This is a genomic window from Ornithinimicrobium sp. CNJ-824, assembly GCF_001942405.1.
In the GTDB taxonomy this organism is placed as follows: Bacteria; Actinomycetota; Actinomycetes; order Actinomycetales; family Dermatophilaceae; genus Ornithinicoccus; species Ornithinicoccus kibberensis.
This window is the reverse complement of the sequence record NZ_MKKA01000060.1, coordinates 115,343-160,604: the sequence shown is the minus strand read 5'-3', so window position 1 is coordinate 160,604 and position 45,262 is coordinate 115,343. Positions and strand designations below refer to the sequence as shown.

Sequence of the window (45,262 nt, the reverse complement as noted above, 5' to 3'; positions counted from 1 at the left end):
CACCGGACAGGAGGAAACCGCTGCTACCGTCCCCGCACTGACGGCCTGATCAACCCCACCGAGGGATCACCGTCGTACACCACTCCACCGGACTTGACCCCGTCATTGCGGCCTCTGACGCACGTCCTGACGGTCCCATGGAGTCGGCCTCGAAGCAGACGGGCGATGACCCCTGGATCCGGTTGGGCGTCCTCGGCCGGCCCCGATGGGGGGCAGGATGGGGCCCATGTCATCCCTCACGCAGGAGCCCCGCAGACGTCGCGATCGAGCGGCGGCGGCGCGCGACCGGGTCCGTGAGGCCCACCGGTCAGGCCGGCTGCAGGACTGGTGGTACGACCTGCTCGACGTGGGGCGTCAGCCGCGCCTCGTCCGCGCCGGGCTGCGCTACGTCATCGCCTGGGGCAACCTCGGGTCCGGTGGAGTCACCTTCACGGCGCTGCTCTCGCTGACGGCGGCACTGACGATCATCGTCAACACCGCCCGGGCCTTCCTCGGGGGGCGGCCCGAGCTCGTCGCGGGGGTCATCGACATCGTCAACTCCGTCGTGCCAGGCATCGTCGACGACGGCAGCAACGACGGGCTGATCGGGGCCGAGGATCTTCTCCGGGACGGCACCTGGGGTTGGACGACCGCCATCTCGACGGTGGTCATCCTGTGGACCGCCATCACCATGATGACGGGGCTGCGCCGCACCGTGCGGCAGATGTTCGGCCTCGGCGGCGCACCGCTGCGCTTCGTCCGGGGCAAGGTCATCGACCTGTGGGGCTTCTTCCTCCTCACCCTGACGTTCTTCACCTCCTCGGCCGCCGTCTCAGCGATGACCTTGCTCGGCGAGGACCTCATGGCCTGGCTGGGGTTGCGCAGCTCAGTCGCCGGCTGGCTGCTCGCTGGTGCCGCCCTGCTGCTCATCGCGGTCCTTGACGCGCTGCTGGTATGGCTTGTCCTGCGCGTCATCAGCAAGATCCGGACCCCCTGGGCGGACATGCGCCAGGGAATGGTGCTCGGTGCGGTCGGATTCGGTCTGCTCCGGGTGGGCGGTGCCTCCGTCGTCGGCGCCATCTCGGCAGGCCCGCTCTTCTCCACCTTCGCCGCCGTGGCGACCCTCATGCTCACGCTCAACCTCGCGCTGCGCTGGCTGCTCTTCGTCGCCGCCTGGACTGCAACCCGCCCGCCGCGCACGTACCTGTCCATCCTGACACGGTGCACGCGAAGGAACAGCCGAACTACGTGACCCTCAGCGCACCGCATACCCTCGCCTGGCCGCACCACCAGGTCACCGGGTCACTCATTCCTGAGGACCACCCGCGCTTCGACCGGCAGAGGTCTTAGCTCGCGTTAGCACGCTAGCGGTGCGTTGGGGAGGTGGCAGTGGGGTCCAGTGGAGGGTCAACGTCGGAGCTGCTCGGCCAGGAACGTCAGGACCCGGTCGAGGGCGACCCTCGTCGGATGCCCCCGTTCGTCGACCAGGGAGATCGTGAGGACCGAGTGCGCCGACGGCGCGATACCAGCAGCGTTGCCCAGCGACGAGTCGACCTCGATGGCCTCGAAGGATGCCCCGAGCGAGGCTCGCAGGGTCTCGAACCTCTCCGGCGGGCAACCCCGGTCGTTGGTGAACCGGAGCCCGAGCACGCGCAGGTCGTCATCGGCTCGTGCCGTGATGGTCGCGAGGTCCTCGGGATCCAGACCAAGGGCGGCACGGCCACCGTGCCCGATCGGCGCCGGCATGGCCGGCTGACTCATCACGGAGGCGACGACCGAGGGCTCAAGCGCCGTCGCCAGCGCAAAACCTCCGGTGAAGCACATCCCGACCACACCGACCCCCGGCCCGCCACACTCGCCGTGGGCCGACGCCGCCAGTGCCCGCAGCCACCCCACGACCGGGCTCGTGCGATCGGCCACCTTGGTGAACTCCCGCGCCACACAGACGCGCAGCATCGATCGCGCGACCTCGCGGCCCGTCGCCGGCACCACGGGCCGACCGAACAGGGACGGCAAGAACACGGTGTACCCGGCGGAGACGAGCCGACGGGCGAAGTCGATGACGCCCGGATGCAACCCCGGGGTCTCATGGAGCACCAGAACCGCCGGCCCCGAACCGCCCCGGAAGACCTCGTAGGTGTGCGTGTCATGCGGAAAGTCGAAGGCCTCGAACTCCGGGCCGATCTGCTGGCGGCGAGCTGCGCCGCCTCCGGATCGCGTCCGGCCATGCCGCTGGCCACCTGTATGCGCCCGACCCCACGGTGCGGGGTCGAAAGCGGCAACCTGCCGCCGGGACTGACGCACGGTCGGGCTCGTGGAACTCCCTACCGCGGGAACCGTGGCCGGGGGGCTGGACGGGCTCACCTGTCCGTGAGAGGTTCACCGGACGGGATGCTCCAACATCCACCCGCCCATACCCCGACCCAGGAGGCCTGACCGATGGAACTCGTACCGGGCAACACGTTGATCACCGCAACCCCTCAGGAGGGCCGGGAGCTGGCGCTCGCGTTGGCGCGGAAGTCTGTCGGTGCGATCCAGCCGGACGCAGAGATGCGCAAGGCCTTGCGCCCCGCTACGCGAGCGCCGCCGACTCGCTGACGATGGCCGCGCAGGTCGTCGCCATCGAGTTCGCCACGATCGCTGCCGCCAACGACTACTGGCGCTGAACCGGTGGCCGGCGACGCGGTCCGGTCCTCGTCCACCCGCCCCTGGCTCATCTCCTCACCCGACGGTGAAGGGCAGTGGCCGTGAGTGACGACGTCGTGGACCTCAGCGAGAAGTTCGATCGGTTCTCCGACCACTGGTCCCCGAAGCTGGTCGCCAGGATCAACGACTACGAGGTCAAGCTGGTCAAGGTCCAGGGTGACTTCGTCTGGCACACCCATGAGGACACCGACGAACTGTTCCTCGTGGTCGACGGACAACTCACGATCCAGCTCCGTGACCGAGACGTCATCCTCGGCCCAGGACAGCTTTTCGTGGTGCCCCGTGGCGTCGAGCACTGCCCCCGTGCGGACGGAGAGGTCAGGGCCCTCCTGCTGGAGCCACGTGGAGTTGTCAACACCGGCGACGCGGCGGGCGAACTGACCTCGGTCGTGAAGCGATCTGACCCACGTGATGGCTACCCCGCATCCAGGCAACCCCGCCATCGCGTGGGGGTTCGACTCCCCGATCGTCGAAATTACCGCGTTACCGCAGGTCATAGCCCTAAATGGTGTCCGGAGGGGGACTTGAACCCCCACGCCCGTTAAGGCACTAGCACCTCAAGCTAGCGCGTCTGCCATTCCGCCACCCGGACAGGTGGTGCCACTCGCGGGGAGCGGGCAACGACGCACAAGATTAGCACGCGTGGGACGGTGCTCCTGCATCCCGCTCAGGTGGCGGTCGGCCCCGGGGCGCGCCAGTCCGGCGGGTCCGCCGGGGCCAAGGCCGGGTCGTCCGTGTGGAACGTGCGCACCGGCCCCGGCCCCGTCCGGGGGCCCTCGAAACGGACCGTGACCCGCCCTCGCCCGCTGCCCCATACCCATCCGGGGCCGTGCTCCTCGTGCTGCACGTCCTGGCCCGTCCGCCAGCCTGCGGAACCGCCCAGCCGGGTCTCCACCGTGCTCGTGGGGCCCGCCTCGGTGACCACCTCGACCGGCGTGCTGACGTCGGGAAGCAGCAGGTCCTGGGGCACCGTTCCCTCGAGCACGACGAGCTCCTCCTGGGCATGGTCGGTCAGCCCGCTGACCCCCAGACCCAGCAGCCGGATGCCCGACGACACGTCCACGCCGGTCAGCAGCCGACGGGCCTCCCTCAGCACGACCGTCCCGTCGCCGGTGGCGAACGGCAGGGTCGCCGACCGGGTCTGGGTGGTGAAGTCGTGGCGACGAACCTTCACCGTGACGGTGCGTGCGAACGTCGCGGCGGTCTCCAGCCGGCCCGCCAGCCGGTCCGCCATCCGGACGAGCTCGCCGTCCAGCAGCGCCCGCTCGGCCACGTCCGTCTCGAAGGTCTCCTCCACGGAGATGCTCTTGGCCTCGCGCTCCACCATGACGGGCCGGTCGTCCTCGGCCCGTCCGAGGCGGTGCAACGACTCCCCGTGCGCCGTCCCGAAGATCGCGACGAGGTCGCTGCGGGAGACCCGGGCCAGGTCGCCGACGGTCTCCACCCCGAACGTGCGCAGCCGCGCGGCCGTCGCCGGACCGACACCGGGCACGGCCCGCACCGGCAGCGGGTGCAGGACCGCCAGCTCGCGCCCGGGCCGCACGACGGTCGTCCCGGCCGGCTTGTCCATCTCGCTGGCCAGCTTGGCCATCATCTTCGAGGTCGCCACCCCCACGGACGCGGTCAGCCCACCCGTGGCCCCGGTGATCTCGGCGAGCAGGTCGGCGCACCACCGCTCCAGCTCCTCCCCCTCCCAGCCCGGGGGGTCCTCCCCCGCCGTGAGGTCGACGTAGGCCTCGTCCACCGACACCTGCTCCACGAGCGGCGAGCGCGTGCGCAGGATGTCCATGACGACGGTCGAGGTGGTCCGGTATGCGGCGAAGCGGGTCGAGAGGAACGCCGTGCCGGGCGGGCAGCGCCTCCGTGCCTCGGCCGTCGGCATGGCCGACCGGGCCCCGTAGACCCGGGCCTCGTAGGACGCGGTCGAGACCACCCCCCGGTGCCCCGTCCCGCCGACGACGACCGGGCGGCCCCTCAGCGACGGCTTGTCCCGCTGCTCGACGGCGGCGAAGAAGGCGTCCAGGTCCAGGTGCAGGATACGCGCCTGGGGTCGGACATGGGGCCACTGTGCCACGGGCCTGCCGACCCCAGGTGCACCTGACGGGGGCGGTCGTTAGGGTCGGGTCATGAACCTGGAACGCACCTTCCCCCCGCACCCGCTCGAGCACCTGCCCGAGGCCCCGGCCGAGCTGAAGGTCACCAGCGAGGACTTCGAGGACGGGTCCCCGCTGCCGGAGACGGCTGGCTTCGGGTTCGGCAACACCTCCCCCCAGCTGTCCTGGAGCGGTGCCCCCGAGGGCACCCGCTCCTACCTGCTCGTGTGCCACGACCCCGACGCCCCCGTGCTGGGTGGCTTCCGCCACTGGGCCGTGGCCGGCATCCCGGCAGAGGTGTCGTCCCTGCGGGCCGGTGCCGGAGAGTTCGGACAGCCCATCGGCGAGGGCGCCACCACCCTGGCCAACGACTACAGCACCCGCGACTACGGCGGCTGCGCGCCGCCCCAGGGCGACCCCGCCCACCGCTACGTGTTCACCGTGTGGGCCCTGGACGTCGCCGACACGGGGGTGGACGCCCAGACGTCGATCGCCAAGGCCCAGTTCAGCACGCTGGGCAACGTCCTGGCCCGGGGCTCGATCACCGGCACCTACCAGCTGTGAGGCTGGACTGGGTCCCGGCGCTGGAGCGCCCCGACCTGCTGGCCGCCCCGGTGCGCTCCGCGCTGGAGGGTATGCGGTCCGCCGGCACCGTGGACGTCGGTCGGGTCGAGGTCGCCGAGATCGACCCCGACCTGGCCGACACCGCCGACCTGGTGGCCAGCACGGGCATGGAGATGCGCGGCATGGCCAACTGCCTCGTCGTGGCCGGGTCGCGCGCCGGCGAGGAGCGGGTGGCGTCCGTCCTCGTGCTCGGTCACACCCGGGCCGACGTCAACCGGACGATCCGCAAGGCCCTGGACGTGCGCAAGTGCTCCTTCATGTCCATGGACGACGCGGTGGCCCGGACCGGCATGGAGTACGGCGGGATCACGCCCGTGGGTCTGCCCGGCGACTGGCCCGTGCTCGTCGACGCCCGTGTCCTGGAGCGGGAGCCGTCGTCATCGGCTCCGGCGTACGGCGCAGCAAGCTGCGGCTGCCGGGCGCGGCGACGGCAGACCTGCCCGGGGTGCAGGTCGTCGACGGCCTGGCGGTGGAGGTCTAGAGCCGCCCGGCCTCCATCCGTCGAGACCCTCGACGGCACCGCCCGGCAGGGCTAGCGTGGACCGTCATGGACCGCCTGGCCGTCATCCGCTCCGAGTCCGACCGCTTCGCGGAGGTGCTCTCCTCCACCGACCCGGCCGCGCCCGTGCCGACCTGCCCGGGCTGGGACGCCGCCCAGCTGCTGCACCACCTGGTCGAGGTCCACGCCTTCTGGGCGGCCGTCCTGGGCGAGGACGTGCGGGACGACGAGGGCGCAGAGGCCGTGGAGGCCGCCGCTCCCCAGCGCCCGGGGACCACCGAGGAGCTGCTCGACGCCCGGGCCCGGGCCACCGAGGCCCTGCTCGAGCAGCTCGCGCGGCTCGACGACGAGGAGCCCCGCTGGTCCTGGTGGCCGCCGGACCAGACCGTCGGCTTCACCCGCCGCATGCAGACCTACGAGGCCACCCTGCACCGGGTCGACGCGGAGCTGACCGCCGGCCTGCCGCTCTCCCCCCTCGACCCGGAGGTCGCTGCCGGGGCGGTGGAGCACTGCGTCGACGTGATGTGGGGCTACGTGCCCGGCTGGGCCCAGGACGACTCGACGGCGCTCGTCGAGCTCGTGGCCACCGACACCGGGGACCGGTGGCGGGTCGACGTGGGCCGGTGGCACGGCACGGGCCCGGAGTCGGGGACCGAGTTCGACATGGCCCGTGCCCGGCGTGCCGGGGAGGACGCGACCCCGCCCTGCCCACCGCCACGGTGTCCGGCACCGCCCGCGACCTGGCCCTGTGGGCCTGGGGACGCGGGCCGCGGTCGACGGTGGAGCTCTCCGGGGACCCCGACGCCGTGGCCGCCGTCGACCGGCTGGTCGATCAGGGGATCCAGTAGCCTCCCGCCCTCACCACCGCAGCAGCAGCCACCCCGTCAGCCCGAGGCACGCGACCGTCACCGCCCACAGCACCGCGACCCACAGCACCGCCGGCACGCCGGTGAGCGCGGCCAGCTGGTCGACGTCCGTGCCGCGGGCCCCCCGGCGGCGCTGCCGCTGCAGCTCCACGACCGACCTGGGCGCGGCGAGGACGACCACCCACACGAGGGCGGTGGCCAGCCAGGAGAGCAGCCACGGCTCGGCCGTCCAGGAGAGCAGCGCCACCAGCGCCCCGGTCGCCACCACGACGAGCAGGCCGTAGACGTTGCGCACGAGCAGCAGCACGACGGCGCACAGGAGCACCAGCGCCCAGAGCAGCCCCGCGGCATACCCCTGGGACAGCAGCACGGCGCCCGCGAGCCCGACCAGCGCCGGAGCCGGGTAGCCCGCGAGGAGCATGAGCACCACTCCTGGCCCCCGCGGGCGGCCCCGCGAGAGCGTCAGCCCGGAGGTGTCCGCGTGCAGGCGTATGCCGTGCACGCGCCGGCCCACGAGGACGCCAGTGGCGGCGTGCCCGGCCTCGTGGAGCAGGGTGACCAGGTGCCGCACGAGGCGGTAGCCGACGGGGCTCCAGGTCGTCAGCAGCGCCGCCAGGGCCACCACGAGGACGACCGTCGACGACGGGGCCGGCTGGGGGGTCCACGCCCTCTCCCAGATCTGCTCGAGCACAGGGGCAGCCTGTCAGCACCGGCTGGGTGGCCGCTGCGCCCCCGGGGAAGGCATCGGCACGGGCACGACATACCCTCGTCCGGTGCTGCGCGTCGCCACCCTGAACATCAACGGGATCCGGGCCTCCCACCGGAGGGGGTTCGGCGACTGGCTGGCCACCCGGGGCTGCGACGTGGTCGCCCTGCAGGAGGTGCGCTGCCCGCTGGGCGCACTGCCGGCCGGGGCCTTCGGCGACCACCACGTCGTCTACGAGCCGGGCCAGGTGCCGGGACGCAACGGCGTCGCGGTGCTGACCCGGGAGGCCCCGGCGGCCGTGCGCACGTGGGACGCCGACGTGCTCGTCCGGCGCCGACGAGGACCACCTGCACACTGTGCCCGCCCCGGACGAGGTGCCCCTGGCCAGGGGGCTGTCGCGGCACGCGCACGAGGGGCGGTACGTCGAGGTGGACCTGGACCTGCCCGGGACGCCGCTGACCGTGGCCAGCCTCTACCTGCCCAAGGGCGGGCTCCCCGCCCACCTGCAGGTGCCCGCCCGGATGAGGGAGAAGCCCGACGGCGGGGCCCGCTACGAGCGCAAGATGCGCTTTCTGGCCGCCTTCGCCCGGCAGCTGACCAGGAGCCGGCGCGCGGCCGCCGGCCGGGGGCGGGAGTTCGTCCTCCTGGGCGACCTCAACGTGGCGCACACGCGGCAGGACGTGGCCGCGTGGCGGCGCGCGCAGACCTCCGAGGGGTTCCTGCCGGAGGAACGCGCCTGGATGGACGACCTGGTCTCGCCCCGGACGCTCGTCGACGTGGTGCGCTCGGTGCACCCGGACGTGGCCGGGCCGTACTCGTGGTGGAGCTGGCTGGGGCGGGCCTACGAGCGGGACGCCGGCTGGCGGATCGACTACCACCTGGCCACGCCGCGGCTGGCCCGGACGGCGGTGTCGGCCGTGGTCGACCGGGACCATCGGGGCGTGCGCCTGTCGGACCACTCCCCCGTGGTCGTGGACTACGACGTCTGAGCCTGCGGGTGCGCGTCCCGGGCGGCCGGCCGCTGGCGGAGGTGCGGGGCCCGACTCAGGCGGGCGCGGCGTCCGGGCTCGTGCTCGGGGTGGTCGAGGAGTCCTTGAGCTCGACGAAGACGACGTGGGTCGGGCTCGTGCCGATGTTCTCCCCCGCGTGCACCTGCGCCGGCAACCAGCCGACGTGCCCCGTCTCCAGGTGCACGTCCCGCGTGCCGCCCGCGTAGTGCAGGCGGCGGTCGAAGGCCGACAGGGTGCACATCACCGAGTCCGGGTGCCGGTGCGGGCTCGTCCGGGCGCCCGGGTCGTCGCGGTACTCCAGGACGCGGACGCGGTCGTTCTCGAGGACCACGTGGTACTTGTCCGGGTCGGTGACGACCGGGTCGTCCGGGTCCTGGCTGCTGGTGGTGTCCATGACAGACCCCCTGGTGCGGGTGGCTCCGACCGGTTCAGTGTCCGCCCGGCGCGGGAGCACCGTCAAGGGTTCAGGGAGCCGCGTCCTCGGGCCGCCGCAGCGCCCAGAAGGCCACGGCCGAGGCGGCGGCCACGTTGAGGCTGTCCACGCCGCCGCCCATGGGGATGCGCACGACCACGTCGGCGGCCTCCACCGTCCGGCGGGACAGGCCGTCGCCCTCGGTGCCCAGCACGAGGGCGAGCCGGTCCGGCGGGTCGGCCGCGAGCCGGTCGAGGGGAACGGCGTCGTCGGCGAGGGCGAGGGCGGCGACCGTGAAGCCGGCCTCCTGGAGGGTCCGGACACCGCCGGGCCAGGGGTCCACCCGGGTCCAGGGCACCTGGAAGACGGTGCCCATCGACACCCGGACCGAGCGACGGTAGAGAGGGTCGGCGCAGCGCGGGGTGACGAGCACGGCGTCCACGCCCAGGGCGGCGGCCGAGCGGAAGGCCGCCCCGACGTTGGTGTGGTCGACGACGTCCTCGAGCACGGCGACCCGGCGGGCACCGGCCAGCACGTCCTCGAGCGACGGCAGCTGGGGGCGGTGCATCGCGGCGATGGCGCCGCGGTGCAGGTGGAAGCCGGTCATCGTGCGCACGACGGCGGGGCTGGCCACGTGGACGGGCGTCCCCCCGGCGACGGCCGGGGCGACGAGGTGGGCCAGGTCCTCGACCCACCGGGGGGTCAGCAGCAGCGACCGCATCCGGTGCCCCGCCTCGAGGGCCCTCGTGATCACCTTGTCCGACTCGGCCAGGTAGAGCCCCTCGGCCGGCTCGAGGACCCGCCGCAGGGCGACGTCGGTCAGGTGCAGGTAGTCGCGGACGCGGGGGTCGTCCGGGTCCTCGATCCAGGTCACGCCGGGAGGAAGGGGCGGTGGCTGCGCCGGCGGTCCGGCCGGCGGCTCTGCGGGCGTCATCAGGTCAGCAGCAGGTTGACGATGGCGACCGAGCCGATGACGACGATCACGGCCCGCAGCAGCGCCGGCGGCATGGCCCGGCCGACCCGCGCCCCGACGACGCCGCCGACGAGCGAGCCCATGCTGATGAGGACCACGATCGTCCAGTTGACCGTGCCGGGGGCGACGATGATGAAGACGACGGCGGCGACGAAGTTGACGATCATGCCGAGCACGTTCTTGATCCCGTTGATCTGCTGGATCCCCAGCGGCAGCAGGATGCTCATGATGCCGAGCAGCAGGACGCCCTGGGCCGCGCCGAAGTAGCCGCCGTACATCCCCGCCACGAGGATGCCCAGCAGCAGGACGACCCACCGGCCGGGGGTGATCCGGTCGGCGTGGTGCCGGGCGGCCCAGGCCGACAGTCGCGGGCCGAAGACGACCAGCAGCAGTGCCAGGAAGATGAGGACGGGCACGATCGCCTCGAACGCGGCCGGCGGCAGCACGAGCAGCAGCAGCGCACCCATGACGGAGCCCACCAGGGAGGCCGGGGCCAGCCGGCGCAGCATGGGTCCGAGCGTGCGCAGCTCGTGCCGGTAGCCCCAGGCCCCGGTGATGCCGCCGGGCACGAGGCCGAGGCTGTTGGAGATGTTGGCCGACACGGGGGGGTAGCCGAAGAACAGCAGGGTCGGGAAGGTCACGAGCGTGCCCGAGCCGACGATGGTGTTGATGGTCCCGGCGGCCAGCCCCGCCAGGATGATGGCGAGGATCTCCCAGACGCTCACCGGGCGGTCGGCTCCTCGGGGCGCGTCTGCCGGCCGTCCGTGGTCGCCTCCGGCTGCTGGGCCCGGGCCGACCAGCGTCGCCCGTGCCGGTCGACGACGAGCGGGATGCCGAAGGTCGCCGAGAGGTTCTCCGCCGTCAGGGTCACCTCGATCGGCCCCGCCGCGACCACCCCGCCGTCCCGCAGCATGAGGATGTCGGTGAACCCCGGGGGGATCTCCTCGACGTGGTGGGTCACCAGCACCATGGCCGGCGCCTCGAGGTCCTCGGCGAGCAGGCTGAGGCGCCCCACGAGGTCCTCCCGCCCGCGCAGGTCCAGGCCGGCAGCCGGCTCGTCGAGCAGCATGAGCTCTGGGTCGGTCATCAGCGCGCGGGCGATCTGCACGCGCTTGCGCTCACCCTCGGAGAGCGTGCCGAAACGACGCCGGGAGAGGTGGGCGACGCCCAGTGCCTCGAGCAGCTCGGCGGCCCGCTGCTCGTCGGCGGCGTCGTACTCCTCCCGCCACCGGCCCAGCACCCCGTAGGCGGCGGTGACGACGACGTCGCTGACCCGCTCCTCGTCGGGGATCCGGTCGGCCACGGCCGCGCTGGAGACGCCGATCCGCGGACGGAGCTCGAAGACGTCGACCGTGCCCAGCACCTCGCCGAGCACGCCGGCCACGCCGGTCGTGGGGTGCATCCGGGCGGCGGCCAGCTGCAGCAGGGTGGTCTTGCCGGCACCGTTGGGGCCGATGACGACCCAGCGCTCCCCCTCCTCGATCGACCAGTCGACGTCCTTGAGCAGGTCGGTCGTCCCGCGGCGCACGCCGACTCCGGCGAATTCGAGGACATCGCTCATGGTGCGCCACTCTAGTCACCCCTGAACGCGGTGCCGCGCCGCCCCGCGGGTGGTCGCGGCATACCATCGGGGCCGTGTCCGAGCACGAGCTGCCCGCCGGCGTCCGCGTCGCCCTGTGGGGCACCGGCGCCCTGCAGGGGCGGGTGCCCGTCGACGAGCTGCCGCGCCGGGCCCTGCCCGACGTCGACGAGGTCAGCGGCCTGGTCGAGGGGATGCGGCTGTGGGCCTCCCTCGGGGAGCGGGCGGTGCTGGTGGCCCTCCCCCGCCCCGGTGACGTCGCGGGTATGCCGCGGGGCCCGGTCGAGCTCGTCGACGCCGCCACCCGGGCCCAGGAGTGCGTCTTCGTGCCACAGCTCGGCGGGGCGCTGGTCCCGACCCTGGAGACGTTCGGCCCCGAGGGCGACCAGGGGTGGTCGGCCCGGTGGACCGCCTACCCGGCCGAGCCGGTGCCGACCCACCGGATCGAGGCCCTGGACCTGGGGCAGATCGAGCTGGGGCTGCGGACCGCCCTGGCCGGGTCGACCGAGGAGCTGCTCCGTGCCGGGGCACCGCCCTTCGGCCCCGACGCCGACCGTGGGGCCGCCCGCGCCAGGGCGGTCAGGGACGGTGCCGGCAGCTGGGGGCTCCCGGACGGGCTGCCCCCGCGGGCCCTGCGGGTGATCGACCTGGCCGGCACCGTGCTGCGCCTGGCCGACGCGGGCCTGGACGCGGTGACCGGGTCGCTCGACGCGGCGACGACGGCCGCCCGGGCCGAGGTGCTCCGCCGGTTGCAGGGCCGGGCCACCACGGCGCTCGCCGACGCGACCAACGCCGCGGCCCTGCACCTGGCCTACCGGTCGTAGGGAGACCGGCCCGGCGTCTCGGCGGCCGTGCCTCATCCCGCCCCGGCGTCTCGTCGGCCGCAGCAATCCCGCCCCCCCCGCCCCGGCGTGTCGTGCACTGTGCGGAAGCGTTGCGGCGTGTCGCGGGCCTGAGCACCGTCGGCGCAGCACGGGACCCGCAGCAGCCAGGCCTGCACATGGTCGAGACGCCAGCGCACCTCTTCCACAGCGTCGGCGGCAGACTGGCCCAGCCGCAGGCGGCCCAGCACCATCGCCGTCATGCCCGACGACGAACCCGTCCGGTCCCGGCCACGTGTGGGCGTGACCCGGACGTTTCCTCACCTGGACCACCAGCGTGGCCTGGCGACCTCCCTCCAGCTGCGGGACGCCGGCTGGTCGGGGGACGCGATCCGGCACGCGGAGGGACGGACCATCCAGCGCGTCTACCCGGGTGTCTTCGCCCCGCACCGTGGGCCGATGGGTCCGGACGACCGCCTCGTCGCCGCCCACCTGTGGGCCGGGGACGGAGCGGTGCTGACCGGACGGGTGGCCCTGGACCGCTACGGCCTGCCGGTCAGCCCCCTGGGGAACTGCCTGTTCCTGGTGCCGTGCACCCGACGAGCCCGCAGGCAGGCTGACGTGGCGACGAGGCGCACGGCCCGTCCGGTCCAGGTGGCACGGCACTGGGAAGGCCTCCCGGTCACGACGGTCGCGTGGGCCCTCTGCGACGCCGCCGTGCTCCAGGGTCTGACCGGAGAAGCGCTGCGGTCGACGACGATCGCCGCGCTGCAGCGAAGGCTGACGCACCCGAGGCTGCTCCACGACGAGCTGGCCCAGCGGTCGACGAGAGGTCTGCGGACGGTCCGGGCCGCACTCCAGGAGTTCACCGAGGGCGCGTGGAGCGTCCCCGAGGCAGTTCTCGCCGAGCTCGTCCGTGCTGCCGCCGACCTGCCGCCCTATCTCCTCAACCCGGTCCTCACGATGCCGGACGGACAGGTGATCGGGTGCCCGGACGGCTACTTCGCCTCCGCCGGGGTGGCGGTGCAGGTGCACTCCCGCCAGCACCACAGCGGCTACGACGACGAGGGGCGGGACCTGTGGTCGGCCACGGTCGAGAAGGACGCCACCTACGTCGAGCACGGGATCGTCGTGGTCCCGGTGACGCCGTCGAGCATCGCCCGGCGACCGGAGGAGGTCCTGGAGCGGATCCGCACGGTCGTCCGGCAGAACCTCGGGCGCGACCTGTCCCGGATCCACGTGCGGCAGCGCGAGATCGGAGCCTGACGGTTCGTCTCGGAGGCGGTGCTTGGTGCGAGATCGGTGCCAGGGCACGGGACACGCCGCAGCTGAACGTGCACAGTGCGCGACACGCCGGGCCGGTAGCCGCCCGGGCCGCGAGGAGCTACCCCAGCTCGGGCAGCTGGGGGGCGCGGCCCTCCAGGACGGCGCGGTAGACCTCGACCGTGCGCTCGGCGATGGTCGTCCAGGCGAACTGCTCGACGGCCCGCCGGCGGCCAGCCTCCCCGCGCCGGGCGGCCTCCTCGGGGTCGGACAGGGCGGCGACCATGGCCTGGCCCAGGTCGGCGACGAAGGCGTCCTCGTCGACGGGCGTGCCGGTGCCGTCGGAGACCTGCTCGATCGGGACCAGCCAGCCGGTCTCGCCGTCGAGGACGACCTCGGGGATGCCGCCGGTGGCCGTGGCCACGACCGGTGCCCCGCAGGCCATGGCCTCGAGGTTGACGATCCCCAGCGGCTCGTAGACCGACGGGCACAGGAAGACGGTCGCGTGCGAGAGGACCGCGATCACCTTCTCCCGCGGCAGCATCTCGCCGATCCACACGACGGGAGCGGCCCCCTCGCCCCGGTCGGCGCGCAGCTGGTCGACCAGGCCGACGACCTCGGCCTCGATCTCCTTCGTGTCGGGGGCACCGGCCAGCAGGACGATCTGCACGTCGTCGTCGACCGCGCGCAGGGCCCGCAGCAGGTAGGGCAGCCCCTTCTGCCGGGTGATCCGGCCCAGGAACACCGCCGTGCGCGCCTGCGGGTCCAGGCCCTGGGACCGGACGAACTCCGCGGCCTTCTCGGAGGTGTCCCGCCGCCACAGCTCGCTGTCGATGCCGTTGTGCACCACGTGCACCTTGTCGGGGTCGACCGAGGGGTAGGCCGCCAGGATGTCGCGGCGCATGCCCGCCGAGACGGCCACGATCCCGGCCGCCCCCTCGTAGGCGACCTTCTCGGCCATCGAGCTGATGCCGTAGCCACCCCCCAGCTGCTCGGCCTTCCATGGGCGCAGCGGCTCCAGGCTGTGCGCGCTGACCACGTGCGGGATGCCGGCCAGCATTCCGCCGAGGTGGCCGCCCATGTTGGCGTACCAGGTGTGCGAGTGGACCAGGTCGGCGCCACCCCCGGCCACGTCCCGGGCCATGAGCAGGTCCACCCCCAGGGTCCGCAGCGCCCCGTTGGCCTCCTCGAGGCCGGCGGGCACGGCATACCCCGTCGTGCCCTCCTCCTCCACCGGGTCGTCGAAGGCACGCACCTGCACCTGCACCCCCTCCAGGCTGCGCAGGGCCCGGGTGAGCTCGGCGACATGCACACCGGCTCCTCCGTAGATGTGGGGCGGGTACTCGCGGGTCAGGATGTCGATGCGCACACCACCAACCTAGTGGTGCGGGCCGCGGGGGGACAGGGGTGCGGGTATGCGGTCCGCGCGCCGGGGAGGCCGCCCCCCCCCCCTCGCCAAGGGTCGGCCAAAGGCCATAGGGTCGTGTCATGGCAGCGCAGCGCGGTTCGCGTCTCAAGGTCCTGGCGATCGTCCTGGCCGGCGGGGAGGGCAAGCGGCTGATGCCGCTGACGGCCGACCGGGCCAAGCCCGCGGTCCCCTTCGGGGGGATCTACCGGCTCATCGACTTCGCCCTGTCCAACATCGTCAACTCCGGCTACCTCAAGGTCGTCGTGCTGACGCAGTACAAGTCGCACTCCCTCGACGCGCACATCACCAAGACGTGGCGCATGTCGACCCTGCTGGGCAACTACGTCGCCCCGGTGCCGGCCCAGCAGCGGGTCGGCAAGCAGTGGTTCGCCGGCTCGGCCGACGCGATCTACCAGAGCTTGAACCTCATGCACGACGAGAAGCCCGACATCGTCGTCGTCGTGGGGGCCGACCACGTCTACCGGATGGACTTCTCCCAGATGGTGGCCCAGCACGTGGAGAGCGGGGCCGACTGCACGGTCGCCGCGATCCGCCAGCCGATCTCGCTGGCCAACCAGTTCGGCGTCATCGAGGTCGACGCCGACGACCCGCGCCGGATCAAGGAGTTCCTGGAGAAGCCGGAGTCGCCGGAGGGCCTGCCGGACAACCCCGACGAGGTGCTCGCCTCCATGGGCAACTACGTCTTCACCGCCGACGCCCTGGAGCGCGCGGTGGTCGAGGACTCCCAGGACGAGGACTCCTCGCACGACATGGGCGGGGACATCGTCCCGGCGTTCGTGCGGGCCGGCGACGGCTGGGTCTACGACTTCAAGGACAACGACATCCCCGGCGCGACCGACCGGGACCGCGGCTACTGGCGCGACGTGGGGACGATCGACTCCTACTACGACGCCCACATGGACCTGGTCTCGGTGCACCCGGTGTTCAACATCTACAACGAGGCCTGGCCGATCTACACCAACTACGGCCCGCAGCCGCCGGCCAAGTTCGTGCACGGCTCCGGCGACCGCATCGGCCACGCCGTCAACTCCGCCGTCTCCCCCGGCTGCGTCATCTCCGGGTCCACGGTCAGCGACTCGGTGCTCTCGCCGCGGGTCAAGGTGCACAGCTTCAGCCACGTCACCCGGTCGGTCCTCATGGACGGGGTGGAGATCGGCCGGTCCTGCCAGATCCACCGGGCGATCATCGACAAGGGCGTCTTCGTCCCCGCCGGCGTGCACATCGGCGTGGACCGGGACCAGGACCTGGCCCGCGGGTTCACCGTCACCGACTCCGGGATCACCGTGGTCGGCAAGGGGACGATCATCGAGGGCTGAGGCCTCCTGACCGGATCCCGGTCAGGCCGACCGGCCCAGGCCGGAAACCTGGGCCAGCACCCCGGTCAGAACCCGGTGGCGTGGTAGCCGCCGTCGACGTGCACGATCTCGCCCGTCGTCGCCGGGAACCAGTCGGACAGCAGCGCCACGCACGCCTGCGCAGTGGGCACCGGGTCCTTGACGTCCCAGCCCAGCGGCGCGTGCTCGCCCCACCTGGCGAACTGCTCGAAGTCCGGGATCGACTTGGCGGCCGTCGTGGCGATGGGGCCGGCCGAGACGAGGTTGGACCGGATGCCTGCGGGCCGAGGTCGCGGGCCAGGTAGCGGCTGGTCGCCTCGAAGGCGCCTTGGCCACGCCCATCCAGTCGTACATCGGCCAGGCGTACTGCGCGTCGAAGGTCAGCCCGACCACCGAGCCGCCCTCCCCCATCCGCGGCAGGCAGGCGGCGGCGAGCGCCTTGAGCGAGTAGGCGCTGACCCGCACGGCGGTCGCGACGTCCTCCCACGGCGCCTGCATGAAGTCGAAGGCGCCCTTGGGGGCGAAGCCGATCGAGTGCAGCACGCCGTCGAGGTGGTCGACGTGCTCGCCCAGCCGCTCGGCGAGCGTGTCGAGGTGCTCGGTGTCGGTGACGTCCAGCTCGATCACCGGCGCCGGCTGCGGGAGCCGCTTGGCGATCGTCTGGGTGATCCGGAAGGTGCGGCCGAAGGAGGTCAGCACGACCTGCGCCCCCTGCTCCTGCGCCAGCCGGGCCACGTGGAAGGCGATGGAGGTGTCCATGAGGACACCGGTGACGAGGATCTTCTTGCCGTCGAGGAGCATGGGCGAGACTCTAGTGCGTGCCCGGCCCCGGTCGTCGGAGGCGCGGAGGCGTCCTCAGTGCCCCATCCCCAGGCCGCCGTCCACGGGGATCACCGCACCGCTGATGTATGCCGCTTCCGGGCCGGCCAGGAAGCGCACCACGCGCGCGACCTCCTCGGGCGTGGCGAACCGGCCCGCCGGGATCTGCGAGAGGTAGGTCTTCTGCAGGTCCTCGGACAGCTCGTCGGTCATCTCGGTGCGGACGAAGCCGGGGGCGACCACGTTGGCGGTGATGCCGCGTCCACCCAGCTCGCGGGTGATCGACCGGGCCAGGCCGACCAGCCCGGCCTTGGAGGCGGCGTAGTTGGTCTGCCCCGCGGAGCCCAGGAGCCCGACCACGGAGGAGACGAGGATGATCCGCCCGGCGCGGGCCCGGATCATCCCCTTGACCGCGCGGCGGGCGCAGCGGAAGGCGCCGGCGAGGTTGGTGTCCACCACCGCCTCGAAGTCCTCGTCGCTCATCCGCATGAGCAGCCCGTCCCGGGTGATGCCCGCGTTGGCCACGAGCACCTGCACCGGCCGGCCGAGGAGCTGCTCGGCCTCGGTGAACGCCGCGTCGACGCTCTCGCTGTCGGTGACCTCGCACCGCACGCCCCGCAGTCCCTCCGGCGGCTCGCCGCTGCGGTGGGTGACGACGACGTCGTGGCCGTCCTCGGCGAAGGCGCGGGCGATGGCCAGGCCGATGCCCCGGTTGCCGCCGGTGACCAGGACGGCCTGGGGCTGGGCGGAGCTGTCGGCGGGCTCGGGCGTGGGGGCGGGAGCAGTCACGGACGCCACCGTAGTCGTATCGTGGAGCGGTGCCCACCCCGTCCCGCCCCGGCCCCTCGCGCCGCCCCGTCCAGGCGGTGACCTCGGCCGGGCCCTCGGTCGAGGCCGACCGGCGTCGGCGGATGCGCAGCTACCTGCTGGCGATGGGCTTCCGCACGATCTCCTTCCCGCTGGCGGTGTGGGCGATCGTCTCGGAGTGGTACGTCGTCGGCGCGCTGCTCGTCGTGGCGGCCGCCGTGCTGCCCTCGATCGCGGTGATGCTGGCCAACGCGGTGGACCGGCGTGCCTCGGTCACCGGACCGGCACCGCGGTCCCCCGTCCAGGGGCTGGGCGCCGGGCCCGTCCCGGCCGACGAGGACGACGACCGCCCTCCCGACCGGCCCGACGACGGACCGATCGTGGGCACGGTGGTCTCGCGCCGGCCGGCGGACGAGGCCGACCACCGGGAGGCCTCGTGACCACCGGTCCGCTCCGCGTGCCCGGCCCCGTGCCCGGGGACCGGCTGGTCTGCAGCGCCAAGGGCTGCCGGGCCCGGGCGGTGGCGGCCGTCCGCTGGCGCAACCCCCGGCTGCACACCGCCGACCGTCGCAAGGTGTGGCTCGCCTGCCCCGACCACCGCGACTCCCTGCGCGACTTCGTCCAGCTGCGCGGCTTCCTCATCGACGTGGTCCCCGTGGAGGACCTCACGGAGGCGGACGGCTGAGGTGCTCTCCGTGCTGCGGCGACCCCGGTGGATCGCCTACCTCCTGCTCGCCGTGGTGTTCGGCGTGGCCACGAGCGGCCTGGGCGCCTGGCAGTGGCAGCGCCACGAGGAGAAGGTCGAGCGCCGCGACCTCGTCGAGGCCAACTACGACGCCCCCGCCGTGCCCCTGACGGAGGTCCTGCGCCCCGACGGGACGCTGCCGCCGGACCAGGAGTGGCGGCGCGTCGAGGCGGACGGCAGGTATGCCGCGTCCGACCAGCACCTCGTCCGCAACCGGCCCTACCAGGGCGTCTTCGGCTACGAGGTGCTCGTCCCCCTGGAGACGGTCGAGGGCACCGCGGTGGCGGTCGACCGCGGGTGGGTGCGCAACGCGGAGACGGCGGCGACCGTCCCGGAGGTCCCGGACCCGCCGGCGGGGCCGGTGACGGTCACCGGGTGGCTGCGCCCGTCCGAGCCCGACCTGGGCCGGGACCTGCCCGCCGGGCAGCTGGCCTCGGTCGACCTGCCCGGGCTGGCCGAGGCGACGGGGCAGCCGCTCGTGGGCGCCTACCTGATCCTGGAGGACGAGGAACCGGCCCCTGCGGAGCGGCCCGCCGCGCTCCCCCGGCCGGACACCCGGCTCGGCTCCCACTTCGCCTACGCGCTGCAGTGGTGGCTCACGGTCCCCGTGGGGCTGGTCCTCGTCCTCGTCATGGCCCGCCAGACGGCGCGCGAGGAGCAGGAGGCGGCCGGGACGGCCGCGCCCCGGCAGCCACGCCCGCGCAAGGTCCGGATCTGGGACGAGGAGGACGCCTGAGCCGCCAGGCCCGGACCGCGCCGGCCGGGCGCGCGTGCGGGGTCACTCCCTGAACTGGGTGTCGTGCAGGGCGCGGTAGAGACCGCCCTCGGCGAGCAGCTGCTCGTGGGTGCCCCGCTGGACCACCCGCCCGTGCTGGAGCACGAGGATGAGGTCGGCGTCACGCACGGTGGAGAGCCGGTGGGCGATGACCATCGAGGTCCGGCCGGCCAGCGCCTGGTCCAGGGCCCGCTGCACGGCGGCCTCGGACTCGCTGTCCAGGTGGGCGGTGGCCTCGTCGAGCACCACGACGGAGGGTGACTTCAGCAGCAGGCGGGCGATCGCCAGCCGCTGCTTCTCGCCGCCGGAGAGCCGGTGGCCCCGGTCGCCCACGACGGTCTCCAGCCCGTCCGGGAGCCGGCGCACGAGCTCCTCGATCCGGGCGCCGCGCAGGGCCTCCCACAGCTCGTCCTCGGTGGCCGAGGGGCGGGCGTAGAGCAGGTTGACGCGCACGGTGTCGTTGAACATGTGCGCCTCCTGGGTGACCACGCCCACGGTGCGGCGCAACGACTCCATCGACGCCTCGCGCAGGTCCACGCCACCGATCCGGACCGTGCCGGAGGTGGGGTCGTGCAGCCGGGCGACGAGGTTGGTCAGCGTCGTCTTGCCGGCGCCCGAGGGGCCCACCAGGGCCACCATCGAGCCCGCCGGCACGCGCACGTCGAGGTGCTCCAGCACCGGGCGGCCGTCCAGGGTCTCCGCCTCCGGACGCTGCTCCAGCGAGGCCAGGGACACCTCCTCAGCCGCCGGGTAGGCGAAGGAGACGTCCTCCAGGGTGACGCCGACGGGTCCCTCGGGGATGTCGACCGGGTCCTGCGCCTCGCGCACGAGCGGCTGCAGGTCGAGCACCTCGAAGATCCGCTCGAAGGACACCAGGGCGGTCATGATGTCGACGCGGACGTTGGACAGGGCGGTGAGCGGGCCGTAGAGCCGGGACAGGAGCGCGGCCATGGCCACGAGGGTGCCCACGGTCAGCTCGCCGGCCACGGCCATCAGCCCGCCCATCCCGTAGACGAGCGCGGTGGCCAGCGAGGCGACCAGCCCCAGGCCGGCCATGAAGACGACGCGGTTGACGGCGATGGCCACCCCGGCGTCCCGCACCCCCCGGGCGCGCACCGCATACTGCTCGTCCTCCTCCTCGGGGCGCCCGAAGAGGCGCACGAGCAGGGCGCCGGCCACGTTGAACCGCTCGGTCATCCGGGTGTGCATGTCGGCGTTGAGGCCCATCTGCCGGCGGGTCAGGGCCGAGAGCCGGGCGCCCATGAACCGGGCCGGCACGAGGAAGATCGGCAGCAGCAGCAGCGCCAGCACCGTGATCTGCCAGCTCATCGACAGCAGCGCCGCCAGGATGAGGACCAGCTGGACCACGTTGCTGACGAGGCCGGACAGGATCGAAGTGAACGCGGTCTGGGCCCCGATGACGTCGCTGTTGAGCCGGCTGACCAGCGCCCCGGTCTGGGCCCGGGTGAAGAAGGCGATCGGCTGGCGCAGGACGTGGGAGAAGACCTCGGCGCGCAGGTCGAGGATCAGCCCCTCCCCGATCCGGGAGCCCAGCCACCGGCTGGTGACGGTGACCAGCGCCTCGAGGAAGGCGATCCCGGCGACGACGAGGCCGAGGCGGATCACCACGTCGCGGTCGCCGACCTCCACCCCGTTGTCGATGATCCGGCGCAGGAGCAGGGGGACGGCGGTGACGAGGACCCCGGCGAGGATGGTCAGCGCCAGGTAGACCACGATCTCGCGCAGGAACGGGCGACCGTAGCCCAGCACCCGGCGGGCGGTGCCGGCGGCGAGCCGGTGGTCGCGCACGGAGGGGTCCTTGGTGAAGCTGCGGTAGGTCATGCCCCCGCGCATCCCGGTGCCGATGGTCATCCGCGCTCCTCCTCCGGCGCGCCGGGGCGCGCCGCTCGTCCGTGGCCGGTCAGGCCAGCGCGATCAGGTCCTCGTAGTCCCGGCCCCACAGGTCCTCGACCCCGTCGGGGAGCAGGAGCACCCGCTCCGGCTCCAGGGCCTGGACCGCGCCCTCGTCGTGGCTGACGAGGACGACCGCGCCCTCGTAGGAGCGCAGCGCGGCCAGCACTTCTTCCCGGGAGGCAGGGTCGAGGTTGTTGGTGGGCTCGTCCAGGAGCAGCACGTTGGCCGCCGACACCACGAGGATCGCCAGGGCCAGCCGGGTCTTCTCCCCGCCGGAGAGCACCCCGGCCGGCTTGTCGACGTCGTCGCCGGTGAAGAGGAAGGACCCCAGCACCTTGCGGGTCTCGGTCTCGTCGAGGTCGGGCGCGGCGGACTTCATGTTCGCCAGGACCGACCGCTCCACGTCGAGGGTCTCGTGCTCCTGGGCGTAGTAGCCCAGCTTGAGCCCGTGGCCCGGGACGACCTCGCCGGTGTCGGGGGTGTCGATCCCGGCGAGCAGGCGCAGCAGGGTGGTCTTGCCGGCGCCGTTGAGGCCCAGGACCACGACCCGGGAGCCCCGGTCGACCGCCAGGTCGACGTCGGTGAAGATCTCCAGCGAGCCGTAGGAACGGGACAGGCCCTCGGCGGTCAGCGGCGTGCGGCCGCACGGCGCCGGGGTGGGGAAGCGCAGCCGGGCGACCTTGTCGGACTGCCGCTCCCCCTCGAGGCCGGCGAGCATCCGCTCGGCACGGCGGGCCATGTTCTGCGCCGCCACCGCCTTGGTCGCCTTGGCCTCATCTTGTCCGCCTGGGCCATGAGGGCGGCGGCCTTCTTCTCGGTGTTGGCCCGCTCCCGGTGCCGGCGGCGCTCGTCGGCCTCCCGCTGGGCCAGGTAGGCCTTCCACCCCATGTTGTAGACGTCGAGCACCTGCCGGTTGGCGTCCAGGTAGAAGACCTTGTTGACGACGGTCTCGATGAGGTTCACGTCGTGGGAGATGATGACCAGCCCGCCGGCGTAGCTGCGCAGGTGGTCGCGCAGCCAGACCACGGAGTCGGCGTCCAGGTGGTTGGTCGGCTCGTCCAGCAGCAGGGTCGAGGCCCCGGAGAAGAGGATCCGGGCGAGCTCGATCCGGCGGCGCTGCCCGCCGGAGAGCGTGCGCAGCGGCTGGCCCAGCACGCGGTCCGGCAGCCCCAGGGAGCTGGCGACGGAGGCGGCCTCCGCCTCGGCGGCGTAGCCGCCGCGGGCGGTGAACGCGGCCTCGAGCCGGGAGTAGCGGGCCATCGCCTGCTCACGCACGTCCCCCTCGCCCTGCGCCATCGCCTCCTCGGCCCGGCGCATCCCCCGGATGACCTCGTCCAGGCCGCGGGCCGAGAGGATCCGGTCGCGGCCGAGGACGTCGAGGTCGCCGGTGCGCGGGTCCTGCGGCAGGTAGCCCACGTCGCCGGTGCGGCCGACGGTCCCGGCGGCCGGCTCGCCCTCGCCGGCCAGGATCCGGGTCAGCGTCGTCTTGCCGGCCCCGTTGCGGCCGACCAGGCCGACCCGGTCGCCGGGGCCGACGCGGAAGGAGACGTCCTCCATGAGCAGCCGGGAGCCCACGCGCACCTCGACGCCGCTGGCGGTGATCATGCGTCTTCTCCTCGGGCGCGACGACGACCCCGGGACGGGGTCGGGGGACGGGGGTGGTGGTCGACCGGCACCGTGGGTGCTCCTGGTGACCAGGGGCTAGTCTACGCGCTAGGCGCCGCTCACCCGACCGGCGCAGGACCACGGCGGAGGCGGGACGGATGACCTTCAGGGAGAACGCCAACATCGGCTCGGGCGCCGCCCGGCGCGGCGGTGGCGGCGGGGGCGGCCTGGCCGTCGGCGGCGGCATCGGCACCATCCTGCTCGCCCTGGTCGTCATGCTCTTCGGCGGCGACCCCGGCGCGATCCTCGGCGGCGGGGGCGGCCAGGCGCCGTCCTCAGCGCAGAACGTGGAGCTGGAGGAGTGCCAGACCGGTGCGGACGCCAACGAGGACGTCGACTGCCGGATGAAGGCCACCATGGTCTCCCTCGTCGACTACTGGGAGCAGGTGGCCCCCGAGGCCGACACGACCGAGGCGATCATCTTCACCGGCCAGGTGAACACCGGCTGCGGGACGGCCAGCAGCCAGGTGGGCCCGTTCTACTGCCCCGTGGACCGCACGATCTACCTGGACACGGGCTTCTTCTCCCAGCTCGAGGGGCAGCTGGGTGCCGACGGCGGCAACTTCAGCCAGATGTACGTCCTGGCCCACGAGTACGGCCACCACATCCAGAACTGGACCGGTGCGCTGCGGGCCTCCCAGCAGGACCAGCAGGGTCCGGAGTCCGGTGCGGTCCGCGTCGAGCTGCAGGCGGACTGCTTCGCCGGGGCCTGGGCGGGCAACGCCACCCGCACGCGGGACGCCGACGGCAACCTGCTGCTCGAGCCGCTGAGCCGTGAGGACATCGAGTCGGCGCTGTCGGCGGCCGCCGCCGTGGGCGACGACTCGATCCAGGAGCGGATGCAGGGCCAGGTCACCCCGCACACGTGGACGCACGGCTCCTCCGAGCAGCGGATGGGCTGGTTCATGCGCGGCTACGAGTCGGGCGACCCGAACCAGTGCGACGTGCTCAACGCAGGCAGCGTGGACGACCACGACGCCTGAGCGTCTCATAACACGTGGTGCACATCACCATAAGGTGACGGAATGACCTGAGCCGGCGGGGAGTTGGTCCCCGGTGTCGCACCCGACCCGGGACCAGCTCGAGGGGCCCTGGGGCGGTGCGGCACCGCATACCGATCCGCCCCTCCCGAAAGGCTCGTCCGTGCTCTCCCGTCTCCCCCGGGTCTCCTTCGGCACCCAGGTCCTCATCGGCCTCGTGCTCGGTGTCGTGCTGGGTCTCGTGGCCCGCGCCACCGGCGCCAGCGCCGAGAACCCGACCTGGCTGTCCCAGACCCTGTCCATCATCGGCTCCACCTTCGTCACCCTGCTGCGCACCATCGTGCCGCCGCTGGTCTTCCTCGCCATCGTCTCCAGCATCGCCAACCTGCGGGAGGTGACCGACGCCGCCCGGCTGGCGTGGAGCACCCTGCTGTGGTTCGCGGTCACCGCCCTCGTCTCCGTCGGGATCGGCCTCGTGGTGGGCTGGGTCGTGGACCCGGCACGGGGCGCCGGCGTCAGCGCCGCCGACGCGGCCGAGCCCTCCCGCACCGGCTCCTGGCTGGACTTCCTCACCGGCATCGTGCCGGCCAACGTCCTGGGGCTGAGCGCCCGCGGCGGCGACGAGGGCTCGGTCTCGCTGTCCTTCAGCGTCCTGCAGATCCTCGTGCTGGCCATCGCCGTCGGCGTCGCCGTCATCAAGGTCGGCCGGGAGGCCGAACCCTTCCTCACCTTCACCCGGTCGGCCCTGACCGTCGTGCAGAAGGTGCTGTGGTGGGTCATCCTGCTGGCGCCCCTGGCCACGGTCGGCCTCCTCGGCAACGCCGTGGTGTCCTACGGCTGGACCACCATCGGCTCGCTGGGCCGGTTCACCCTGGCGGTCTACGTGGGCCTGCTGCTCGTCGTCGGGGTGCTCTACCCGGTGCTGCTGCGCCTCCACGGCCTCTCGGTCCGGCAGTTCTTCACCGGTGCCTGGCCGGCGATCCAGCTGGGCTTCGTCTCCCGCTCCTCGATCGGCACCCTGCCGGTGACCCAGGCGGTCACCGAGCGCAACCTCGGTGTCCCCCGCGCCTACTCCTCCTTCGCCGTGCCGCTGGGCGCGACGACCAAGATGGACGGCTGCGCGGCGGTCTACCCGGCGATCGCGGCGATCTTCGTGGCCCAGTTCTTCGGGGTCAGCCTCGGGGTGACCGACTACCTGCTCATCGCCTTCGTCGCGGTTCTCGGCTCGGCGGCCACGGCCGGCGTCACCGGCGCCACCGTCATGCTCACGCTGACCCTGTCCACGCTGGGCCTGCCCCTGGAGGGCGTCGGACTGCTGCTGGCGGTCGACCCGATCCTCGACATGGGCCGCACCGCGACCAACGTCGCCGGCCAGGCGCTCGTGCCCACGATCGTGGCCAGGCGGCAGGGGATCCTGGACCGGGAGCGCTACGACGCCCCGCGCCAGGGCGACCCGTGGCGCCGGGACGAGCGGGACGCGGACGAGCCGGTGGCCGTCGGCGGCTGACCGCTCCCCCGCCCGACCGACCCGGTCAGGCGTTGTGCACCGTCACGCGCGCGGCCCGCCCCCGGCGGACGGCCTCCTCGAGGACCGACCGCCGGGGGTCGGCCACGTCCCACAGCTCCCTGCGGGGTATGCCGTGCAGCCGGGCCCGCGGGCCCGTCGCCACGGCCTCGAGCACCTGCGCGGCCAGCGTCCGATCGCCACCCAGCACCAGCCCCCCGACGGGACCGGTGCCCTGCTCCCCCTCCTCGAGGACGCGCCCGGCGTGGCCGACGACCGCCTCGACGAGGGCGTCGGCCTGATGGGCGCGGCGGCGGGCGTAGCGCTGCTGCGACCAGCCGCCGGCGGCTGTGCGGGACTGCACGTGGCGGGTCCCCACCTTGGCGGCGGCGAGCGACCCGTCGGGGGCGGCGACGGCCACGGCATACCCTCCCCGCCGGACGAGGAGGACGAGCAGCGCCGGGGGCAGGGCCCACTCCCCCGTGGCCCGCTCCCCTGCCGGCGCGCACCAGGAGGTCAGCCGGGCCCACGAGCCGTCGGCGGCATCCGCCGCCCACGACCACGGGGAGGCCGCCGGCCCGTCGACGACGGACCAGGTGACCTCCCCGTGGGAGTCGGCGAACCGGCTCAGCCAGCCGTCCAGCCGCTCGGGCGCGACGTCGACCGTCGCGTCCGGGCCGTCCGGCCGGCCCACCGGCTCAGACGTTGAAGCCGAGGGCGCGCAGCTGCTCGCGGCCGTCGTCGGTGATCTTGTCCGGACCCCACGGCGGCATCCAGACCCAGTTGATCCGGTGGCTGGCCACCAGGCCCTCCAGGGACTGGGCGATCTGGTCCTCGATGACGTCGGTCAGCGGGCAGGCCGCCGAGGTCAGCGTCATGTCGATGACGACGTGGTGGGCGGCGTCGACGGTCACGCCGTAGACGAGGCCGAGGTCGACGACGTTGATGCCCAGCTCGGGGTCCACGACGTCGCGCAGGGCCTCCTCGATGTCCGCCACGTTCGGCGGTGCGGTGGTCTCGCTCATGGTTCCTCCAACGGAAGGGGTCGGTGGGTGGTCGGGGACCGGCCTCGTCGGCCAGTCTCTCAGGGTCTGGGCGTGCTGTCCCGGGCGTCGGCCCGGCCGGGCCTGGTGCCCTGGTCGGTGCTCGCGGCCGAGATGTCCGCCCCCGCCCGGGCCAGCGCGTCGAGGTAGGCCGACCAGGACAGCAGCGCGCACTTGACCCGGGCCGGGTAGCGGGCGACGCCGGCGAAGGCGACGGCGTCGCCGATCTGCTCCGGGTCGCCCGCGTCGGCCCCCCGGCTGGTGAGCATGTCGTGCAGGTGCCGGTAGGTCTCCAGGGTCTCGGCGACCGGCCGGCCGATCGACTCCTCGGCCAGGACCGACGTGGAGGCCACCGAGATCGAGCAGCCGAGGGCGTCGTAGGACAGGTCCTGCAGGACCGCGTCGGGACCCTCGCCGACCACGTGCACCCGGAGGCTGATCTCGTCGCCGCAGGTGGGGTTGACGTGGTTGACCTCGACGTCGTACGGCTCGCGCAGCCCGGCGTGCCGGGGCCGCTTGGCGTGGTCGAGGATGAGCTCGCCGTAGAGGTCCATCAGGCCGCTCCCGTCCGGAAGATCGTGGGCACCCGGTCGAGGGCCTCCAGCCAGGCGTCGATCTCCGCCGGGGTGGTGTAGACCCCGAAGCTGGCCCGCGTGGAGGCCGGGACGCGGAGCCGCCGGTGCAGCGGCCAGGCGCAGTGGTGCCCGGTCCGCACGGCCACCCCGGCGTCGTCGAGGACCTGCCCGACGTCGTGCGGGTGGACCTCGTCGACGACGAAGGAGACGCAGCCGACCCGGTCGGCCGGGTCGGTCGGTCCCAGGACCCGCACCCAGGGCCGCTCGGCGAGGGCCGCCAGCGCGTGCCCGGTGAGCATCCGGTCGTGGGCGTGCACCCGGTCCAGACCGAGGCCGGACAGGTAGCGCAACGCCGCCGCCAGGCCGACGGCCTGGGCGGCCATCGGCACCCCGGCCTCGAACTTGGCCGGCGGGGGCGCCCACGTGGAGCCCTCCATGCGGACGACCTCGATCATCGACCCGCCCGTGAGGAAGGGCGGCATCGCCTCGAGCAGCGCGCGCCGGGCCCACAGCACCCCGACGCCGGAGGGGCCCAGCGTCTTGTGCCCGGTGAGCACGAGCGCGTCCACGCCCGAACCCGGGGCGTCAGCGCGGTGACGTCCAGGTGCGGCGCGCTCTGGCAGGCGTCCACGAACACCAGCGCCCCCACCCGGCGGGCCGCGGCCACGACCGGGGAGTCGGGGCCCAGGTCGTTGAGCGTCCCGAGGACGTTGGACACGTGGGTCAGGGCCACGACCTTGGTCCGCTCCCCCACCACCTCCGCCGGGTCGGTGAGGTGCCCGTCGTCGCTCACCCCGATCCAGCGCAGCGTGGCGCCGGTGCGGCGGCACAGCTCCTGCCACGCACGAGGTTGGCGTGGTGCTCCATCTCGGTCACCACGACCTCGTCGCCGGGGCCGAGCCGCAGCCGGGCGGCCCAGTCCTCGTCGACACCGTCCAGCGCGCCCGGGGCGGCGGCGTTGGAGAAGGCGTAGGCCAGCAGGTTCAGGCCCTCGGTGCCGTTCTTGGTGAAGACGACCTCACCGGCGTCGGCGCCGAGGAAGCCGGCCACGGTCTCGCGGGCGTCCTCGAAGGCCTCGGTGGCCTCCTCGGCCAGCTGGTGCGCGCCGCGGTGCACGGCGGCGTTGTGCCGCTCGTAGAACTCCCGCTCCGCGTCCAGCACGACCCGCGGCTTCTGCGAGGTCGCCCCGCTGTCGAGGTAGACGAGCGGCCGGCCCCCACGCACCGTGCGGCCCAGCAGCGGGAAGTCCGCGCGGATCCGCGCGGACTCGCCCTCGCTGAACGGCCGCGGCGCCGCGGAGGCGTGCTCCGCGGTGCCCGCGTGCGGGGTGGGCCGGCCCATCGTCATACCTCCTCGGCGGGGCTGGTGGCGTCCGTCGTCCTCAGACCCCGGCCGTGAGGAAGCGGTCGTAGCCCTCCTCCTCCAGGCGGTCGGCGAGGTCCCTGCCGCCCGACTCGGCCACGCGCCCGTTGATGAACACGTGCACGTAGTCCGGCTGGATGTAGCGCAGGATGCGGGTGTAGTGGGTGATGAGCATGACGCCCAGCCCGGTGGCGTCCTTGACGCGGTTGACGCCCTCGGAGACGACCTTGAGCGCGTCGACGTCCAGGCCGGAGTCGGTCTCGTCGAGGATGGCGATCTTGGGCTGGAGCAGCTCCATCTGCAGGATCTCGTGGCGCTTCTTCTCGCCGCCGGAGAAGCCCTCGTTGACGTTGCGCTCGGCGAAGGCCGGGTCCATCCGCAGGGCCTCCATGGCGCCCTTCATGTCCTTGACCCAGTGGCGCAGCTTGGGGGCCTCGCCGTCGACCGCGGTCTTGGCGGTGCGCAGGAAGTTGGACACGGTGACGCCGGGCACCTCGACGGGGTACTGCATGGCCAGGAACAGCCCGGCCTGGGCGCGCTCGTCGACGCCCATCTCCAGGACGTCCTCGCCGTCGAGCAGCACCTGGCCGCTGGTGACGGTGTACTTCGGGTGGCCGGCGATCGCGTAGGCCAGCGTCGACTTGCCCGAGCCGTTGGGACCCATGATCGCGTGGGTCTCGCCGGAGCTGATGGTCAGGTCGACGCCGCGCAGGATCTCGGTGGCGTCGTCGTCGGCGACGCTGACGTGCAGGTCGCGGATCTCCAGGGTGGTCATGGTGCTCCTTGGGAAGAGAAGGAAGGGGGGTATGGGGTGGGTCAGTCGGCGAGGGTCACCCAGACCTGGTCGCCCTCCAGGGTCACGGTGTGCACCGCGATCGGCTGGGTGGCGGGCAGGCTCTTGGGCTCACCGGTCGTCATGTCGAACTGGGACCCGTGCAGCCAGCACTCGATGAGCTCGCCCTCGACGTCGCCCTCGGCCAGCGAGACGTTGGCGTGCGTGCAGGTGTCGTCGAAGGCGTGCACGTGGCCGGCCGAGTCGCGGGCGATCGACACCCGGCGCCCGCCGATGTCGGCCACGACCGCGCCGACCTCGGGCAGGTCGCCGAGGGCGCACACGTGCACCGGCTCGGGACCGGCGACGGCGGGCTGCCTCATGCCGGGGCGACCTCGGCGGTGAGCGCGAGCTCCTCGTCGATCGCGGCCATGACGGTGTCGACGACCTCCGGCACGCCGATCTTGGCGACGACGTCGGCGAAGAAACCGCGCACGACCAGGCGCCGGGCCTCGTCCTCGGTGATGCCGCGGGACATCAGGTAGAACAGCTGTTCGTCGTCGAACCGGCCGGTGGAGCTGGCGTGGCCGGCGCCGGCGATCTCGCCGGTCTCGATCTCCAGGTTGGGCACGGAGTCGGCGCGGGCGCCGTCGGTGAGGACCAGGTTGCGGTTGAGCTCGTAGGTCTCGATGCCCTCGGCCTCCTTGCGGATCAGCACGTCGCCGACCCACACGGTGCGGGCGCTCTCGCCCTGCAGCGCACCCTTGTAGGTGACCAGCGAGGTGCACCGGGGGGCGTTGTGGTCCACGAACGAGCGGTGCTCCAGGTGCTGGCCGGCGTCGGCGAAGTAGACGCCGAGCAGGGTGGCGTCCCCGCCGGGGCCGGCGTAGCGGACGTTGGAGTTGACCCGCACGATGCCGCCGCCGAGCGTGACGACGATGTGCTTGTAGGTCGCGTCCCGGCCGACGAGCGCCTCGTGCTGGCCCAGGTGGAGCGCGTCGTCCTCCCAGCGCTGCAGGCTGACCACGGTCAGCTGCGCACCGTCGCCCACGACGACCTCGAGGTTGCCGGTGTGGTCGGCGCTGCCGGTGTGGTCGAGGATGACCAGGGCCTTGCTGTGCCGCTCGGCCTCGAGCACGTAGTGCGCGTTGCTCCGGCGCCCGGCGCCGCGGCCGTGCACCCGCACGCGCACGGGGTCGGGGTGCTCGACGTCGGCGGGGATCCGCAGGTGCAGGGCCTCGGGGGTGTTGGCGCTGGCCACGGCCGCGCCGCGGTCCTCGGGCACCAGCACGGTGCCGCGGGGGGCCTGGCCGGGGGCCAGGGTGCCGGCGACGAACTGCTCGGGCGCCTCCACCGTGAACTCGGCCGCGTGGTCGTCGCCGTCGTCGTCCGTGGCGGTGTCGGAGAGCACGTGGCCCAGCCGGTCGACCGGGGTGAAGCGCCACTCCTCCTCCCGGCCCGTGGGCAGCCCGAAGGCGTCCACGTCGAAGGACCGGGTGCGGGCGGCCCGGGACTGGTCCGGGATCCGGTGGTCGCCACCCAGCTGGGCGGCGGGGTCCACGTGGGTGTTCTCGTCGATGAGCAGCGACATCAGCCGACGGCTCCTTCCATCTGCAGCTCGATGAGGCGGTTGAGCTCGAGGGCGTACTCCATGGGCAGCTCACGGGCGATGGGCTCGACGAACCCGCGCACGATCATCGCCATGGCCTCGGTCTCGGACAGGCCTCGGGACATGAGGTAGAACATCTGGTCCTCGGACACCTTGGAGACGGTCGCCTCGTGGCCCATCTGCACGTCGTCCTCGCGGACGTCGACGTAGGGGTAGGTGTCGGACCGGGAGATCTGGTCGACCAGCAGGGCGTCGCAGACCACCGAGGAGCGGCTGTGGTGGGCCCCCTCGTTGATCTGGACCAGGCCCCGGTAGGAGGACCGGCCACCACCACGGGCCACCGACTTGGACACGATGGTCGAGGAGGTGTGCGGGGCGGCGTGCACCATCTTGGAGCCGGCGTCCTGGTGCTGGCCCTCGCCGGCGAAGGCGACGGACAGCGTCTCGCCCTTGGCGTGCTCGCCGAGGAGGTAGACGGCCGGGTACTTCATGGTGACCTTGGAGCCGATGTTGCCGTCGATCCACTCCATGGTCGCGCCCTCGTCGCAGGTCGCACGCTTGGTGACCAGGTTGTAGACGTTGTTGGACCAGTTCTGGATCGTGGTGTAGCGGACGCGGGCGTCCTTCTTGACGACGATCTCGACGACGGCGGAGTGCAGGCTGTCGGTCTTGTAGATCGGCGCGGTGCAGCCCTCGACGTAGTGCACCGAGGAGCCCTCGTCGGCGATGATCAGGGTCCGCTCGAACTGGCCCATGTTCTCGGTGTTGATCCGGAAGTAGGCCTGCAGCGGGATGTCCACCTCCACGCCCTTGGGGACGTAGATGAAGGAGCCGCCGGACCAGACCGCGGAGTTCAGCGAGGCGAACTTGTTGTCGCCCACCGGGATGACCGAGCCGAAGTACTCGCGGAAGAGCTCCTCGTGCTCGCGCAGACCGGTGTCGGTGTCGACGAAGATGACGCCCTTCTCCTCCAGGTCCTCCCGGATCTGGTGGTAGACGACCTCGGACTCGTACTGGGCGGCGACGCCGGCGACGAGGCGCTGCTTCTCGGCCTCGGGGATGCCCAGGCGGTCGTAGGTGTTCTTGATGTCCTCGGGCAGGTCCTCCCAGCTGGTGGCCTGCTTCTCGGTGGAGCGCACGAAGTACTTGATGTTGTCGAAGTCGATGTCCGACAGGTCGGCGCCCCAGTGCGGCATCGGCTTCTTGCCGAACAGCCGCAGCGCCTTGAGCCGCTGCTCCAGCATCCAGGCCGGCTCGTCCTTCATGGCCGAGATGCCGCGGACGACCTCCTCGGACAGGCCGCGCCGCGCGGTGGCTCCCGCCACGTCGCTGTCGGCCCAGCCGTACTCGTAGGTGCCCAGGTCCTTCAGACCCGGGTTCAGCTCCTCGATGTTGGTGCTCATCGCTCAGACCTCTCGTCGGCGTGGTGGTCGTGGGTCGGTGTGGTCGGTGTGCTGCGCGGCCCGGTCGTCTCCGGGGTGGCGCGGGGTATGACGTAGGGCCGGGCCCGCGCGCGCTCCTGCGGCGTGGGCTCCCGGGCGCCCAGGGCACCCGTCGGCACGAAGGTGGTGCACACGTGCTCGCCGCCGGCCAGGGTGGCCAGCCGCTGCACGTGCACCCCGAGGATCCGGGAGATCGCCTCGGTCTCGGCCTCGCAGAAGTGCCGGAACTCCGAGGCCACCGAACGGACGGGGCAGTGGCCCTGGCACAGCTGGATGCCGGCCGGCCCGGCGCCCGGTCCGACCGGGCGGGCCGAGGCAGCATACCCCTCCTCGGAGAGGGCCGCGGCCAGGGCCGAGGCACGGGCGTCCAGGTCGTCGGGGTCGGCCCCGGACGCCGTCAGGTGACGGTCCATGGCCGCGCGCAGACGTCCCTCGAGCTCGACGACCTGCTGGTCGGCGAAGCTCTCGACGGCCTGCTCCCCCATGGTGTCGGCGAGGTAGTGCAGGGCTGCGGTCGCCACCCCGTCGTAGGCGGTGGTGAACTGCTCCTGCCCCTCGGCGGTGAGCACGTAGGCCCGGGCCGGGCGGCCCCGCCCCCGGGGCGCGCCGCCGGAGGGCACGTGCTCGACGATGACGCCGTCGTGCTCGAGCGCGTCGAGGTGGCGCCGGACGGCGGCCGCGGTGAGGCCGAGCTCCTTGGCCAGGGCACTAGCCGAGACCGGGCCCCGCTCCCCCACGGCGCGACGCACCCGGTCCCGCGTCCGGGACTCGGCCTGCACCTCCACCAAATTCACCATGCCATTGTGTCCTATTTCGCGGCCAGGTCCAAGCAGGAGCTCCCTCGGCGAGCAACTAGAGTTGCCGTCCGTGACCGTTCCCCCTCCCGCCGTGCTGATGGACGGCGTCGTGCGGCGCTTCGGGGCCGTGGAGGCGCTCCGCGGGCTGACCTGGTCCGCCCGGTCCGGGGAGGTCACCTGCGTGCTCGGCCCGAACGGTGCGGGCAAGACCACCGGCGTCGAGATCGCCGTCGGGCTGCGACGTCCGGACGCCGGCACCGTGCGGGTGCTCGGTGCGGACCCGTGGGGAGCCGGTGCGGCCCACCGTGCCCGGGTCGGCGTCATGCTCCAGGACGGTGGGCTGCCCCAGTCGGTCCGCCCGGTGGCCCTGCTGCAGCACCTGGCGCGGTTCTGGGAGCGTCCGGCCGACGTCCCCGCCCTCGTGCGCCGGCTGGGCATCGAGGACTTCGCCCGCACGACCGTGCGCCGTCTCTCCGGGGGCCAGCGCCAGCGGGTCGCCTGGCGGGTGCCCTCGTGGGCCGTCCCGAGGTGGCCTTCCTCGACGAGCCGACGGCCGGGCTGGACCCGCACGCGCGTCGTGAGGTGCACTCGATCATCGCCGAGACGGCGGCCGGCGGCTGCGCGACCGTGGTGACCACGCACTCCTTCGAGGAGGCCGAGCGCCTCGCCGACCGGGTCGTCATCGTGGTGGCGGGACGGGTGGTCGCCGACGGGACGCTGGCGGAGGTCGCGGGCACCGAGGGGCTGGAGGCGACCTACTTCCGGCTGGCCGACAGCGAGGTCGTCCGGTGAGCGGGACCGCGCCCTCCGGGGCAACCCCTCCGCCCGCCGCCCCGGCCACCCCTGCCTCACCGCCCGCCTCCCCCGTCCGCCGGGTGCTGGCGCAGGCCGGGTTCGAGACGCGCGGCCTGCTCAGCCACGGGGAGCAGCTCGTCGTCTCCCTCGTCCTGCCGCTCCTGGCCCTGGTCGGGCTGGCGCTGGTGCCCTACCCCGACCTCGCGTCGGGTCCCTGGGCCGGGAGGGAGCGCATCGACGTGCTCACCCCTGGAGTCCTCGCGCTGGCGGTGATGTCGACCGCCTTCACCGGGCAGGCGATCCTGCTCGCCTTCGAGCGCCGGTGGGGGGTGCTGCGCCTGCTGGGCACCACGCCGCTGGGCCGCGGCGGCCTGCTCACGGCCAAGGCGTTGTCGGTCCTGGTCGTCGTCGCCCTGCAGCTGGTCGTCCTCGGTGCGGTCGCGGCGGTGCTCGGGTGGCGTCCGGCCGCGGCGGGCCTGCTGCCCGCGCTCGTCGTCGTCGTCCTGGGCGCGGCGGCCTTCGCCCTGCTCGCGGCCACCCTGGGCGGCGCGCTGCGGGCCGAGGCCGTGCTGGCCCTGGCCAACCTGGTCTGGGTGCTGCTGGCCGCAGGGGGCGGCGTGCTCCTGCCGCCGAGCACCATGCCGGACACGGTGGCGCCGTTCGTCTCCTTGCTGCCGTCCGCGGCCCTCGGGGACGGCCTCCGCGCCGCCCTGGTCGACGGCCGGTTCGCCTTGGGCCCGCTGCTGGTGCTGCTGGCCTGGGCGCTCGCCGCCGGTGTCGTGGCCCGACGCGCCCTGCGCTGGTCCGACTGAGTCCTTCCGACCCAACGGCACCCTGACCGGCGTGTCGCGCACGGTGCGCTCGTGCCTGCGGCGTGTCGCGCGCCCCGGCCCGGTTTCTGCAGCACGCGACCCGCAGCAACCGACGACCGACCCGTGTCCGGCTCCGGCCGGGGCGGCGTGCGGCCCGGCCCGGCGTCCGGCCCGGCCCCTCGTCCGGTCACACCGCGCTGGTCGCCCCCACGCGGGCACCGTCGTCCACGCCGTCGCCGGCCGGCGCGGAGACCACGAACGCCCGGTCCAGGACCGTCCCCACGACCGCGACGAGCACCGCGGCACCGACCAGGTGCAGGGCCACCGCGACGACCGGCAGCCCGGTGAAGAACTGGTAGTAGCCGATGACCCCCTGCACCACCAGCACACCCCCCAGGAGGGCCAGCGGCCGCCGGACCGTCGCGGGCCACCCCTGACGGGCGGCCTGCACCAGCCCGAGCACGGTCACGCCGAGCAGCAGGTAGGCCGGGAGGGTGTGCAGCCTGGTGACCACGTAGGCGTCGAAGGTGTGCCGGGCCACCTCGCCGGCGTCGCCGGCGTGTGGCCCGGTCCCGGTGACCAGGGTGCCGACGTAGACCACGACGAAGGCCAGCGCGCCGACGGCCAGCGCCGTCCCCCGCAGCCACCGCCCCGCCGGTCCCCCGACCTGCCCGGGGCGCTGCTCGGCCGCCACCTGCGGCAGGGACGCCCGTCGGGCCCGGCCCACCAGCACCGCGGCGACCGCGATCATCACCGCCGAGAGCATGAAGTGGACGCCGACCACCCACGGGTTGAGCCCGGTGCGCACGGTGACGCCCCCGACCACGGCCTGCACGACGATGCCGCCGGCCAGGACCAGGGCCAACGACAGCAGCCCCGGGTGGCTGCGGCGGGAGCGCCAGACGGCGAGGAAGGTCAGCACCGCGACGGCGACGAGCACGAAGGTCAGCAACCGGTTGCCGAACTCGATCGCCCCGTGCATCCCCATCGCGCGGGTGGAGGTCCACGACTCCTCGGTGCAGCGTGGCCAGGTGGGGCACCCCAGCCCGGACCCGGTCAGGCGCACCAGCCCGCCGGTGAGCACGAGCAGGGCGTTGGCCAGCAGGGAGGCCCACGCGGTGGCCCGCAGCCACCCACCGGGACGCTCGGGCATCAGCCGCGCCCGCAACGAGGACAGCAGGGTGGGGGTCGAGGCCGTGGAGGTGGTCATCGGGTCACGCTTCCGAGGGTCTGGCAGGGGCGGGGCGCGGGAGGCCGGCGGTCACAGCGGCAGCGGCAGGTGCAGCAGGGGGTCGACGGCCACCCCGAGGAAGAGCAGGGTCAGGTAGCTGATCGAGTAGTGGAACAGCCGCATCGCACCCAGCGCGGGCCCGGCGACCCCACGGCGCGCGCGCCCCAGCAGGCGGTGCGACTCGACGACGAACAGTGCGCCGGAGACCACGGCCACGACCGTGTAGATCCACCCCATCGGGCGACCGGGACGAGGGCGAGGGAGGTCAGGACGGTCACCCAGGCGTACCCGACGATCTTGCGTCCCACGGCCACGTCCTCGGCGACCACGGGGAGCATCGGCACCCCGGCGGCGGCGTAGTCCTCGCGGAAGCGCATCGACAGCGGCCAGTAGTGCGGCGGCGTCCAGAAGAAGACGACGAGGAACAGGATCAGCGCCTCCCAGGACACCGAGCCGGTCACCGCCGACCAGCCGATGAGGACCGGCACGCACCCCGCGACACCGCCCCAGACGATGTTCTGGCTGGTCCGCCGCTTGAGGATCATCGTGTAGAAGACGACGTAGAGCGCGATCGCCGCCAGGCCGAGCCAGGCGGAGATCCAGTTGACGAGCAGCCCGAGCCACAGCACGGAGGCCACGCCGAGGACCCCGCCGAAGACGAGGGAGGCCCGGGGGCTGATGGTCCCGGTGACCAGCGGCCGGTTGGACGTGCGGTTCATCTGCGCGTCGATGTCCCGGTCCAGGTAGCAGTTGAGCACGTTGGCCGAGGCGGCCGCGAGGGTGCCTCCGACGAGGGTGGCCACGATGAGCCACACGGGAGGGATCCCGCGATGGGCCAGGAACATCACCGGGAAGGTGGTCACGAGCAGCAGCTCGATGATCCGGGGCTTGGTCAGGGCCACGTAGTCGCGCACCACGTCGCGCCACGTGCGTCCTCGGGCGGCGCCGACGGTGACGTCGGCGGGTCCGTCGGGCGCGCGGCGCGGGTCGAGCGTGGTCACGGTGTCCTTCGGTGGCAGGCGTCGTCCCCACGGGACGCTGACGTCCCTCGATGGTACTCCGTGGGCCGGCCCGGCCCGGCACCCGCGACCCCCGGGCCTCCCCCCGGGGGCGCCGACGGCAACTGTCGGCAACGGGCGCGCGTCGGGAGGTGAGCGGCTAAGGTCGGGGGTATGCCGCGCCGGCCCCGGGGCCGGTGCCAGCGACCGTCCGACCCCCACCCGAGGAGTACACGTGAGCCAGACCGCCCCGACCCTCACCGCCGGCCGCGACGAGAGCCTGACCCGGCCGATCGCCGACGAGGTGGGCTGGACCGACGCGGACGTCCGGGCGGTGGACACGGTCCGTGTCCTGGCCGCCGACGCCGTGCAGCACGCGGGCCACGGGCACCCGGGCACGGCCATGAGCCTGGCACCGCTGGCCTACCTGCTCTACCAGGACGTCATGGTCCACGACCCCTCCGACCCGCACTGGCTCGGCCGTGACCGGTTCGTCCTCTCCGCCGGCCACTCGAGCCTGACGCAGTACATCCAGCTCTACCTCTCCGGCTACGGCATGGAGCTGGACGACATCAAGGCGCTGCGGACCTGGGGCAGCGCGACCCCCGGCCACCCCGAGGTGCACCACACCACCGGCGTGGAGATCACGACGGGGCCCCTGGGCTCCGGCCTGGCCTCCGCGGTCGGGATGGCCATGGCGCAGCGGCGCCAGCGCGGCCTGCTCGACCCGGACGCGGCCCCCGGCGAGTCCCCCTTCGACCACCACGTGTGGGTCGTGGCCTCCGACGGCGACCTCATGGAGGGCGTGTCCTCCGAGGCGTCGTCCCTGGCCGGCCACCAGGAGCTGTCCAACCTCACGGTCGTCTACGACCAGAACTTCATCTCGATCGAGGACGACACCGACATCTCCTTCAGCGAGGACGTCGCCAAGCGCTACGAGGCCTACGGCTGGCACGTCGAGACCGTGGACTGGCGCGGGCGTGCCGGCGACAGCGGCGACGCCGCCCGCGCGGACGACGGGACGGGCCCCTACACCGAGGACGTGGACGCCCTTCACGCCGCGCTGCAGGCCTCCCGTGAGCGCACCGACCGCCCGACCCTCGTCATCCTGCGGACGGTCATCGCCTGGCCGGCGCCCACCGCCCGGGACACCGCGCCTCGCACGGGTCCGCGCTCGGCGAGGACGAGGTCGCGGCCACCAAGAAGCTGCTGGGCTTCGACCCGGAGGCCGCCTTCCCCGTCGAGGACGAGGTCCTCGAGCACGCCCGCGCCGTGGTCGGGCGGGGCCAGGAGGCGCACGCCCGGTGGCAGGAGCGCTACCTGGCGTGGCGCGAGGCCAACCCCGAGGGCGCCCGTCTGCTGGACAGGCTGCAGGCCAAGGAGCTGCCCGAGGGCCTGGACGAGGCCCTGCCCACCTTCGAGGCCGACGAGAAGGGCATGGCGACCCGCAAGGCGTCCGGCCAGGTGCTGACCGCGCTCGCCCCGGTCATGCCCGAGCTGTGGGGCGGCTCCGCCGACCTCGCGGGCTCCAACAACACGACGATGGAGGGTGAGCCGAGCTTCGTCCCAGACGGCAAGGCCACCGAGTCCTTCCCGGGCCACCGCTACGGCCGCACCCTGCACTTCGGCATCCGCGAGCACGCCATGGGGATGAGCCTGAACGGGATCGCGCTCGAGGGCCTGACCCGTCCCTACGGCGGGACCTTCCTCATCTTCTCCGACTACATGCGCCCCGCGGTCCGGCTGGCCGCCCTCCAGCAGCTGCCGGTCGTCTACGTGTGGACGCACGACAGCATCGGCCTGGGCGAGGACGGCCCGACTCACCAGCCGGTGGAGCACCTGGCCGCCCTGCGCGCGATCCCCGGGCTGGACGTCGTCCGGCCGGCCGACGCCAACGAGACGGCCGTCGCCTGGCGGACGATCCTGGAGACCGTCGACCACCCCTCCGCGCTGGCGCTCACGCGGCAGAACGTGCCCACCCTCGACCGGTCCGTGCTGGCCCCGGCCGACGGGGTCGCCCGGGGCGGCTACGTCCTGGCCGAGGCCGAGGGCGGGGATCCGCAGGTGGTGCTCATCGGCACCGGGTCGGAGGTCCAGCTCGCGCTGGGCGCCCGGGACCAGCTGCAGGCCGACGGGGTGCCCACCCGTGTCGTCTCGATGCCCTGCCGGGAGTGGTTCGACGCCCAGGACCAGAGCTACCGCGACGAGGTGCTGCCGCCCGCCGTCCGTGCGCGGGTCTCGGTCGAGGCGGGGGTCGCCCAGGGCTGGCGCGAGCTGGTCGGTGACGCCGGCCGGATCGTGAGCCTGGAGCACTTCGGCGCCTCCGCCGACTTCGAGACCCTCTTCCGGGAGTTCGGCCTCACCGCCGACGCGGTCGCGAAGTCCGCGCGCGAGTCGATCGAGGCCGCGCGGGGCGAGGCCCCCTCCGCCCCCGGCACCTCCGACCCGCAGGAACCGACCGACGACGAGAGCACCCTCGGGGACGCCGGCGAAGGCGGCACCCGGTCCACCGACGAGACCCAGAAGTGAGCGAGGACACCATGAGCCACCACGACGACGGCAAGCCCACCCAGGCACCCGAGCAGGGCGCCACCGCCGACCAGGGCGAGTCCCGCACCATCCTGCACGAGCTGGCCGAGGCCGGCGTGTCCGTGTGGCTGGACGACCTGAACCGCCCGATGATCGCCGACGGCGACCTGCAGGGCTACGTGGACCGCGGGGTCCTGGGCGTGACCACCAACCCGACCATCTTCGCCAGCGCGCTGGCCGAGGGCGACTCCTACAGCGACCAGGTGGCCGAGCTCGCCGGGTCCTCGGTCGACGAGGCCGTCTTCGCGCTGACGACCCGCGACGTCCGGGACGCCTGCGACGTGCTCGCCCCGGTGCACGAGCGCACCGGTGGCCTCGACGGCCGGGTCTCCATCGAGGTCGACCCGCGGCTGGCCAAGGACACCGCGCGCACCGTCGAGGTCGCCCGCCGCCTCTGGGCCGAGATCGACCGGCCCAACCTGCTCATCAAGATCCCGGCGACCGTGGAGGGCCTGCCGGCGATCAGCCAGGCCCTGGCCGAGGGGATCAGCGTCAACGTGACCCTCATCTTCAGCCTGGACCGCTACCGCGGCGTGATGAGTGCCTACCTCACCGGGCTGGAGCAGGCCCGGGAGCGGGGCCACGACCTGTCCCCCATCTACTCGGTGGCCTCCTTCTTCGTCTCGCGGGTCGACAGCGAGATCGACAAGCGGCTGGAGGAGATCGGCACCGAGGAGGCGCTGGCCCTGCGCGGCAAGGCGGGGCTGGCCAACGCACGGCTCGCCTACCAGGCCTTCGAGGAGGTCTTCTCCACCCCCCGCTGGCAGAACCTGGCCGACGACGGGGCCAACGTGCAGCGTCCCCTGTGGGCCTCCACCGGGGTGAAGAACCCGGACTACCCCGACACCATGTACGTCACCGAGCTCGTGGCGCCGCACACGGTCAACACGATGCCCGCCAAGACCCTCGAGGCCACCGTGGACCACGGCCGGCTGACCGGGGACACGGTCACCGGGTCCTACGCCGAGGCCCAGGAGGTCCTCGACGCCCTGGCCCGGGTCGGCGTGGACTACACCGACGTCGTGGAGCAGCTCGAGGCCGAGGGCGTGGACAAGTTCGCCACCTCCTGGGACGAGCTCCTCGAGACCGTGAGCACCGAGCTGGGCAAGGCGGCGGGCCGGGCATGAGCGCCCTGACCGTCGAGGCTCTCGGCGCGGCCGCCGACGCCGTGGAGCGCCACCTGGCCGGTCTCGTCGAGCGTCGCTTCGCCTCCCGGCTCTTCGAGCAGGACGCGACGCTGTGGGGTCCGCGGGCCGAGGAGGAGGCGTCCAAGCGTCTCTCCTGGGTCGACCTGCCGCGTTCCTCACGACCCCTCGTCGGGGAGGTCGAGGCCCTCCGGGAGCAGCTGCGCGAGCGCGGGGCCGACCGCATCGTCCTGTGCGGCATGGGCGGCTCCTCGCTGGCCCCCGAGGTCATCTGCGCGACCGCCGGCGTGCCCCTCGTCGTGCTGGACACCTCGGACCCGGACATGGTCCGCTCGGCGGTCGGGACCGACCTCCGGCGCACCGCCGTCGTCGTCTCCTCCAAGTCGGGCTCCACCCTGGAGACCGACTCGCAGCGACGGGCGTTCGTGCAGGCGTTCACCGACGCCGGCATCGACCCCACCGAGCGGATCGTCGTGGTCACCGACCCCGGGAGCCCCCTGGACGAGCAGTCCCGCGCGGAGGGCTACCGGGTCGTCAACGCCGACCCGGACGTCGGCGGGCGCTACTCGGCCCTCACCGCCTTCGGCCTGGTCCCCTCCGGCCTGGCCGGGGTGGACGTGGGGTCGCTGCTCGACGAGGCCGAGGAGGTCGCCGACCTGCTCGCCGACGACGACCTCGGCAACCCGGGCCTGCGGCTGGGTGCCGCGCTCGGCGGCACCGAGCCGCTGCGTGACAAGCTGCTCTTCGCGGACGGCGGCTCGGGCATCGTGGGACTGGCCGACTGGGCCGAGCAGCTGATCGCCGAGTCCACGGGCAAGGAGGGCACCGGGATCCTCCCCGTCGTGACGCCGCCCGGCCGGCCCCCGGCCCAGGGGCTGCGGGAGACCGCCGACTGCACGGTGGTCGCGCTCGTGCCGGCCGACGAGGTCGAGCTCGACCTCACCGGCGACGACGACGAGGAGGACGAGGACCACTCCGCCACCGGTACCGGCGCCACCTCCGAGGAGGGCGCCGGCGTGAGCACCGGTTCACGCGTCGCCGTTGCCGGGCCGCTCGGTGCCCAGCTGCTCCTGTGGGAGGTGGCCACCGCGGTGGCCGGCTCCCTGCTGGACATCAACCCCTTCGACCAGCCGGACGTGGAGAGCGCCAAGGACGCCGCCCGGCAGATCATGGCCGACGGCGGCGGGGAGACCGTGGAACCGGACCTGCGCGACGGGGCGGTCGAGGTCCGCGCGGCCGGACCGGGCTGGCTGCCCGAGGGCTCCGCGAGCCTGACGGACGCGGTCGGTGCGCTGCTGCGACAGCTCGACCCCAGCACCGGCTACCTGGCCGTCATGGTCTACCTCGACCGGATCGAGCACGCCGACCTCGCCGAGGCCCAGGCCGACCTGGTCGACCGGACCGGCCGACCGGTGACGTTCGGCTGGGGACCGCGCTTCCTGCACTCCACCGGGCAGTACCACAAGGGCGGCCCCGCCCAGGGGGTCTACCTGCAGGTGACCGGCGAGCCCCGGGAGGACCTGCCCGTCCCCGGCAAGGACTTCACCTTCGGGGAGTTCATCGCCGCCCAGGCCGCCGGCGACGCCAGGTGCTGGCGGACCACGGCCGGCCGGTGCTGCGGCTGCACCTGACCGACCAGGCGCAGGGGCTGGAGCAGCTGCGTCGCACCCTGGCGGGCTGATGCCGGACTCCCCGGCCCCGGTGACGGCGGAGCACAACCCGCTGCGGCACCCCGACGACAAGCGGCTGCCCCGCATCGCCGGGCCCTGCAGCATGGTGATGTTCGGCGTCACCGGCGACCTGGCCCGCACCAAGCTCATGCCGGCGATCTACGACCTCGCCAACCGTGGGCTGCTGCCTCCGGGCTTCTCCCTCGTCGGGTTCGCCCGCCGGGAGTGGGCCGACCAGGACTTCGCCAAGGTGGTGCACGACTCGGTGCGGGCGCACGCCCGCACCGAGTTCCGCGAGGAGGTGTGGCGCTCCCTCGCCGAGGGGTTCCGGTTCGTCCCGGGCGCCTTCGACGACCCGGACGCCTTCGACCTGCTCGCCCGGACCGTGCGCGAGCTGGACGACCGCCGGGGCACGGGCGGCAACCACGCGTTCTACCTGTCGATCCCCCCGGCGTGGTTCGCGCCGGTGTGCGAACGCCTGCAGGCCAGCGGGCTGTCCGACCCCCGGCCGGGCACCTGGCGGCGCGTGGTGATCGAGAAGCCCTTCGGGCACGGCCTGGAGAGCGCCCAGGAGCTCAACGCCATCGTCGAGGGCGTCTTCCCCCCGGACTCGGTCTTCCGCATCGACCACTACCTGGGCAAGGAGACCGTCCAGAACCTGCTGGCCCTGCGGTTCGCCAACCAGATGTTCGAGCCGATCTGGAACAGCCACTACGTCGACCACGTGCAGATCACCATGGCCGAGGACATCGGCATCGGCGGCCGGGCCGGCTACTACGACGAGGTCGGCGCGGCCCGGGACGTCATCCAGAACCATCTGCTCCAGCTGCTCGCGCTCACCGCCATGGAGCCGCCCGTGGCGTTCACCGCCGACGCGGTCCGGGCCGAGAAGGAGAAGGTGCTGGCCTCCGTGCGGCTGCCCGACGACCTCGACGAGGCCACCGCCCGTGGTCGCTACGCCGAGGGGTGGCAGGGCGACGTCCGCGTGCCGGGCTACCTGGACGAGGACGGGGTCGACCCCGGCTCCACCACCGAGACGTATGCCGCGGTCCGGCTCGGGGTGCACACCCGCCGGTGGGCGGGGGTCCCCTTCTACCTGCGGGCCGGCAAGAGGCTGGGCAAACGCGTCACCGAGATCGCGGTGGTCCTCAAGCGGGCCCCCCACCTGCCGTTCACGGACACCGCCACCGAGGAGCTCGGTCAGAACGCCGTCGTCATCCGGGTCCAGCCGGACGAGGGGGTCACCATGCGGTTCGGCTCCAAGGTGCCGGGCAGCCAGATGGAGGTCCGGGACGTGACGATGGACTTCGGCTACGGCGCCTCCTTCACCGAGTCCAGCCCCGAGGCCTACGAACGTCTCATCCTCGACGTCCTCCTGGGTGAGCCCCCGCTCTTCCCGCGTCACGAGGAGGTCGAGCTGTCCTGGAAGATCCTCGACCCCGTCATCGAGCACTGGGCCCGCGCCGGGACGCCCCCGCCGGACTACGCGGCCGGGACGTGGGGGCCGGACTCCGCCCACGAGCTGATGGCCCGTGACGGGCGCACCTGGAGGCTGCCGTGATCCGCGACCTGCCCAGCACGTCCACCCGCGAGGTGGTCAAGGAGCTGCTGCGCCTGCGCGACGGGGTGGGCGCCATGGCGATGGGCCGGGTGCTGACCCTCGTCGTCAGCGTCGACGAGGACGGCGCCGACGACGCGGTCCGCACGGCCAACGACGCGACCCGGCAGCACCCGGCCCGGATCATCGTGCTCGTCCGCGGCAACGCCCGCGGGCGCGGGCGGCTCGACGGCCAGATCCGGGTGGGTGGGGACGCCGGCGCCAGCGAGATCGTGGTCCTGCGGCTCTACGGCGACCTGACCCGGCACGAGGACGCCGTCGTGACCCCGCTGCTGCTGCCCGACTCCCCCGTCGTCACCTGGTGGCCCGGCGGCGCGCGGCGGACGTCGCCGGGGACGACCTGGGCCGGATGGCGCACCGACGGATCACCGACGCCTGGCGGCGGACCGTCCGTCCACCGAGCTGCGGCGGCGGGCCCGGCACTACGCCCCGGGCGACACCGACCTGGCGTGGACCCGGATCACCCGCTGGCGGGCGCTGCTGGCCTCCTCGCTGGAGTCCGCGCCGTTCGAGCCGGTGACCGCCGCCACCGTCACGGCCGAGCGGCAGCACCCGGGGGCCGACCTGCTGGCCGGCTGGCTGGCCCACGCGTTGCGCTGCCCCGTCGCCCGTGCGCGCAGCGCGGCCGGCACCGGCCTGGTCAGCGTCCGGCTCGACCGGGACTCCGGACCCGTGGACCTGGTCCGCACCGACGACGGCGCGGACACCGCCACCCTCTCCCGCGTGGGGAGCCTGCCCCGGCTCGTCGCGCTGCACACGCCCACCCCGGCCGAGGCGCTGGCCGACGAGCTGCGCCGGCTCGACGCCGACGAGGTCTACGCCGCGGCCCTGTGCGACGGGCTGCCCCGGGTGCGCAGCGGCGGGTCCCGCACGGAGGCCGTGCGCCGCGGCGACGTCCCCGAGGGCCCGGCGCAGGTCGACCCGGCCGGGCGGGACCGCCTCGGCAGCGACCGGCTGGCGGACCGGCCGCCCGCCCCGGCCGGCACCGACGACCTGGAGGCCCACGTGGAGCACCGGCTCACCGAGGCCACGCGTGCCGACCTGCGCATCCACGCGGACGGCACCGCCCTCGCCGGCGCGTCGCCGCGGCGCTGGCACGACGGGTCGAGGAGGTCGTGGCCGACCGGGGCGTGGCCCACGTCGGTCTGACGGGCGGGTCGATGGGTGGGGCCACGGTCGCCGCGCTGGCCGCGCTGGCCCGGGACGGCGAGCTGGACCGGAGCGCCTGGCGCAAGGTGCACCTGTGGTGGGGCGACGAGCGCTACCTGCCGGCCGGCGACCCGGACCGCAACGACGCCCAG

General features: G+C 73.5%; 40 protein-coding genes, 1 tRNA gene and 10 pseudogenes (1 of these 51 only partly in view). 27 read left to right on the top strand and 24 right to left on the bottom strand.

Annotated elements, in window-relative coordinates:
- Positions 1–226 precede the first annotated feature (226 nt).
- Positions 227–1,231 carry a YihY/virulence factor BrkB family protein gene (locus BJF81_RS15365; RefSeq protein ID WP_075959051.1) on the top strand — a complete coding sequence of 335 codons (1,005 nt, stop codon included), beginning with the start codon at positions 227–229 and terminating at the stop codon, positions 1,229–1,231.
- 155 nt (positions 1,232–1,386) lie between these two features.
- Here BJF81_RS15365 and BJF81_RS15360 read toward each other — a convergent pair whose 3' ends face one another.
- On the bottom strand, positions 1,387–2,283 hold the full coding sequence (locus BJF81_RS15360) for a dienelactone hydrolase family protein (RefSeq protein ID WP_202817505.1): 897 nt from the start codon (positions 2,281–2,283) through the stop codon (positions 1,387–1,389).
- Positions 2,284–2,418: 135 nt separating this feature from the next.
- On the opposite strand from BJF81_RS15360, the pseudogene BJF81_RS15355 reads away from it, so the two are divergent.
- Positions 2,419–2,645, top strand: a pseudogene (locus BJF81_RS15355) (hexameric tyrosine-coordinated heme protein).
- A gap of 75 nt (positions 2,646–2,720) precedes the next feature.
- Positions 2,721–3,230: a cupin domain-containing protein gene (locus BJF81_RS15350; RefSeq protein WP_342447168.1), complete on the top strand. Its 510-nt coding sequence runs from the start codon at positions 2,721–2,723 to the stop codon at positions 3,228–3,230.
- On the opposite strand, the gene BJF81_RS15345 is transcribed toward BJF81_RS15350, so the two are convergent.
- Both BJF81_RS15345 and BJF81_RS15340 read right to left on the bottom strand, forming a co-directional pair.
- Positions 3,192–3,277, bottom strand: a tRNA-Leu gene (locus tag BJF81_RS15345). The two genes, BJF81_RS15350 and BJF81_RS15345, sit on opposite strands and share 39 nt — an antisense overlap.
- A gap of 75 nt (positions 3,278–3,352) precedes the next feature.
- Positions 3,353–4,759 carry a DNA polymerase IV gene (locus BJF81_RS15340; RefSeq protein ID WP_202817504.1) on the bottom strand — a complete coding sequence of 469 codons (1,407 nt, stop codon included), beginning with the start codon at positions 4,757–4,759 and terminating at the stop codon, positions 3,353–3,355.
- 52 nt (positions 4,760–4,811) lie between these two features.
- Here BJF81_RS15340 and BJF81_RS15335 point away from each other — a divergent pair, with 52 nt between their 5' ends.
- From BJF81_RS15335 to BJF81_RS20480, 4 genes and pseudogenes are all read left to right on the top strand, one after another.
- Positions 4,812–5,342, top strand: a complete 531-nt coding sequence (locus BJF81_RS15335) for a YbhB/YbcL family Raf kinase inhibitor-like protein (RefSeq protein WP_075959049.1) — start codon at positions 4,812–4,814, stop codon at positions 5,340–5,342.
- Positions 5,339–5,938, top strand: coding sequence for a YbaK/EbsC family protein (locus BJF81_RS15330; RefSeq protein WP_342447167.1), 600 nt, complete (start codon positions 5,339–5,341; stop codon positions 5,936–5,938). The genes BJF81_RS15335 and BJF81_RS15330 overlap by 4 nt, the downstream gene beginning before the upstream one ends.
- Before the next feature lie 11 nt (positions 5,939–5,949).
- Positions 5,950–6,507, top strand: a pseudogene (locus tag BJF81_RS21680) (maleylpyruvate isomerase family mycothiol-dependent enzyme); the annotation flags it as partial.
- A 113-nt stretch (positions 6,508–6,620) separates the two neighbouring features.
- A complete protein-coding gene (locus tag BJF81_RS20480; protein ID WP_269087349.1) occupies positions 6,621–6,749 on the top strand; it encodes a hypothetical protein in 129 nt (42 codons plus the stop codon).
- A gap of 10 nt (positions 6,750–6,759) precedes the next feature.
- On the opposite strand, the gene BJF81_RS15320 is transcribed toward BJF81_RS20480, so the two are convergent.
- On the bottom strand, positions 6,760–7,458 hold the full coding sequence (locus BJF81_RS15320; protein ID WP_075959048.1) for a M50 family metallopeptidase: 699 nt from the start codon (positions 7,456–7,458) through the stop codon (positions 6,760–6,762).
- Positions 7,459–7,540: 82 nt separating this feature from the next.
- On the opposite strand from BJF81_RS15320, the pseudogene BJF81_RS21220 reads away from it, so the two are divergent.
- Both BJF81_RS21220 and BJF81_RS20475 read left to right on the top strand, forming a co-directional pair.
- Positions 7,541–7,771, top strand: a pseudogene (locus tag BJF81_RS21220) (endonuclease/exonuclease/phosphatase family protein); the annotation flags it as partial.
- Between the two features lie 58 nt (positions 7,772–7,829).
- Entirely contained in the window at positions 7,830–8,462 is a 633-nt protein-coding gene (locus BJF81_RS20475) for an exodeoxyribonuclease III (protein WP_342447166.1), read from the top strand.
- A 55-nt stretch (positions 8,463–8,517) separates the two neighbouring features.
- Here the strand turns inward: BJF81_RS20475 and BJF81_RS15310 are convergent, their stop codons facing one another.
- The 4 genes from BJF81_RS15310 to BJF81_RS15295 form a co-directional block, all read right to left on the bottom strand.
- Positions 8,518–8,877, bottom strand: coding sequence for a cytoplasmic protein (locus BJF81_RS15310; RefSeq protein ID WP_075959047.1), 360 nt, complete (start codon positions 8,875–8,877; stop codon positions 8,518–8,520).
- Between the two features lie 70 nt (positions 8,878–8,947).
- Entirely contained in the window at positions 8,948–9,769 is an 822-nt protein-coding gene (locus BJF81_RS15305) for a TrmH family RNA methyltransferase (protein ID WP_075959046.1), read from the bottom strand.
- A gap of 59 nt (positions 9,770–9,828) precedes the next feature.
- The gene (locus BJF81_RS15300) at positions 9,829–10,593 is read right to left on the bottom strand and encodes a sulfite exporter TauE/SafE family protein (RefSeq protein ID WP_075959045.1); all 765 of its coding nucleotides are present in this window, start codon (positions 10,591–10,593) and stop codon (positions 9,829–9,831) included.
- Positions 10,590–11,429, bottom strand: coding sequence for an ABC transporter ATP-binding protein (locus BJF81_RS15295; RefSeq protein WP_075959044.1), 840 nt, complete (start codon positions 11,427–11,429; stop codon positions 10,590–10,592). Before BJF81_RS15295 ends, BJF81_RS15300 begins: the two co-directional genes overlap by 4 nt.
- 74 nt (positions 11,430–11,503) lie before the next feature.
- Here BJF81_RS15295 and BJF81_RS15290 point away from each other — a divergent pair, with 74 nt between their 5' ends.
- Positions 11,504–12,271: a hypothetical protein gene (locus BJF81_RS15290; RefSeq protein WP_083664284.1), complete on the top strand. Its 768-nt coding sequence runs from the start codon at positions 11,504–11,506 to the stop codon at positions 12,269–12,271.
- Positions 12,272–12,529: 258 nt separating this feature from the next.
- Complete coding sequence (locus tag BJF81_RS15285; RefSeq protein WP_143780896.1) at positions 12,530–13,534, top strand: hypothetical protein; 1,005 nt, start codon at positions 12,530–12,532, stop codon at positions 13,532–13,534.
- Positions 13,535–13,652: 118 nt separating this feature from the next.
- On the opposite strand, the gene glgA is transcribed toward BJF81_RS15285, so the two are convergent.
- On the bottom strand, positions 13,653–14,900 hold the full coding sequence (gene glgA, locus BJF81_RS15280; RefSeq protein WP_075959041.1) for a glycogen synthase: 1,248 nt from the start codon (positions 14,898–14,900) through the stop codon (positions 13,653–13,655).
- Between the two features lie 119 nt (positions 14,901–15,019).
- On the opposite strand from glgA, the gene glgC reads away from it, so the two are divergent.
- Positions 15,020–16,276 carry a glucose-1-phosphate adenylyltransferase gene (glgC, locus tag BJF81_RS15275; RefSeq protein WP_075959040.1) on the top strand — a complete coding sequence of 419 codons (1,257 nt, stop codon included), beginning with the start codon at positions 15,020–15,022 and terminating at the stop codon, positions 16,274–16,276.
- A gap of 65 nt (positions 16,277–16,341) precedes the next feature.
- Here the strand turns inward: glgC and fabI are convergent.
- Together fabI and fabG are read right to left on the bottom strand one after the other, a co-directional pair.
- A pseudogene (gene fabI, locus BJF81_RS15270) lies at positions 16,342–17,095 on the bottom strand (enoyl-ACP reductase FabI).
- A gap of 54 nt (positions 17,096–17,149) precedes the next feature.
- Positions 17,150–17,902 carry a beta-ketoacyl-ACP reductase gene (fabG, locus tag BJF81_RS15265; protein ID WP_075959067.1) on the bottom strand — a complete coding sequence of 251 codons (753 nt, stop codon included), beginning with the start codon at positions 17,900–17,902 and terminating at the stop codon, positions 17,150–17,152.
- Positions 17,903–17,931: 29 nt separating this feature from the next.
- Here fabG and BJF81_RS15260 point away from each other — a divergent pair, with 29 nt between their 5' ends.
- Genes BJF81_RS15260 through BJF81_RS15250 form a run of 3 tightly spaced genes read left to right on the top strand, consistent with a single transcriptional unit; the run spans position 17,932 to position 19,401 of the window.
- Complete coding sequence (locus tag BJF81_RS15260; RefSeq protein WP_075959039.1) at positions 17,932–18,360, top strand: DUF3099 domain-containing protein; 429 nt, start codon at positions 17,932–17,934, stop codon at positions 18,358–18,360.
- Complete coding sequence (locus tag BJF81_RS15255) at positions 18,357–18,605, top strand: hypothetical protein (protein WP_237770282.1); 249 nt, start codon at positions 18,357–18,359, stop codon at positions 18,603–18,605. Before BJF81_RS15260 ends, BJF81_RS15255 begins: the two co-directional genes overlap by 4 nt.
- Positions 18,606–18,615: 10 nt before the next feature.
- Entirely contained in the window at positions 18,616–19,401 is a 786-nt protein-coding gene (locus tag BJF81_RS15250) for an SURF1 family cytochrome oxidase biogenesis protein (protein WP_237770281.1), read from the top strand.
- Positions 19,402–19,443: 42 nt separating this feature from the next.
- Here the strand turns inward: BJF81_RS15250 and BJF81_RS15245 are convergent, their stop codons facing one another.
- Both BJF81_RS15245 and BJF81_RS15240 read right to left on the bottom strand, forming a co-directional pair.
- A complete protein-coding gene (locus BJF81_RS15245) occupies positions 19,444–21,312 on the bottom strand; it encodes an ABC transporter ATP-binding protein (protein ID WP_075959037.1) in 1,869 nt (622 codons plus the stop codon).
- Positions 21,313–21,361: 49 nt separating this feature from the next.
- Positions 21,362–22,959 (bottom strand): annotated as a pseudogene (locus BJF81_RS15240) (ABC-F family ATP-binding cassette domain-containing protein).
- Positions 22,960–23,117: 158 nt separating this feature from the next.
- On the opposite strand from BJF81_RS15240, the gene ypfJ reads away from it, so the two are divergent.
- Positions 23,118–24,002, top strand: coding sequence for a KPN_02809 family neutral zinc metallopeptidase (ypfJ, locus tag BJF81_RS15235; RefSeq protein ID WP_075959036.1), 885 nt, complete (start codon positions 23,118–23,120; stop codon positions 24,000–24,002).
- Between the two features lie 160 nt (positions 24,003–24,162).
- Positions 24,163–25,506, top strand: coding sequence for a dicarboxylate/amino acid:cation symporter (locus BJF81_RS15230; RefSeq protein ID WP_075959035.1), 1,344 nt, complete (start codon positions 24,163–24,165; stop codon positions 25,504–25,506).
- A 25-nt stretch (positions 25,507–25,531) separates the two neighbouring features.
- Here BJF81_RS15230 and BJF81_RS15225 read toward each other — a convergent pair whose 3' ends face one another.
- From BJF81_RS15225 to BJF81_RS15185, 9 genes and pseudogenes are all read right to left on the bottom strand, one after another.
- Entirely contained in the window at positions 25,532–26,197 is a 666-nt protein-coding gene (locus tag BJF81_RS15225; RefSeq protein ID WP_075959034.1) for an acVLRF1 family peptidyl-tRNA hydrolase, read from the bottom strand.
- Between the two features lie 4 nt (positions 26,198–26,201).
- Complete coding sequence (locus BJF81_RS15220) at positions 26,202–26,528, bottom strand: metal-sulfur cluster assembly factor (protein WP_075959033.1); 327 nt, start codon at positions 26,526–26,528, stop codon at positions 26,202–26,204.
- Positions 26,529–26,587: 59 nt separating this feature from the next.
- Positions 26,588–27,100, bottom strand: coding sequence for a Fe-S cluster assembly sulfur transfer protein SufU (sufU, locus tag BJF81_RS15215; RefSeq protein ID WP_075959032.1), 513 nt, complete (start codon positions 27,098–27,100; stop codon positions 26,588–26,590).
- Positions 27,100–28,468 (bottom strand): annotated as a pseudogene (locus BJF81_RS15210) (aminotransferase class V-fold PLP-dependent enzyme). Before BJF81_RS15210 ends, sufU begins: the two are co-directional and overlap by 1 nt.
- A gap of 34 nt (positions 28,469–28,502) precedes the next feature.
- Complete coding sequence (sufC, locus tag BJF81_RS15205; RefSeq protein WP_075959031.1) at positions 28,503–29,258, bottom strand: Fe-S cluster assembly ATPase SufC; 756 nt, start codon at positions 29,256–29,258, stop codon at positions 28,503–28,505.
- A 41-nt stretch (positions 29,259–29,299) separates the two neighbouring features.
- Positions 29,300–29,638: a non-heme iron oxygenase ferredoxin subunit gene (locus tag BJF81_RS15200; RefSeq protein ID WP_075959030.1), complete on the bottom strand. Its 339-nt coding sequence runs from the start codon at positions 29,636–29,638 to the stop codon at positions 29,300–29,302.
- The gene (gene sufD / locus BJF81_RS15195) at positions 29,635–30,846 is read right to left on the bottom strand and encodes a Fe-S cluster assembly protein SufD (RefSeq protein ID WP_075959029.1); all 1,212 of its coding nucleotides are present in this window, start codon (positions 30,844–30,846) and stop codon (positions 29,635–29,637) included. The genes BJF81_RS15200 and sufD overlap by 4 nt, the downstream gene beginning before the upstream one ends.
- Positions 30,846–32,267, bottom strand: a complete 1,422-nt coding sequence (sufB, locus tag BJF81_RS15190) for a Fe-S cluster assembly protein SufB (protein WP_075959028.1) — start codon at positions 32,265–32,267, stop codon at positions 30,846–30,848. Before sufB ends, sufD begins: the two co-directional genes overlap by 1 nt.
- On the bottom strand, positions 32,264–33,103 hold the full coding sequence (locus BJF81_RS15185; protein WP_075959027.1) for a helix-turn-helix transcriptional regulator: 840 nt from the start codon (positions 33,101–33,103) through the stop codon (positions 32,264–32,266). The genes sufB and BJF81_RS15185 overlap by 4 nt, the downstream gene beginning before the upstream one ends.
- 70 nt (positions 33,104–33,173) lie before the next feature.
- Between BJF81_RS15185 and BJF81_RS15180 the strand changes: the two genes are divergently transcribed.
- Genes BJF81_RS15180 through BJF81_RS15175 form a run of 3 tightly spaced genes read left to right on the top strand, consistent with a single transcriptional unit; the run spans position 33,174 to position 34,710 of the window.
- The gene (locus tag BJF81_RS15180) at positions 33,174–33,737 is read left to right on the top strand and encodes an ATP-binding cassette domain-containing protein (RefSeq protein ID WP_446740571.1); all 564 of its coding nucleotides are present in this window, start codon (positions 33,174–33,176) and stop codon (positions 33,735–33,737) included.
- Positions 33,734–33,895 carry a hypothetical protein gene (locus BJF81_RS21675; RefSeq protein ID WP_446740570.1) on the top strand — a complete coding sequence of 54 codons (162 nt, stop codon included), beginning with the start codon at positions 33,734–33,736 and terminating at the stop codon, positions 33,893–33,895. Before BJF81_RS15180 ends, BJF81_RS21675 begins: the two co-directional genes overlap by 4 nt.
- Entirely contained in the window at positions 33,892–34,710 is an 819-nt protein-coding gene (locus tag BJF81_RS15175) for an ABC transporter permease (RefSeq protein WP_237770280.1), read from the top strand. The genes BJF81_RS21675 and BJF81_RS15175 overlap by 4 nt, the downstream gene beginning before the upstream one ends.
- Positions 34,711–34,897: 187 nt before the next feature.
- On the opposite strand, the gene BJF81_RS15170 is transcribed toward BJF81_RS15175, so the two are convergent.
- Together BJF81_RS15170 and BJF81_RS15165 are read right to left on the bottom strand one after the other, a co-directional pair.
- Positions 34,898–35,920, bottom strand: coding sequence for a COX15/CtaA family protein (locus BJF81_RS15170; RefSeq protein WP_075959026.1), 1,023 nt, complete (start codon positions 35,918–35,920; stop codon positions 34,898–34,900).
- A 51-nt stretch (positions 35,921–35,971) separates the two neighbouring features.
- Positions 35,972–36,942, bottom strand: a pseudogene (locus BJF81_RS15165) (heme o synthase).
- 232 nt (positions 36,943–37,174) lie between these two features.
- Here BJF81_RS15165 and tkt point away from each other — a divergent pair.
- From tkt to pgl, 7 genes and pseudogenes are all read left to right on the top strand, one after another.
- Positions 37,175–39,468: pseudogene (gene tkt, locus BJF81_RS15160) on the top strand (transketolase).
- Complete coding sequence (tal, locus tag BJF81_RS15155; protein WP_237770279.1) at positions 39,465–40,655, top strand: transaldolase; 1,191 nt, start codon at positions 39,465–39,467, stop codon at positions 40,653–40,655. The pseudogene tkt and the gene tal overlap by 4 nt, the downstream one beginning before the upstream one ends.
- Positions 40,652–42,354: pseudogene (locus tag BJF81_RS15150) on the top strand (glucose-6-phosphate isomerase). The gene tal and the pseudogene BJF81_RS15150 overlap by 4 nt, the downstream one beginning before the upstream one ends.
- Positions 42,354–43,904 (top strand): glucose-6-phosphate dehydrogenase, encoded by a 1,551-nt coding sequence (gene zwf / locus BJF81_RS15145; protein WP_075959025.1) that lies wholly within the window; start codon positions 42,354–42,356, stop codon positions 43,902–43,904. Before BJF81_RS15150 ends, zwf begins: the two are co-directional and overlap by 1 nt.
- Positions 43,905–43,978: 74 nt before the next feature.
- Positions 43,979–44,224: pseudogene (locus BJF81_RS20470) on the top strand (glucose-6-phosphate dehydrogenase assembly protein OpcA); the annotation flags it as partial.
- 112 nt (positions 44,225–44,336) lie between these two features.
- On the top strand, positions 44,337–45,110 hold the full coding sequence (locus BJF81_RS17025; protein ID WP_342447169.1) for a glucose-6-phosphate dehydrogenase assembly protein OpcA: 774 nt from the start codon (positions 44,337–44,339) through the stop codon (positions 45,108–45,110).
- Positions 45,077–45,262, top strand: partial view of a 6-phosphogluconolactonase gene (gene pgl, locus BJF81_RS15130; protein WP_187345525.1) — the beginning only. It continues 495 nt past the right edge of the window; only the first 186 of its 681 coding nucleotides appear in the window; the start codon lies at positions 45,077–45,079; the stop codon falls past the right edge of the window. The genes BJF81_RS17025 and pgl overlap by 34 nt, the downstream gene beginning before the upstream one ends.

Excerpts from the sequence above, each read along its gene's own strand:
- BJF81_RS15365 (WP_075959051.1), top strand. The coding sequence starts at position 227 with ATGTCATCCCTCACGCAGGAGCCCCGCAGACGTCGCGATCGAGCGGCG.
- BJF81_RS15335 (WP_075959049.1), top strand. The coding sequence starts at position 4,812 with ATGAACCTGGAACGCACCTTCCCCCCGCACCCGCTCGAGCACCTGCCC.
- BJF81_RS15310 (WP_075959047.1), bottom strand. The coding sequence starts at position 8,877 with ATGGACACCACCAGCAGCCAGGACCCGGACGACCCGGTCGTCACCGAC.
- BJF81_RS15295 (WP_075959044.1), bottom strand. The coding sequence starts at position 11,429 with ATGAGCGATGTCCTCGAATTCGCCGGAGTCGGCGTGCGCCGCGGGACG.
- BJF81_RS15285 (WP_143780896.1), top strand. The coding sequence starts at position 12,530 with ATGCCCGACGACGAACCCGTCCGGTCCCGGCCACGTGTGGGCGTGACC.
- glgC (WP_075959040.1), top strand. The coding sequence starts at position 15,020 with ATGGCAGCGCAGCGCGGTTCGCGTCTCAAGGTCCTGGCGATCGTCCTG.
- BJF81_RS15245 (WP_075959037.1), bottom strand. The coding sequence starts at position 21,312 with ATGACCATCGGCACCGGGATGCGCGGGGGCATGACCTACCGCAGCTTC.
- ypfJ (WP_075959036.1), top strand. The coding sequence starts at position 23,118 with ATGACCTTCAGGGAGAACGCCAACATCGGCTCGGGCGCCGCCCGGCGC.
- BJF81_RS15220 (WP_075959033.1), bottom strand. The coding sequence starts at position 26,528 with ATGAGCGAGACCACCGCACCGCCGAACGTGGCGGACATCGAGGAGGCC.
- sufU (WP_075959032.1), bottom strand. The coding sequence starts at position 27,100 with ATGGACCTCTACGGCGAGCTCATCCTCGACCACGCCAAGCGGCCCCGG.
- sufC (WP_075959031.1), bottom strand. The coding sequence starts at position 29,258 with ATGACCACCCTGGAGATCCGCGACCTGCACGTCAGCGTCGCCGACGAC.
- BJF81_RS15200 (WP_075959030.1), bottom strand. The coding sequence starts at position 29,638 with ATGAGGCAGCCCGCCGTCGCCGGTCCCGAGCCGGTGCACGTGTGCGCC.
- sufD (WP_075959029.1), bottom strand. The coding sequence starts at position 30,846 with ATGTCGCTGCTCATCGACGAGAACACCCACGTGGACCCCGCCGCCCAG.
- sufB (WP_075959028.1), bottom strand. The coding sequence starts at position 32,267 with ATGAGCACCAACATCGAGGAGCTGAACCCGGGTCTGAAGGACCTGGGC.
- BJF81_RS15185 (WP_075959027.1), bottom strand. The coding sequence starts at position 33,103 with ATGGTGAATTTGGTGGAGGTGCAGGCCGAGTCCCGGACGCGGGACCGG.
- BJF81_RS15170 (WP_075959026.1), bottom strand. The coding sequence starts at position 35,920 with ATGACCACCTCCACGGCCTCGACCCCCACCCTGCTGTCCTCGTTGCGG.
- zwf (WP_075959025.1), top strand. The coding sequence starts at position 42,354 with ATGCCGGACTCCCCGGCCCCGGTGACGGCGGAGCACAACCCGCTGCGG.